The organism is Haloplanus sp. XH21, assembly GCF_023276355.1.
Lineage (GTDB): Archaea > Halobacteriota > Halobacteria > Halobacteriales > Haloferacaceae > Haloplanus > Haloplanus halobius.
Genome location: NZ_JALLPL010000002.1, coordinates 111,715 through 169,385, shown reverse-complemented (window position 1 = coordinate 169,385; position 57,671 = coordinate 111,715). Strand labels below are relative to the sequence as shown.

The window sequence follows — 57,671 nt, the reverse complement described above, 5'->3', positions numbered from 1 at the left end:
CGCGGTTTGATCCCGGTCGTAGATTGCTGGTGTCTCACTGTTTGCCCACGAGAGGATTTGCACGGCCTCCATTGACCCGACGTCGAGCCCGCGTAAGGCCTGCTGCACAGCCTTCATGATCTTGCCCGAGTTCGGGGGCACAGATGGAGCACTCATAAGTGGGAACTATACTGGCTGAGTAAAAGGCGTTTCTAACTAACTCAGTGTTTCGGTGATTCTATTGACTTGTTCAACCCAAACCGTTATGCAGTCGAGCCCACTACTCTACAGTATGAGCGACACGGCCCCGGAAGGGTTCGAGGATCCCTTCGCAGAGCAGCAGCGGATGCGTGAGCTGCTCTCCCAGGAGACGCGCCATCTCATCTTGCAGTTGGTTCTCGGTCATCCAGCACACCTCGCGTCGTTGGCCGAGCTCGACTACATGATTCCGAAGAACGAGGCAGCCATCCTCGACCAGCTCGAGACACTCAAAGAGGCAGGAATCCTCGACGTCTACGTGCACGAACCCAACGTGTCGACGCGAGACCTCCCGTCAAAGTTCTGGGGACCGACCGAGCGCGGGGTTGAGATCCTCTACGAGCATAACTTCCTGCGGGGCGTCCCGGTTGCACGCGCGGTCTACGAAGAGACGAAAAAATCCGAGCGGGTGCAGCGCCACGAGGACGCACCGCGGCCGACGCTTCCCGCAGCCGTTAGAGAGGCACTCGAATTCGACGAACCGGATATGGAAGAGGCTGAGGTTTCCTAGGGTTCGTCAGGAGAATCTCGAGGAGAGCGGTTTCTCGCTGCCTCCAAGTTGGCTGGTACTTTGAACGCCATATCCGTCGCTGCGACTGTTGGAAGCGATGGTTAATGGCTGCGAGCGCCTTTTCATCTGAGTGTATTCATGGTGTCTTCCCCGATGAATGTTCTCTCAGAGCTACCATGGTAGCTCTAAGCTACCGCTATCTTGGCGCCTTGCTGTGAGACTATGAATGGGCTGTGTTGACCTTAATTCTAATCTTAACATTAAATATTGCTGGGTAGCTCATAGAAACAAGTATGGCGTTGAGGTTGGCTCAGTTGATACCATAAATGACTAACACAAATTTTCCACGAAATACAAGGCTGTCGCAAGAAGAGAATGAATAGTGATTAGCGCAGTCCGATTCATCACGAGGGAAGAATTAGCCGGGTTCTATGTAACTACTGGACAGGCAGCTGGTCAGAATCCCGAACTGTGAATCTTGACTCGGAGGCCAACTGCCGCAAGTGCGAGACCTCCGTAAATCAGTATGTCAAGTGGACTCAGTAATCCTGCTTCGAGGAAGATTGGGATCGCGAGATAGATTCCGATACAGACGCCTGCGAGGTATCCGAACGACCAGTATCGAGACGCATCTACAGTCATCACCGCACTCACAATTGAAACAGGAATCACCCACCAGAAGATACCTGATGGGAGCATACCTTGCTCAACCAGCAAAGGAACGAGTTCACTAATCAGGAGGGCAACAACGACGGTCTCGACAATCATCCCGAAACCTCGTTCGAGACCGTGGTCCATACCTGGCATCTTGCCAGAGTATCATTGGTGTGAGAAATAGATATTTCGTCTGTACTTAGCGATATAGTCACCAGGCACATCGTCCCGCCTTCGTACCCGATAGCGATCTACGTTCAGCACGACTCCGGCAACTTTTCAGACCTCAAGTGTTCAACAAAGCTTGGGAGTTCTCACGCTTCCATCCGTAACCAATGATAGCTGAGACACTACAGCTGACCGGTTTCTTCTAGAATTAACCTTAATATTAGGATTAATACATGGTCAGAGGAGTTCCCCTCTGCTTTAACCAACAGTCTCCATACAATTGGAATAGTGTTGGTTAATTCAGTCCTTGAGGAGATCGTCGACTTGCTTCGCGGTTTCAGCTGCTTGGATGTCGGAGTACGACTCGTGGGTCGTCTCGATGCTCGCGTGTCGGAGTGCTGATTGGGCAAGTTCGGCGTGGCCGCTCGCGTAGAGCTCGTGACCAAGCCCTCGACGGGCACCGTGTGGCTTCAGGTAGTCACCGTCGACGTCGAGGTCAGCGTCATCACACAGCCGCTTCATCAGGTTGCGAGCACCGTTCGTCGAGAGCGCTGGTGGGACGACCTCATGTTCTCGGAGCACTGTGTCGATATCACTGTCGTCGAGGATGGTCTCGATCTCGTCGTCCGACATTCCCTCGTGGGCCAGCTGCTCGCGAACGGCGCGATATTTCGACGGAGCGTGCCCGCTGGGAAAGACCGGCCACTCGTCGGTCGGTGGATCGAGGACAGTCCTGTACCGCTCTAAAGCCGTGGCGGCCCGCTCGGGAAGCTGTGCGTACTCGTACGCTCGTGACTTCCCGAGGACGCGGACGGCGCCGGCGCCGAGTTGGACGTCTCCCCAGGTGATGCCGTTCCGCTTGTCGTCGGAGGGTTCAGCGAACACCTCCGCGCCGCGAACGCCCGAGAGCCCCAGGAGATAGACGATCGCTCGGTCGCGAAAGGCCCGATTACGACTCACGTCCGCTTCCTCGTCAAGGGCGTGGTCGACACGTTCGTCGACGTAGCGCATGATCGCCCGCCGCTCCTTTTCCCGCCAGAACTGCCGGTCGGCGTCACCGAGATCCTCGGGGAGCTCGTCGGTGGCACGCTTCGCTTTGGCCGGGTTCGTATCGAGGAGCTCGTCGGCCACGCAGAACGTGAGGAACGCGCGGACGTACGCGTAGTAGGTGGTCGCGGTACTCGCTTTCAAATCGCCGTCGCGGGCCTGCTTTTTGAGATGACGCGCGTATCGGCGGCAGTCGAGGACGTCCAGGTCCTCGAGGTCCGTCACACCGCGCTCCTCGCGCAGCCAGGTTCGCCACGTCGCGAGGGTCGACGCGAAGTTCTTTCTGGAGTTACCAGCCTCGACGCTGTCGAGGTACTGCTGGATGGCCGTCTCGACCGGTGTTCCCCCGGGTGTAGCGTCTCCCTCGTCGGGTTCCATGGTTCGTGCTCGACCGACGGCGGCGACCCACGTAAATCCACTGTGTACAACTGGGATAATACACAGTGAGTCTGTATTCTTGAATTCCCCCTATATCGAAGGATAGACAGGCCATAACGACGATATTCTGATTTATAAATTGCATATGGCTATACAGAGTCTCGGGTGCCGGAAGTTCACAGTTTCGGAGGATGGGCTAGTTTCGGGTTGAATCGCCGACCACTCGGTACAATTTCGCGTGGTTAGTGGCCGGGGTCAGTACTGATTGGACTCCACTCCCGAGCGCGCATCAACAATTGCGCGGAAATCGGCGATGCTGGACAGCGTTTCCACTCAGCCACGGCGGGCGTTCTATTGTACGAGCGTTCAGTCGGGTGGTATCAGCGCCGAGGCGACGAGCTCGACACACTCTCCAGCGGTCAACACGGGCTCGTAGTCTATCTCGCCGTCAACGCCAGCCTTCAGCAGGAAATCAGTCAGCCGCCAGATGTTGTACAGCAACACGGCGAAGACGAAGTAGAACAGCCTGACGCGGTAGTCTTTCGACGAGGTATTCGCGAGGAAATCGTGTTTGATGCTCTTGTACTCGTTTTCGATCTGCCAGCGGCGGCTATACCGCCGACAGAACGACTCGGCCTCTTCCGGCCCGACTCGGAGATTCGTCGCGAACACGGCGGTCCCCTCACCGCTCGTGGGCGGAACGTAGAGAAACCGCAGTTCGTGCGAGCCCGACTCAACATTCACGGAAGCGGTCTCGACCGCAACCTCCTGCCCATCCGCGTCCATCTGGGCGATAGCCTCCCGCTCGGTGCTGGTGATTCGTTTCGGGATGAGGTAGTTGACATCGTGGTTCTGGAGCGTCTGGAACACCCGCATCGAGTCGAATTCGCGGTCGCACAACACTGTCTCGATGGGAACGTGTTTTTTAGCTTGTTCGACCAGCCGTCGAACCACACGGTGAATCTGATTCGGTGGGTTGTCATCCCAGGGGGAACTCTCGCGGACGGGCTCGACCGCGAGTACGAGCGGGATATTCCGCCCGATGATCGACAGCGTGGCGAACTTGAACGCCCGGCCGTCGCGGTCTTTCGTCCCGCTGACCATCGGCATCTCGTCGGTGTCCCCGTAGTAAGGAATCGTAGTGATGTCGATGGCGGCCGTCACTGGCCGCCGGAACGAGGCTTCCGACCCGATAACAGAGCAGAGCCGCTCGGTCACATCGGTGAAGCCGTCGATGAGCTCGTCCGGTGCGAACTGTTTGACCGCTCGCAGATGGGTATCGCCGTGTGGACCGTAGTCGTCTCCATGCCGGAACTGGAAGCGAGCGGCTCCCTGCGCAGTCCCACAACCGACCATCCCCATGAACGTCTGCAACTCGAAGAACCGCGTGTCCTCGTAGGAGGCGTTCGCGGCCCGGTCTGACTCGAAGTAGCCGAAGGCGTGATCACGCGCGAGACGTGTCGTCTGAACGATCTCATCCTGCGAGAACGATTCATCCTCTGATGCGTTCTCCTCTACTGGAGATTCCTCGACGATCTCTGCCTTGGGGCGAACCTCCGGCGCAGGTATCTCGAAATCGTGGACCTCTTTGACGACGAAGTGTGCGGCGGTCTGCACGTACTCCTGGACAGCCTCATCGAATCGATTCCGCCACGCACGCGAGAACGCCGATTCATCAGGCACTCGGCTGAAGCCAAGGATAGTGCCCACTTCCGGTTGCTGTTTCAGTCGTCGCGTGAAGGCGGCGTACGACTCACCCGTAATCTCCATGAACATGAACGCGAGGACCATCGCGCGAAAGGAAAGTGGTGCAGGATGCCACGCTGGATACCCATCTTCAATCGAATCAATCGTCTGCTCTAGATTCTCGAACGCCGTGACGAGATCGGTATGTTGGAGATCCTCTCGGATAGCGATTCCAAGTTGATAAGCTTCGCACAGATACCGCATTCGAGGACGGTCATCGAGGTGTGTCTCACCGGAGTCACTCATGCGTGGCACTGAGAGAGTCAGAGACCCAACTCTTCGAGAACTGATAGCAGACGAGAGACCCCTCGAGGCTGTGAATGTGCATCCGTATGCCCGCGCTCTGCCTGCTGGCCCGGGCCATTAGTCCCCTTTTGTGAGCGAGCGCTTTCCACGTGACGCATCGATCCCCAATCGATGAGTTACATAATCGATAACTGTTGTCGTACAGAGCATCAGCAGGATCACGATCGCGGTACCGAGGTGACTGGTCACAATCAGCGGTTGTAGATTCGCGGTAACGGTGAGTCCACCCAGTACGACCTGAACCGGCAGCAGCAAGAGGGCAACAGCAGCGGCCCGTCGCACGAGCGGTTGTTTCTGGAGCCGATACGCCGCACCCGCAGTCGTAAGAATACCCAACCCGACAACCATCGCCACGCCTCGATGCGCCCACTCTGCGAAGATCTGTAGCGCCGTGTACGGAGAGCTATTGATGATCTCGGGGTGTAGGAACGGAACGACAGTCCCGTAACACGTCGGCCAATCCGGACACGACAGCCCCGCACCGATCGCACTCGTGTACGCTCCCAGTAACATCAGGACGTAGGTGCCGATCAGTACGCTACCGGAGAGATGGTAGTACTTGAGCCGGTCCGCTCCAGGTAATGTCCTCACAGATCGTATCGAGATCGAGTGAGTCATGGTTAGAGTGATACCGTCATCTCGTCCATCTCGAAGAACGCGGTTTCGTAGCCTTCGTGACGAGCGGTCTGTGGTGGTGAGTCGACGGTAATCGTCAGTTCGTCGCCTGATTCGACACTGTCGACCACCGCACCGTAGTGGTATCCCAGCTCCGGATCGATTGTCGACTGGAGGATGTCGTCATAGACGGCGTCGTCGCCTCGGTTCAATGTCCCAGACAGGGACATCAGCGGCAGCATATAGCGGTTGTAGGGTGTTCGGGGAGAGATAGCGAGGTAGCGTTCATCTTCGCTCCCGCCGAACGGGGTGGCGTCGGTCAGGGTCGTGACGACGAATTTCGCATCACCACTCGTTGCTGACCCACGGACGGTTCCCGGCAGGTCGGTCTCTGTTGGCACTTGCGTACTTGGCATCATCTCCATTCCCATCGGGTCGACGGCACCCTTCGTTCCCTCCGTGTCCGATGGAATATCTCGATACATGATCTCCTCAAGTGCCGACTGCTGGAAGTCGAACTCGAACGAGAATGTGGCCTGTCCCTGATTGTTCTCGAGGGATCCTGTCCGCCGCGTCGATGGGGAGCCGATACTCACCTCGACCTGGTACGTTCCGTTACCGCCAAGTTGAACGTTATCACCGAAGTGAAAGCCCATCGGCTGGGAGAGCATCGGCCAAGGGGCGAGCTGGGCGACGCTCTCACCGTCTTGTGTGATCTGGACCTGTGGATTGATGTCCGGCGGGACGATTCCCGTCTCAGTCTCCCAGACGACCGGCATCAGGTGAACCGAGTCATTTGACTTGATGTCGACTTTCTTCCGACGACTGCCCGTCACGAGCCAGAACCGATGCGGATACGTGTAGGTCAGCGCGCACTTGTAGCTGCCATTTGACTGCATCCCGGCCATCTCCATCCCCTCGATATGGGTCGGCATGTACACCGCATTCGGCCGATTCTCCGGCAGTGGCGGTGCCCTCACAGACCGTGTCTCGAACAGGCCAGTACACCCTGCGAGGCTGCCGACAGTCGCAGTTCCGACAACGCCGAGGAGTTCACGACGACGCATTAGCCACCTCCTGGGTGGAGTCAGTCGTGGGCCTTGCGGGTGGAAGTGCCCGCAAGGGTCGTGGCGGAACGAGGTAGTTCCCGCGATGCTGGGTTCGGATGTACTGGAGGATACCGTTGTTGTTGCGCTGCCCGACGGCCGACTGTTCGGCGATTTCGGTGCCGTTCATCGCTTCGCGAGTCTTGACGAAGTCGCTGATTTCGCGTTGAATCGCGAGGAAGTGAAGGCCAGCGTGCCCATCGTCGGTCGAATCGAAATCGCGCCTGAGGATGATCGGTGAATCGTCTTCGCGAGCGCTGAAGGATTTCTGTGAGTGGCCGACGACACCCATCTCCCGAGCTGTCTCGTCCGCAGGGGCACACTCATCAATCTTGCTCGAATCACCCAGGTTGTCGCCAGCCCCCTCGATGACGTCGTTCTCGGCGTGATACGGGCAGAACATCTTCGCTTCACGCTGCCACCGATCGTCCTGATTGTACCACTGACCGAGGTTCAGCCGGAGTTTCGAGATGTGTTGGGTCGTCCCGTCGGCGTACGGTCCAGACTGGATCGTCACGCGGTCTTCGCTGGCCTGGTTCTTCGTGAAGCCCGATTTGAATCCCATGAACAGCGGAGCATCCTCGGGGACCTTGTCCGAGGGAACCCCCTCGATATCGGCGTTCTCTGCGGGTAATCCATCGCCGACAAAGCCAGTCCGGCGGTCGCCCACCTCGAAGACGTCAGTCAACGCTGCGTCCGGTTGGTCGACACCGTTGAGGGTCTCCTTGGTCCCTTTGAGCGCCTCCTCGGCCCCGAGGACGACCTGCGCGTGGTTGCTCGCCAAGTGGACAACTGCGTCCGGGGTGTCCAGTTCGGGGTCCTCGAACGGAGCCAGCGCCTCAGGATCAGGAAGGTCGACGCTCTCCGGAAGCGACGAATCGAACCGGTCGAAATACGCGGGCGAGTAGCTCATCGTCACGAGCAGTCCGTCTCCACTCCGTTCGTAGGCGTGTTCGATACCTTGGAGTGCCGTCTCGACCGCGTTTCGGTCGGTCGCGTTCGGGGGACCGCTCTCTCGGAGGTTCAGGAACAGAAGGACGCGGTGGTGGGGTGCGATAACGTTACCGTGATCATCGGTCGGAAGAACCTCGTTCCAGGCGTGCTGTCGCCGCGGATACGATGATAGGTCGTCGGGTCCGGTCGGCACGTCGACCTCTTCGCGGCCAAGACATGCACTGAACGCCGCTGTGCCACCGATGGCGACGGCTGCTTTCAGGAAATCCCGGCGTGGGATACCTCTATCCTCGGGCATTACGCGTCGGTTTGTGTCTCCGTCGAAAAGCGGTTCTGGTAGGGTTCTCGAATCGGCCATCTCTACGAGCGGTAGTTGCTTCCCACTGCACTGCCGGATTCGAGAACCCAACCACACGGCTTTCAGACCCAGAACGGATAGCGTCACAAATGAGTATGCAGCGACGGAACTATCTCCAAGGGCTCACAGCGCTTGGTGTCGTTGGTACAGCAGGTTGTCTCGGAGTTACTGACTCGAACCCGAATGTCGTTCTTGCGGAGCCGGACCGACAGTTCTCGAGTTCCGACGTCCCCTATCCCGCCTGGGGCGAACAAATCCCCGACGTAACGGTTCCCGCTCCGTTAGAAAATCGTCAGGTGGGCATTCGGACGGTCGAGAAACCCCGCCTGCTAACGTTTATCTATACCTACTGTCCGACCGTGTGCCCCGTGTTGACTTCGACGATGCGGAACGTCCAGACACACGCGCTCAATAACGGCTACGGTGAGCAGGTCGAATTCTTCCCCCTTACGTTCGACCCGGCGCGGGACACCGCGGACCGACTCCGTCAGTATGCCGAGAAGATGAACGTCGATGCGGACGCCGGAAACTGGCACTTCCTCCGTCCGCAATCGAAAGAGCGGGCGAAACAAGTCATTCAAGAACAGTTCGGCGTGGCGTTCCAGAAACAATCAACGACCCCATCCACTGACAGTAGCCAGAACCAGACCGAGAGCGGCGACGGACACCACCACGACCACGGGGACTACAAATTCGTCCATACGCCGATGACACTACTCGTCAACGCCGACGGCTACGTCGAGCGTGCGTATCGGACGAAGTCACCAAACGCCGAGCAGATCATCGCTGATCTGAAGAACGTCAGAAACGCATGAATCGACGTCGGGTTCTGACCGCACTCGCCGGGATTGGTCTGACCGGCGGTAGCGTCTGGGCGATGCAGAACGGTTTGCCTGTGGGCGACACGTCCGGTCTTCCCGTCACCGTCGAGACCATCGATGCTTCGGGCTCCGAGGCGGGGCAGAAACAGATTCCGGTCCCTGGGACACCCACTATCATCGATCTCTTTGCGACGTGGTGCGCGCCCTGCAAGGAACAGATGGACGCTCTCAGTTCCGTCTACCCCGAGTACGCAAACCGCGTCACGTTCGTATCCGTGACGAACGAGCGTGTCGGTGGAACGCTCTCGAAGGACGACATCAGAGAGTGGTGGCGAAACCACGACGGCAATTGGACAGTCGGACTCGATCCCGAGAGTGACCTCATGTCGGCGCTCGGGGCAGGCGGACTGCCGTACCTTGCAATTGTCGATGCTTCAGGAACGGTACGCTGGGAGCACGGCGGCGTTACGGATGTAGCCACACTCCGAGCAGAGCTCGATCGAACACTCGATTCGACATGACGTCGCCAGCACTGTACGGCGCAGTCGTCTTTGCGGCGAGCGCGGGGCTCGCTACGTTCTTCGCTCCGTGTGCGTTCCCGCTTCTACCTGGATATGTTGGTTATTACATCCAGCAGAGCGAGAGCGACACCCCGGGGATTCCGTCGGCAGCGGCGGCAGCTATCGGTTCGCTCACCGCGCTGGGGATCATTGCCGGTCTCGCGTTCGCACTCGGCCAGCGACTCACGTCGATGTTGCCACTTCTGGAGCCAGTTGTTGGCGTCGGGCTAGTTGGGTTCGGCCTCCTCGTCTTATTCGACCGCACGCCGACCGCGCATGTCTCATTGCCTCAACGGCCGGAGTCCGTCCTCGGATTCGGTATATTTGGAGCAGTTTACGCGCTCGCCGCGGCAGGCTGTGTGGTTCCGCTCTTTCTGGGAGTCGTTACACAAGCAGTGACACTGTCTCTTCCCGGTGGAGTTGCCGTGCTGGGTGTCTATGCGGCGTCGGTGACCGCTCCCCTGGTTGGCGTGACTCTACTCACGAGTGCCGGTGTTGAATCGTGGCGCGATCTCGGGCGGTACGCTGGGCAGATACAACGCGTTGCTGCTGGTGTGATGATCATAGCAGGAATCGGTCAGCTATATCTTTCCATCGTCGTGCTGGATGTCGTCTAGACGTGATTCGGGAATCAGACCAGTACGATTTAGCGAATTCGAACAAAATGGTGCAGTGAAACGATGGCACAGTCTGTGCTCGCGGAGATGGCCGCGGAGTGGGTTCCGACCGGGTACGCTCCATTGCTCTTCGTCGGGCTACTTCTCGCGGGAATCGGAACTGTGGTACTCTTTTGTTTCGGGATAGCTGCGTATCGTCGACGCCGATCGAGCGAATATCTGTTGGTCACTCTTGCCCTGGGGGCCCTCGTCCTCCGGACGCTCGTCGGATGGGGAACGGTTGTCGGAGCTGTTCCGATGATCGTTCATCATGTCATAGAACACGGCCTGGATTTCACGATAGCCGTGCTCATCCTCTACACTGCGTATCAAAGTCGGTCGAGTCCTCCGACGGCTACTCAGGGAAACGGTCGCTATACCCAACAAGAGGCGTCAACGAGTGGCTTTGGTGATAGTGAGTGATAGCGTTCCTATCCGGGTTCTTGGAGGTTCTGTTCGGTGTTCTGACGTTCTCCCGATTCGGCTTTCTCGCTGGCGTCAGTCTCCTCTCAGTTGGTTGGAATGGGATTCCTCACAGATATCGTAAACACCATTCAACGTAACGGCTATTGGCAGCTCTACCGTGTAGGGGAGGCTATTCGAGAACCGGACCAGAACGGGTATTCTTGCAGCCTCTGAGATGGTGAGTGGAGACATGGATCCGTCACCAGACTACGATGCTGCACAACTTGGAAACGACAGGTCAGATAAGGCGTCGATCGCTCGTCGGGGTTTTCTGCGGGTGAGTGCTGGGCTGGCAGCCACTGGCGTCGGTATTGCCTCACTCAGTGGGAACGTCGCCGCGCACTTCCCTTCTGACCTAGCAATCGATATCAAACCGGGAAGTGATCAGAACTCGATCAACCCGAATAGCAAGGGGGTGATTCCGGTCGCCGTCCTCCAGACGGACGAGTTCGATCCGACAAGTGAGGATGTTCGGTACCGATTCGGAGCCCCCGACGTCGTCGGCGACGGAGATGGCGCACGCCCGGCACACGATGGCCATGTTGAGGACGTGGATGGTGACGGCCGAGACGATCTCGTGCTTCACTTCCCGACCGACAAAACTGGATTCGATGGGGACGAATCTGAAGGCCGGCTCGAATGGGAGCGAACCGAAAGCGGCGAACACGGACTGTCTGGAACAGATACGGTCACTATCGTGGGTCGAGGCTCTAGATAAGACTGGCTTCCACCCTTCGTATCTCCACATCTCGCCGGTACAGTCAGTAGAACTAATCGGCTACCTTCGCAATCGAATAGACAGAGTGTAGATGGCTCACCTGTTCATCCCGTTGCACACCGGCTTGCCGTCTGCCGCGCATCTCGAACTCGCGACGTTCTTCGTTATCGGGCTTCTCGGCGGTGCGCACTGTCTTGGGATGTGTGGACCGCTGGTCACTATGTATGCTAGCCAGCTAGATGACTCGTCTCGCTCGTCAGCGGGTGTTTCCACGTATGAAGTCAGGCAACATGGCCTGTTCAATCTCGGCCGGACGGTGAGCTACGCTGCGCTCGGTGGTGTTTTCGGCCTCGCGGGAGCACTGTTCTTTGGTACTGCGACCATCATCACTGTCGGCGATACGCTCCGAGCAGCCGTCGGGATACTCGTCGGGATCGCCATCCTAGCCATGGGACTCAACTATCTCATGGGTGGGCACGGCGGGCATGGACTGGCCGATCTGCCGGGCGTGAGACAGGCCGCCAGTGAATTTGGGAGGCTCCAAACGGCACTCGGGGGATGGGTACAGGGCCCGGGGATCGTTGGTCTGGGACTGATCCACGGACTGCTCCCCTGTCCGATCCTGTATCCGGCCTACCTCTATGCGTTTGCTCGCGGATCACCAGTCGCTGGCGTCCTCACACTAGGTATCCTCGGCCTCGGCACCTTCCCGACGCTGTTTATTTACGGAACCGTCCTCCAGTCGATCGGTGCCACACATCGGCAGCGGCTCCATCGTGTGCTCGGGATGGCATTCCTCGTTCTCGGGGTAATGCCAATTGCTCACAGCCTCGCCGTGTTCGGTATCCATATCCCGCATGTCGAGCCGCCGATTTACCAGCCATTCAATCCCTGATCGTTCTTTCTTCGAGGAGAACATCCTACCCCTGGAGTTCGTCACAAACGTACAAAGAGTCACGTCGCATCCGTCTCACTCGAAATCGAACGCCACGACTCGGCCATGGGCGTACATGACGAATGCCTCGAGATCGCCGTCACCATCGATATCTGCGAGCCGTGGGTGGGTATAGATCGGCGCCTCACGCTCGTACCTCCCCAGGATGGTTCCGGATTCGGGATTGACGACCGAAACGATCCCGTCGTTCGTGACGGCCACCAGCTCCGGGTCACCATCGACATCGACATCGCCCAGTGCGGGGGGTGGCATCATCTGGACATCCCCCGTGGTGAGTGTCGTCGTCCACTCAGTCTCGCCGGTGGTCGCATCGAGACATCTGAGTTTCCCGTCCTTCGCAACAGCATAGACCTCGGGAGTGCCGTCTCCATCGCCATCACCGAACGCGTGGACCGCGGCATAGCTTCCAAGATTGCGGGTCCACTCACGCTCTCCGGACGCACCATCGACCATCGAGACACGGCCGGTGGACGCCGTCGCGACCACGATCTCGACGGCATCGTCATCGTCTGCCTTCCCCGTCGTCATCCAGGTAATTGATCCCTCGTACGACTGGGGTTGATTCCAGGCCATCGAGCCGTTCTGCTCAAAGAGGTACAGCCGACCAGTCCCGCCGGTCGCGACCGTCAGTTCGGGATCATCGTCTCCATCGAAATCCGCGACAGCCGGCTGCCCCCACGTGTACGAGGAGAGCTGTTTCGACCACACGGCCGTCCCGTTCGGGTTGAGGACGAAGACCGTCCCTTTGACGTCGACGACGATGATCTCCGGACGATTGTCGCCCACGAAATCGGCGACGATCGGTTTTGTGTATCGCGATGTTGACCAGATTGTTGCCCACGAGAATTGTCACAAGTAGTCGGTGGGGGTTCGACTTCAGATCGGCAACCGTGATGGCACCAGGGCTGCCTTTTTCGACCAGTGCATCAATGCGGTGCTTGGCAAGCGAGAACAACGCAATTTCCGAGGACGAAAAGAACGCAGAGAGGACGAGGAGCACGAAGAGAACCACACTTCCAATGAGCGTGATCGACATCTCGGAGTAGAGATTTCTGGAAGTGGCCTGGAGAGCATAGAATCCAATATCGAAGTGGGCTGTGTCGAGTGACGCTACCATATACCTACGTTGCTCATTGTTTAACAAGCTGGTATAGCCCTTCTGATGGATCAAACGTGAGAGGGTGCCATTAGTTTCAATCACCGAATTTCGCCGAGATTCCTGTGCTTATATACCACCTGATCCAGTAGCGTGGGGTAATGACCCCGCTTGAGCTGACGCTCCGCCTAGTTGCTGGCGTTCTCCTCATACTGACCAACGGCTTTTTCGTAGCGATCGAGTTCGCGTTGACACGAGCGCGTCAATTTAGTGAAGCGGAATTCGTCGACGGAAATCCGACTCTCGAACGGGCCTGGGAGATGACGAATAATCTGGAGATCTATCTGACCACGTGCCAGGTTGGTATTACGGCCTCCAGTATCGCAGTCGGGATCGTAGCCGAGCCGGCTCTCGCCGCGCTCTTCGAACCGTACTTTGCCAATACCGCACTGGCGTCCATCGGTGCAGGTGCGATCATCGCCTTTGCGATCATCAATCTCCTGCATCTCACCCACGGCGAGCAGACACCGACGTATCTCGGCGTTGAACGCTCCCGGATGGTGTGTCGGTACGGGGCCACACCTCTGTACTGGTTCAATTGGCTTATCTCTCCGCTCATTACATTCGGCGACTGGATCGCCAAGGCCACGCTCAAGCTGTTCGGCGTCGAGATGACCGGTGCGTGGCTCGAAACCGAAGAAGAGGTCCTCGAATCACGAGCCCAGCTCCGCAATCGCCTGCACTCGCTTCTCGAAGAGGGCGAACTTCCGGAGGAGCGCCGCGACGAAGTCCTTGGCGCACTCGACATCGACGAACTCTCGATCAGCGAGATTATGGTTCCAGCAGACGACATTATCTCCCTCTCAACCACCCGCTCAGTCGACGAGAACTTTGATTGCATCCGAAACACGCCACACACCCGATTTCCACTAGTTGGTGAGGAGCTGACCGACTTCCACGGAATCGTGTACGCACCGTCGATCATCGACCACTATGAGGATCTCGTAGACAGCGACATCTCCTTCAAAGAGATCGCGGCCCCTCCAATGACACTCGCGGCGGAAACGAACGTCAGCGATGCATTCGATCAGTTCCAGGCCGAGGACCAGGAACTCGCGCTCGTCCTCGAAGATGGTGACGTCGTGGGACTCCTCACCGCAACCGACGCTCTGGAAACGGTAATGGGCGAACTCGAAGACCCGCTCGACCAGCAGGTGTCGACCTGAACTGATATAACGGAGATGTGAAGGTCGTTAGAACCTCCTTGCCGTACCTACTCGATCTCGAGACTCCCAGAGTTGCCCTCGCCGCCCTTACTGTTCTCGTCCCATTCAAGTTCGAACTCGATGCTCAATTCTCCAGGGCCATCAGTCGGTCCTTCGCGTTCGGCTTTCACTTCGAATGTCGGCCGTGCTGGAGGATCCATCGTGACGGACTCTGCCCCCGATTTCAGGGTGATCGGACCTCCCTGTTCGAGCTTTTCGGCGACGCTCCGGAGGTACGACGCGATTTCGTCCCGGCTCTGGGCGCTTTCGGATTTGAACAGCACTTCTTCGGGCATACACCACGCTCTACATTTCCTGCTCGGATAAGTGGCCCTCTCATCTAGCAAAGGGAATCCGCCGCCCTAAGCCAGATGTGACACGTCTTCTAGCTCCTCGAAGTCGTCAAACTCGCCACACTCGACCGGCTCCCAGTCCTCTCTGGGTGCTGGACTCCACCAGTCGACCTCGTAGGCACCCGGTGCGCCGAGGAACTTCACTGACGTAGCAATAGATGATCTAATCGTTATGTAGTAACCGGGTTTATAAGACTGACTTCGTAACCAACCCGTATGAGACATTTCGGGCTCAAGATCCGGATGGCATTCGTCGGTGCTATCCTCGCAGCGTTCTATCTCGTCGCTGTTGCTGTCGCGATGGTGGTGTTCGGCCAGGGAATCCTCCCGATCGCCATCGTCGGCAGTCTCCTCCTCATCGGCATCCAGTACAAAATCGGGAAGTGGGCTGCCTTACGAAGCGTCGGTGCCGAGGACCTCTCCGAGACCCAGTACTCGCAGATTCACCAGTTCGTCGAGCAGGTCTGCCGCGACAAGAATATGAAGAAACCGTCGCTGAAGATCGCCAGCATGGGCGTACCGAACGCGTTTGCGGTTGGCCGTCGCGGCAACGGTACCGTCGTCATCTCTCGGGAACTCATCCAGCTGCTCGACCGCGACGAACTAGAGGGCGTCATCGCCCACGAAATCGCCCACATCGACAACCGCGACGTCATCACGATGCAACTCGGACAGGGCATCGCCTCGATCGTGGCGATCGTCGCGCAGTTCGCTGTCCTGTTCACGGGCGACAACGACCTCGCAGACTTCTTCCTCGCCATCGTCGTCGGCAACATCGTCCAGTTCGTTGTGATGATCTTCGTGCTCGCCATCTCTCGGTACCGCGAGTACGTCGCCGACGCCGACGCGAGACGTGCCATCGGCTCCGGCGACCCGCTCGCCCGTGCCCTTGAGAAAATCGATCAGGGTAACCAGCAAGCCCGCGAGTCAGCCCGGAATGCCCAGCGAAGTCGTGGCCGCGCCCGCGGTGACCGGCGCCGCGACGCGAACATCGACCAGCAGGTGAGCGCACTCTGTATCTCCAGTCCCGACCGTGGCTTCCTCCAGCGGATCGTCTCGACGCACCCGCCAATGGAGAAGCGCATCGAACGGCTTCGCTCGTAGATGCCCGGGATACGCGAACTCCTTGCGGTCGTCCTCGGCGCCGCGCTCGGCGTCGCGTTCCTCGCCGCGCCGCGAACCATGCTCCGGATGTCCGTGTTCGTCGGCCCGACCCGTCGACGCCGCGGGGACTACGGCACTGACGAAGCGATTTCTGCCCGGTGGACGTGGGTCGCCCGTGGGCTTGGTGTCGTCTCTCTCGCAATAGCTGCGTTCATCACCTACCAGACGTACGCCTAACCGTCGAACTGCTGGGCGATGTTGGGTCGGTTGTTCTTGGCGGCATACAGTGCATCTTCGTTTCTAAAGCTCTGTTGGGAGTGGAACATCCAGAGTGTCCGTGGACAGAGCCCGCGCTGATGTCCGAGGAGGAGCCATCTCTCCTCTATAAAGAACACGGCTAATCTCTTGTTTTTCGCCTTCTGAAGGCGACCTCCATATCTAAAGCCAACAGAGCTCACAGTCAATCAAAATGGCGACTACTGAAGAACAGACGAATTCCCTCCCAGTAGACGAGCAGTTGACCAAAGTGCTTGTCCACTGTGGTGGTGTTGGTGGTGGTACGGCTCTACTCATCTATACGCAGTCATGGTACGCGGAGAGCCTCCAGGAGAGTCTCCCTTTCTTACTGCTCGGATTGCTCTTCTGGCTAATCACTATTGGTGCGTTCTCTTGGACAATGTGGGAATTTATCATTCCAACATTCGTGGCTTCAGATCGCTAAGGAGAGAACTCGCCCAACTAACTGCAACGGACTCGGACGTGGAAACATGGAACCAAAGATGAACACACGTGTTCGCGCTGTGGAACAGCCTTTCCGATCACAACACGACACACAGAGATTGTTCGGCGAGATCTCGTCGATACGCCCCAGCCGCCGTGTCTCGAACGGCTCTGTGCAGACCCCTGGGAAGTATATATCGAGGAGTTTCTGGGCAGGGATTTCGATGGTGGACGCAATGAGTCCGAACTCACTCAATCAAAGTGAGTTGTGTCCTTCCGCCCTGATTCACACAGCTATCGATCGAGTGGGAGGGCGACGAAATTAGCGCCGACGCCAGGCGATGTATCCACCCACCGCAGCAATACCGACCACAATCGCAGCTATCGACTGATAGACTGTGGACGCGGGACTCCGCCGCGAGTTCCACTCCTCCATCCAGTCCTCTTCGAGTGATTCGGCCCGGTCTTGGACGTCGTCGAACTCGAAGTCGTCGAGGCCGAGTGCTGCGGTTTGGTTTGCAGCGACAGCCGACTCGTTATGGACCCTCCAGAAGTGTTGTGCCGTCTCATTTCCGCGTTCGGGAACTGACGACACGTTCATCGCGATGGTCTCGCTCGTGCTGGCCACCTCGCCGAGCGGCTCGGCAATACTGCTGTATCCGAGATGATCCGAGAGATCGTCTTTCGCGTCGAGCGTCGCTGCGTACTGATCATAGAGCCGTTGGGGGTCGACGTCAGTTCCGTTCTCCCGCTGTTCGAGCAGTTCGATGAGAGCTGTCGCATTCGACCGGTACGCGGTCGAAGCGTTCTCGAAAGAGCGAAGTTCCGGGTGCAGTTCGCGTGCGGTTTCGTTGAATTCGGGGATCTGGGGTGCTGCCTCGACTGACGCGTTATAGACCGTCGTCCCGTTTTCACGGACCGCTTTCATCCGCTCCATGTACACGAGCGTCTCGTTGATTGCAGTGGCCGTCGATGAGACGTTGGTTGCTGCCGTGCTGGTGTTCTGTGACGTCGTGCGGAGTTGATTGATGTCTTCCGCTCCGAGGTCTTGAACGGCCCGTCGTTGTGCGAGTGCTGTAAGAACCGCTTCAGCAGTTGATTCCGAGGTGACACGCTCACCATTCGTATAGATGTCAATGCCACTGGCCCAGGAGAAGACGTTCTTGTGTTCGTAGACGCTGTACTGTTGTCCGTCAACGGTGATGTCCGCAATATGGGTCGTGTCTTGGTCCAGCAGTACCGGCTGGGGATCTGACGCTCCCTGCGCAAGGGCGCCCATTGGCGTTGCGCCCACCAAGAACATTATGACCACGAGGCTAGTAACAAGTTTTCTTCCGTTCATCGTCCACGTGTGACCTTACGTTGTGCTGATAAGGAAGGAGATGGAGCGTTACAAATGACGAAACTGTAGGAAGTCTCCGAGAAGCTGGTCGCTATGTGGTACCTAGCTTTCGGGGAATGAAACTATGAACGAGGAATTATGACTCATCTCTGCTTTCGATCCGGTAGCAGGGCCAATTCACTCCAAGAAATCGATGTGGATATTTTGCCGTCTCACGTTATGACTCTTATCTCTACCAAACGCGATGACTGCTGGGGGTGGCTGGATTAATTATATGCCTGGCCGATTCACAACGTGGCGAGGAGATGCAGCGAGTGGTCTCGTTGTTCTTGCTCCGCTTCTCGTCATAGCGTATGTTGTCATATGGATATACAGTGTGCTTGCTAGTTTCCCGGTATTGAATGCTGTGCAGCCACCAATCGTTCGCGTCGCAATCGTTCTCGCCGGGTTCGCTGGGCTCGTCTTGGTCACCGGCTCATTAATGCGGACGACGACTGGAACAATCGTTGAAGCCACACTGGATACGCTCGTGAATCGTATCCCTGGATTGCGAATCGTCTATAACGCCTCGAAAATGGGAATCGAGACGGTTGTTGACGGCACTGACCACCTACGCACGCCAGTGCGAGTTGAAACGTGGCCCGGGATGTATATGACTGGATTCAAGACTGGAAATCGTGCGTCGGATGGACGTGATGTAGTGTTCATTCCGACGGCACCGAACATCACAACAGGGTTTGTCGTTGAACTTGAGACGGAGGACGTAACAGAACTCGATGAATCCGTTGAGGATGCCCTCATCCGCATTATTAGTTGCGGGTTTGGAGAAGCCCCACAACCGGATGCTCTAAATGAAGAAGACCGACCACCGAACTCACCGTCACCTACGACAACTGATTAATCCAACGGATTATGATCAACCAAGTCCGGAATATAGCGTCCAACAGGCTTTCGTCGTAAACAGTCAGTACCGAGATAGGGCATAGAAAATAACGACAAGTCCTGCAGTAATAACCAGGCTATCAAGCGTTTGAAGCGCAAGCGATTCACGGGCACCAAGATTGTAGTCTTGCCGAACACCGAGTTGATAGATGATGTCGAGGAGGCCACCGAGAGTGATGAGTGCGAAACCTCCTGCTGCGAGGCGGAGGCTGTGTTGTTGAATGCGAAGATAGGCTCGATAGCTGAGCACGGTCAAGCTTCCTCCGGCGATGAACAGGAGTGAATTGGCTACGAGGAAACTCCAGAACTCCGGCGGCTCAGCCATGATTATCCACCACTGAGATCAGACGACGAACTATCACGGTGACGAGAGTCTGCGTTCGTATCGTTTGAGACCTCTGTCGCTCCCTTTTCGAGGTCGTTCCAGAAATCCGTGAACTTGTCAGAGTAGTCTTTCTTGAGCTGGATATCGATATCGAACTGTCCTTCGTCAACCTGGAACCGTGCCTCCTTGAGACTCGTTCTGAATCGTTTGTAGTGATGGCCCTCATCGTCGAGTTCCATCTGTTCGTCCAGCATATCGTATTCCTGGAGCGCGTGAATCCGTCGATAAATCGTTGGCTCCGAGACCCCACAGTGTTCGGCGAGTTCGGTGGCTGACAGGGGTTTGAGGCTGGCTAACGCAAGAATTTGCCGAGCAACCTCGCTCCCGAGGACGTCGAACACGTTCTCTGGCTCCCATTCTTTGCTCACAGTCCATGCCACCTCTGCGTTGCTTCCCCGCGTATGTACGATTGAGGGATTGGCTTCACGGTCCGAAGACGTCCCGCAACCGTTCGTATTCAGTTTTTGCTACGGTTGTCGTATCAATCTTTCCTAATAGTGTCGGGTTCCGTAGTGGAAAGGGGCAGGGGTGGGGAAGGGAGCTACAGACGAGGGGTGGGCACGACGAATCGAAGGGTACCTCTAATCTGTTTTCAACCGGCTTTTGAGGTATCGTGATCTCCGTTCACCGTGGGTTTCCGGATATCATAGATACCCAATCAGAGATTTGAGTTCGTTCCTTGTTAATGGGACTCTGGGATTCGCTATCCGAAACCGTGCTTAACGGAGATACCATTGGCGAACGATTGCACGAATAGTGCCCGTGCAGGATGTCATATTGAAGCTTTCACTTCTAGACGAAATGCTGACTGAACTCGTTCGTTCTGTTCGCCAATGGATGTCCGCAATCACGGTCTCGGATGAAACCAAAATCGCCCTTGTTGCGATCGGTGTACTGCTCGTCTTCGGGTATTTCTTCGTACTCCCCCGTCTACGACGTCGCCGCCATTCCCATCCTGCTATCGCGGTCAAAGCACGGAAGGTGCAACAGGATACCTCAAAAGCAGATGACTGGGTTGTTGTCTGCCAAAACTGTGGCGCACGGAATCCCGTCGGATATCGATACTGCCACAATTGTATCAACCGGTTACCTTCGACGGTTCGGAGATCCTGGGACGATGATCGAATGTCTGACCAGTGAATCGCCGCGGGGGTCACGTCCCGGGGCATTCGCTCCGACCAGATGTACACCGCTTCACTACCCGAAACCGGGAAACTGGCTTTACAAACTGTTACCGGGTAGGTAGGGTGGTCCCATATGAAACTCGGCGTCGTCGGTCTCGGCCAAGCGGGTGGGAAAATCGTTGATGCCCTCCTTGAGTACGATCAGCGAACGAACAGCCACATCGTCCATGATGCACTCGCGGTCAACACAGCAACGGCTGATCTCAACGCACTCGAGCACGTTCCAGCGGACGCACGGGTACTCATCGGGCAGTCACAGGTCGGCGGGCAGGGTGTCGGTGGCGATAATGAGCTTGGTGCCACAATCACCACCGAAGATATCACCGAGATCCAGCACGTCATCGACACGATTCCTGTCCATGAAATCGATGCGTTTCTCCTCGTCGCTGCCCTCGGTGGAGGGACGGGAAGTGGTGCCCTTCCCGTCGTCGGCCGGCACCTCAAGCAGCTGTATACTGAGCCGGTTTATGGGCTCGGCATTCTCCCGAGCACCAATGAAGGCGGGCTCTATTCACTCAATGCCGCTCGCTCCTCACAGACTGCTGTCCGGGAACTGGACAACCTCCTTGTCTTCGATAACGACGCCCATCGACAGGCAAACGAGTCACTGACGGGCGGATACACAGCGATCAATCGAGAGCTCGCGACTCGCCTTGGCGTCCTCTTCGGAGCGGGTGACATTGACATGGGAACCGCGAATCCAGAAAGTGTCGTCGATGCAAGCGAAATCATAAACACTCTCAAGGGCGGTGGTGTCTCCACACTCGGATATGCCTCCCAGCCACTCGACGAGGAGAACGGTGCTGAGTCGGCAGGCCTCCTCTCCCGATTTACGAGTGGGTCTTCCCCGGATTCAGCTGGGGGAACGAATCGGATAACAAGTCTCGTTCGCCGTGCAACCCTTGGCCGTCTCACCCTCCCAGTCGAACCCGCCAACGTCTCGATCGACCGCGGCCTCGTTATCGTCGCCGGTCCCAGTGACAGTCTCACCCGTAAAGGAATCGAACGTGGGCGAACATGGGTAGAAGAGCAAACCGGGTGTCTTTCGATACGTGGCGGTGATTACCCACTTCCAGAGTCGAACACGGTCGCAGTCGTTGTTCTGTTTTCTGGTATATCAGGTGCTGATCGACTTCGAGAATTGCGATCAGTCGGAAGTGAAGCACAGACCACGAATTCGGAGAGGGCTGGGTCCTCGGATCGCCATCTCGAATCGATTCTTGGAGATGATGCGGACGAACTCGACTCGCTTTTTTAATACGACATTCTCCCCCAATTTCGGAATGCGCGTCCTCCTCCTTGAGGGCGTTCATGAGTACGCATCTCCGAAAAAATAATCAGCTATTGCTTTACTCGACTCGAAGAGTCCATCAATATGGAAGTAACGTGCTTCACCTGAAGGTTGACCAGTTAGAGGAGCGTTGGGATATACTCCACAAGCGATTCCAAGAGACGATTGACCGAAAATCGAACACCCGTGTTTCAGCTGTTTTCTGTACCTCACTCGAGTAATGGTCCCCGTCGTGTTCGAATCTCGTCGCCGGGCTACTCCCCGGAACCATCAAAACGTAGCCGCGGTCAGCCTTCGCGATGCCGTCATCCTAATCGTTTCCTCAACAGTCACGTCCCGAGCCTTGTCCTCCTCAACGAGTGTCTCGGGAGGATCGTTTTCTTGAGACGACAACGACCTACTGAACAGAAAGCAAGAACTGGGCAGAGCCTCCGGAACGTCCCAGAAGTTCGGGGCAGAGCAGGATATCCGCTGACACCGAGAAAGCTAAACACAGAATACTCAGGACCTTGCCGTCCATCCCGGACAAGATATCGAGTACGTGATCGTCGACGACGAGAAATCCTCGCGGGACCGCGTTGTCCTCGCTCACAAAGAGATCGACACCTCGATGCATCTCCTTACGATACGCAGCTGGTCCGAGCTGTCGAGAGTATACTGTCTCGCTTTGACTGGAACTAGAACGACATCCGGCGTGAGCTCAGTGGAACACATGTAGTCGGTATCACGGACTGAACCTGACGAACCCCCTCCCCCCTTTTTCGAGTTGTAAGTCGCGGGGAACAGGCTATCCAAGACGTAGTGTAGCGAGAGTTGAGGTAACTAAAGTTGGTGTAGAGGTGGTAAGACGCGATAATACGCGGGATGAGAACCACAAGCGAGATGGAGTCGTTATCTACATCCCGAGACATCAATCGTCTAGCTCAGCTAGACGATATATTCTATTCGTCTCTAGTACGGTTATGGTAAGATAGGGTGTGACATAAACTTTCGCATATCTAGTTGTGAGTTGGAAGATTAGACACTCAACCTATCTATCGTGCATATTCGCCACTATCGGCTGCTTTGCAGTCCCTCTTGCTGTTCACCCCCTCCCCGAGGCTACGAGTTTACAACTCGAAAAAGGGGGGAGGGGGTGAAACATTCGAGATCACCAAAGCGGCTTCACCAGCAATCATATCCGAAACCTGGTATTCCTCTCACTCGTGAACGGATTCTACGAGCGTCGTTCGTTCGCAATCATTCTGGCGCTTACTACTCGAAAACGGGGAGTGTGAGAAAGACCGTATCACCCTGAGCATCATTCACAAAATCCGGATTATGTGGATTTTGCTCCGAGACCCACCTCGACTCACTTCTCCTTACAACATGAGGGTGGGAGCATCGAACCAGGTGTGTTACCGCCCCCAACATCTTACAACTCGAAAATGGGGGGTCCGGGTCATCGAGGAAGTTCGACGATAGCGAGCTTCGTCGAACCGTTACAACTCGACAACGGAGGGTGATAGATTCCGAAGACGGTATCTGACTCATCCAGAGGATACGGGTCTGTAGTCGTTAGATAGCCTGTTTTCGCCCGGTTACAACTCCACAAGGGTCCATATTTTTATACCCAGAGTTCGAGGGGGTTCATAATGGGACGAGAGGGACGTAGAGCAGGATCGAATAATCCGGAAGGTGAGGAGGGTGGTGAATCTTCTGCTGCTGATCCTGAAAACCCCGAATCGATGGATGAGGAGGTGGAGTCTCCTGGCACGTCACAAGCGACCTTCGGAAACGGATCAGATCCCGCCGATTCGTCTCAAGAAGCAACTAACGGCGACGGTGGCGGTATCTCAATTCGTGATCGGCTCCAAACCGAGTCGTCCGGTGGGGTATTCGCGAACAAAGACCTCGTCCGGTCAGATACCATCATCGACGAGGATCGTATCGTCGGTCGTGACGACCAGCTGGGCCGTGTCGTCGACAATCTAAAACCGATCCTCCAGAATGAGGGGATCCCCGATATGCTTCTGAGTGGTCCCTCTGGAACGGGGAAATCGCTCATCATTCATGCAGTCTGTAAACAGATCGTCGAACTGTGTGAATCCCAAGGCAAGACCTTCGGGGTCATTTCAATCAACTGCGAGGGGCCGAAGACCGCAGATCGGGCTGTCTATCGGTTAGTCAAAGCTGCTGCCGACGACCTTGGCGTTGATCCTGGTGTTCCCCAAACCGGTGTCTCAACGGATCAGAAGCTGGAGCGACTGTACGAACTGATGCGAGAGTATTACGACGGTGTCATCTTCATTCTCGATGAAATCGATATGCTCGAGGGACCGTATCAGGAGGCAGAGTACAATTCTCTCATCTACCAGCTTTCACGGGCTCGCAAACTCGCTGACTTTGATGGTCCCATCTCGCTCACGACGATCACGAACTACGCCGACTTTATGAAGGACCTCAACAGCCGCGCACAGAGTTCTTACAACCCTGACGATATCTTCTTCGACGATTACGATGCGAACCAACTCCGTAGTATTCTCCGCAACCGGCGGGACGCCTTCAAGCCAGACTCACTTGCAGATGACGTTGTTCCGCTTGTTGCTGCGTTCGGCTCCCAAACGCACGGGGATGCGCGGAAAGCGATTGATCTCCTCAGATGGGCTGGCGAATTAGCTGAGCGGCGTGGAGCTGACACAGTTACCGAGACTGATGTCCGTGAAGCCCAGGAGAAATACACCGAAAACCGCAAGCTCCGCCATATCAGCGGCATTTCAACTCAAAAGAAACTCTCTATCTACGCCGTGGCGGCGACGGCCAACTACGCAAGAGAACATCCTGAGTGGATCCCAGCTGGACCTGCGTTCAAGACGTACCAATTCATTGCTGATACGATGGACGCAGACCAGTACAGTCGCGAGACGTTCGTAAATCACGTCACAGAACAGAGTACGTACGGTGTGTTGGACTTCGAGCGTCGGGGCAAGGGGCGAGGCAGAGGAGTGCATATGTATTTCTCCCTCTCCGAGGATCCGGAAACGATCATGGAGACGATCCGTGAGGATTCCCGGTTCGAAGATCTAGCTCACGAAGAGGCGACTATCAGCGCGGTTGTCCGCGAACGGCTGAAGCAGTTCCGGAGTAAGAACTAATCCCGCCTGTATTCACCCCACACTTACTACTCGAAAATGGGGGGTGTCCTTCGTCGGGATGTCTCGTTACTACTCGAAAACGGGGGGTGGGTGAGTCAAGAGATTTGACGTGCCGGTCGATGTACTGTGGTATCTCCTTGCCCTCTCCCATTTACAACTCGAAAACGGGGGTGTGTTCTACGATTTTCTTGTCGCCGATACCATCGATGATACGGAGACCGTGGGGAAACGACGGCAACGTAGGGTGGGAGCCCCGAGTTGAGTTCACTCGTCGGGATTCACCGGTCCTTTGTACTTCGATGTCACTGAATCTCCTTCCCGCCACTGCCAGTAGTAGTAGCGGTTGTCGTTGATTTCCTTGATCGTGATCGTCGCCTTCGCTGGCACGTCGTCCGGGAGGTCATCGGGGCGCTCCTCGACGTCGGCGGCGGCCGCCTCTTCCTCCTTGAGACGAGCTTCACGCTCCTTGTATTTGGCCAACGCCTCGGCGTAGCTGGCAACGTCCCGAAGATGCGCCGATGTGGCTTCGTTGAGCGTGTTGACGATCTCCGTTGGGAGGTTCGCCGGTGGGGTCGGGGGTTCGTAGGACATCGGCTGCTCTCGTGTTAACCAACACTACCCGCGACTCCATAGTTTTGTTGGTTAATACGATGGAGACGGTTCTCATAATGGCTGTCTGTAACACTACTCGAAACTTCTTTATAAATAAGTTTCGTACTATGTTACGCCGTGCTCCGGCGCATCGAGCTTGAGGTCCTCGCCACGGTCGACCGCGGCGACACGATCTCCGAGCTCGCGACGAAGCTTGACCACAGCGAGAGTTACCTCTCTCGTGCCGTCGCCGACCTCGTCGAGAAGGGACTCGTCTACACGGAACGCGACGGCCGCCGAAAACGAGTCATCCCGTCAGATGCTCGCGCCGTCGAACTCTACCGGGACCTCGTCCGTCAGCACTCCCACATCGACTTCCCCGAACTGCTGACCAGCAAGGCACTCGAGGTGCTGTACTACCTCGACCAGCCGCGAACCGTCTCCGAGATCGCCGGCCGGAGCGACAACTACCGCAACACGGTCAACCGCGTCCTCAAGCGGTTTCGTGACCGTGGTCTCGTCGGGACGGCCGACGGCCGCTATGACTTCAACGCCGATTTCGACCACCTCTACGAGTTCGCCCGGGAACTCGCACACCATCTGCATCGTCAACGCCTCGAAGCCGTCGCCCCGAAGGGCACGATTCTCTGGGAGGACTACGATGAATTCCTCGCGCAGGCCGAGACGGAGATCGAGGCAGAGGGATTCCACGAAACCGGCCTCGCTCGATTCGCGGCCTTCGACCTCCAGTTCCTGCTCACCGGCCATCGCTACTACGTCTACTCCGAGGATCTCGACGCAGTCGCGCCGGCGGAGCTCTGCTGTCACACGCTACTGATCGACGACGGCAGCCGTCACCGTTCGTACTGCCTCCTCCTGCTCAGCCACGTCGATGTCGATGAGGAGGACCTCCGAGAGCAGGCAGCGAAGTATGACCTCAAAGACGAAATCGACGCCTTGCTGCGCTACCTCGAGACGCACGGCGAGGTCGACGACGACCGTCTTCCGGAGTGGGACGAGTTTCAGGAGTTGGCGGCTGATTACGAAGTCTGAACGTTTGGCGGCACCACCCTTTTTTGGGCGGCCCTGTATCTACAATATGATTTAATGACACAAAGCGATCCTATTCAATGCCCCGTATGTGGCTGGACCGGCCAAAATACGGATCTTGAGAGTACTGCGGATGGAACCGTCTGTCCAATTTGTGGCCAGACACTCGTTATCGAATAGACGCGAATATTTACTGTAACCTACCTTCCGCTATTAGCTGATTCCCCCCTATCTTGTGCTGTATCGACGCGTAGTAACGGGTTCACCCGTTATGACTGGGTCTGTGGATTATTCATCACCTGGGCGCGGCGCGTTCTCGTATTTAATCATCTTCTCGGGCTTGTCCGAGATGGTCTCGTAGATCTGCTGGAGCGTCTCCTCGGCGGCGAGCAGATTGTGCTCCTCCAGGAATTCGCGACCCTCCTCCGTAAGCCCGTAGAACTTCCAGGGGTACCCCTGGCGGCGCTGGTCGTCATCTAGGGCGGCCTCCTTGACGATGCCAGCGTCGATCAGCTTCTGGATATGCTTGTAGACGGTCGCGTCGCTCACACTGGGGTTGAGCTTCTCGAGCTCGTACATCGAGGGCAGCTGCTTGGGGTTCTGGAGTATGTTGTTGATGAGAGAGAATCGCGTCTGCTGGGTGACGAAGTGGATCAGTTCGCGAGACTCCATCTCCTCAGCAGTCCCAAGGTCGGTGCTCATACCGTACAGTACACGACGCAGCGGCAAGTAGTTTACCCTTGAGTAAAACACTCTTCGATAAATCACAACCACTTGAGTGAGTGATTTACTCCATAAACCATATCTCTCCGCCACGAGAAACTCGCATTATGCCTGATGAGGAGTCGCCTGTTCCTGATGACGTTCTCAAAAGTGCCAAAGACCAGCTTGACGATGAGGAAATAACGCTGGCCGACAATGAGGAGGTCCTCCACGCCTTGAGCGAGTTGACTCCGGTCTACGAGAACGACCGGTCGTACTTCGTCCTCGGGAACTACGACCGGGAGCCAATACGACGGCTGAACCTGGTAGTGGACCGTCTCAACCGTCGCACCGACGCATACGCGTTCCGAATGGTCGATATCCGTGGAGAATGGGACAACAGCATCCAGAAGTTCTGCCTGAGTTAACCAACGCAAGCGCGGTCTGGAGAGCCCTGTTGGTTAATCAGGTTTAGTGCGGGTCCGCTGGGAGCCGACCGTCTGGTCGGGGAACGTGGCCCCGTTTGATCTCGTGGTCGACGCGACGCAGATGCTTGCAGCCGCCTTCGGGTGAGCGCTGCTGCCAGTCGGGACAGGTACACGACTCGTCGACGATGTCGACTTCGCACCTGTTGCCGGACGTGGACTGTACCTTGTAGCGGCCACCTTTCGAGAGGAGTGAGACGGCCATCGCTTCGGCGACGGCACGCTTCGTGCGGGGATCGAGATCGTCCTGTGACTCTGCGTTCTTGTCGACGCCCAGCCGGTCGCGAACGTCGCTCGTTCGGCCCCCGTCCGGAGCGACGGCTTCTGCAGGGCCACTGAGCCGCTCGTGGAACACTTCCTCCACCGGATGGCCTTTCCGGCGGCCACAGGAGTGGACCTCGCGGCGCTCGCGATGGTCGTAGGAGCCGCACGTGGCTGCGCTCCCGCTCCAGACTCGCCAGGCACCGAGCGCGGCCATCACGTCGACGATGTCGCGGGGAACCGTCTGGTAGTCCTCCGGGAAGAACACCCGGAACCGGGTACACGCCTCCTGTGGCGTGACAGTCTCCCACCAGTCTTCGCTGGAGCCCCAGCTGTCGCACATCGCCTCGTCGCTCCCGTAACCAACGGTCACGCCGTCGATATCGGGCACGTCCGCAACCGTCTCGTCAGTCTCGCCTTCGAGCAGCCGAAGGACACCATACCGCAGGTACTTCGTGGAACGGGAGTGCGCCTCCGCCCCTCGGCGGGCGCTGAAAAACTTAACCAACGAATAGCGATCAGCCGTATCCTCTGTTGGTTAATTCCTCTCTGCTCGAATGCTGCGCCGGATTGAACTGCCGGACTCACGAGAGACATATCTGTATAGAGATAACTCTATAGGGAATACAGGGGGACAAGACTAATACAGTTAGATGTGATACCGATAACTAGCGATGATGGAGTATGTCGACGAGACCGCGGCGAAGATCATGGTCGCGGCCCGGCCGGGCGACTCGATCCGTCGAATCGCCCAGAAGATCGACGGCTCCTACTCGTGGGTCTACGACTGGATCGAGCGGTTGGAGGACGCAGGCTTCATCCGGCGTGAGGACGGCGTCTACATCGAGAAGTACGCTGTCAGGGATCGCTACTACGATCTCATCGCAGCTATCTCTCGCGCTGTTCCTCCCTCGATCGACGACGGCTACGTCATTCCGCAGTTTGCCGGGATGCCCTTTGCGTACACGAAAATTGACGCCGTCTACGTCTGGACCCACGGCGGCTATCAGATCGCCCGCGGCCACGATGACTATCCGATCTTCATCAAAGTCGCCGACCAGGACGTCGAACGGTGGACGGCGTTCTTCGACGAGTTCGGCATTCCGAGCCGGATCGAAGAGCGGCCGGATGCAACCGACTACGATGCGACTGTCTCGTACGTGTTGTTCCCGACGAGTGGGGACATCACTCGCGAGTGGGTCGACGGCAATCCGGTCATTCCGTTGGATGAGGCAATCGAGCACATGTTGGAGTACCGGGTGAACTACGAGCCAGCGTTGGAGATGATCGCCGACGAGTACGACCGCGATATCGACGCGTCCCACGAGGATCCGCGTTTGAACGCATGAGTCTCGGCGAGCGCGAAGACGAATTGCTGGACACTCTGGAGGCTGTCATTGATGCTGACCTGCCGTACGTGCTCGTCGGTGGGTGGGCGATCGCGGCATTCAATCAACGGTTCACCACGGACGTCGACGTCGTCGTTCCGGCACAAGCGGTCGACGACTACACCGGCCTTCTCACCGACCGCGGCTACGAGAAAACGGCCGATGTCGAACGAAACGAGCTCTACGAGGGCCGTACTATCCGATTTACGAAAGATATTGGCAATCCGGTTCGGTTCGACGCGATGGTCGACGCGCTGGGCTGTCGCCAGACGGAAGCTGAATGGTCGTATCGCTATCTGGCCCAGCACTCTGTCACCGAGGAGCTGCGAACCGGCCGCCCGGTAACAGCCAGAATTCCTGAACGGGAGTTGCTGTTTGCCGTGAAACTTCACAGTGGTCGCAAGGCGGACTCTCGGGATCTGGTGGTGCTGGCTGCTGGCGCGGATTTCGACCGGATTGCGACTCATCTGCATCGTGGGGAGTCCGAGAAGCTCGCTGGTCGCATCGAGACTGTCCTCGACCGACTCACGTCGGAGGATTTCGCGGACGCATTCAAAGGGGTCTTCGAACAGCAAACGGTTCCCGAACAGGATATCGATGCCGTCGTTGAGTTCCTTCGTGACCAGCAGCGTCGAATCGATTCTGAACTATAACATCGACTGTCGGTGGGGTATGTCTTGGGACCGCTCGAAAGGTAGTGTTCAGATAAGCTGATTCCATGCGAAGGCGAACGCTTGAAGCCAATTTTCGACGGGGTCTGCTTCGGCGTGGCTGAAACAGTTTGAGAATTGGTTTGTTCTCCGTTTTAGTTCTCGGAAGATACGTTCGACGCTGTTCCGATTACCATGTTTTTCGCATCTGTAATCGAGGCCGTGTCGGTGGAGCGCCGCTTGCAGCCACGGTGCAGAATCGACGAGAAAGAGCGCGTCATCGACGAGATGTTTCTCGCGGAGTTCGGCAAGAAACATCTCGGTTATTGCTTGATTTCACGTCGGAGAGAGCTTCACGTGCAGCAAGCGGTTCGTCTCGGAACCGACCGCAGCGTACAGCCAGAATCGTTCGTCATTGAGCTGGATCACGGTCTCGTCAACCGCAACGTGATCCGGGTCGGCACCACCCTTGGGCTGTAAATCGGCCTTTTGCACCCAGTTGTGAACGGTGGAGCAACAGCGTTGGACACCCAACCTATCAAGAATTGAGATGGTATTCGAAAGTGATAATCCAGCCAAATGAAGTCGAATACCGAGCTTCATCGCCGGCTCGGGTGTCGCCTCTCGCTCCACAAATCCTAACTCGATGCGGTCGCTATCTCCGTTGAGGCGGTCGATTTCGAGCATAGACTACTCAAAAATCGCACCGCCTCACCCTTCACTCTTATCTGAACACCGCCGCTCGAAACACGCAGGGTCGGACGCCGAACGAATTAACCAACAGTGTGGACAAAGTAGCCCAGGCGTTGGTTAACAGCCGGGGAAGGCGTGTTCAGCCCTCGGTGACCGTCCCGATTATCTCCTGAGCGGTCGAACTGATCCGGCCGAGACGTTCCTGAATGTTCTCCGCATCGTCGTCCTGCCACGCGGCAAGATAGAACGCTGATCCGCTCGTATCTAGGTCGAAATACCGTCCGACAATGTATGCGACAGCTTCCGCTTCGACCTCGCGTTTCGACCGCTCCGTATCGTCGTCGACGTCGAAGTGGAGCAGGGCGTGTGCGTACTCGTGAATCAGCGTCCGCGCGAGGTCGGCCTCATTCTCCCGATCACGCACCTCGACGAGCGGCTGAACGTCGACGAGGCTCAGCTGCTCGCAGATGCCCTTCGCCTCGCCGTGGGTCCACTCCTCTTCGGGAACGATTCGCACCGTCACGCCGAGGTCGTCAGCGGCGGCAGTTAGCTGTTCGACGAGGTCGCCGGCGTCGCCGGTCGCTTCCGTGTCGAGGTCGGGAAGCGGCTCGCCCTCGGTCTGGGAGACGTCGAACACTGGCGCAGGCTTGAACCCGACGAGGCCCTCGGACCACTCCTCGGGCGGCGTCTCGTCGTACTCACAGTCACTGTCTTCGTGGTAGCTCGGCGAGTTTTCGCACTCCGGACACTGCGTGGTGATGATCGGCGCCCAGATCCAGATGGCCGACTCGCCCTCCTTGACGTGGCGGTCGAACTCCTCCTGCCACGTCCGGTAGCCCGCCACCCGGGTCGCCTCGGGACACTGCCGCTTGATGAGGAGCGTGTTCCGATACGAGTAGTCGTGGAAGCGACTCTGGACGTCGAGCCACTCCTGGAACTCTTCGCTGGCCTGCGCGTCGTCGACGCCGGCGACGAGATCGTCGATCCACTGTTCGATGGTGCTGTGCATCTCGTCGGATCGCGTGTCGGTCGCAAGGTGACGCGCCCACTCGATGGCCCACTCGAAGGCGGGATCCGTGCCGCCCTTGCCGTGAATGTACCACCATCGAGCCGCTTTCAGTACGACCAGCGGATTCGTCGGCGGCTGCTCACCGGCGAGCCCACGGGTGATGGATTCGATTTCATCGGGGACGTTGGTGGAATCGACCTCACCTGATTGTGTGCTGTCGATATCGACCGGGATCTCGTCGATCGAGACGTTGTCAGGACGCTGTTGTTGACTCACTGGAAGTCACCTCTGAGGGCTTTCGAGAGTGGCCTCATCCTCTCTGGGGGCACTCTCAGCAGCGGGGTCGAGCGTCTGTAGGGTATCGGCAGTTGCCGCCACCGCCTCTGCGGTCGATGCCGACGAGACGTAGATCGCTCACGCGGCGGCAACGATTCTGGTCTTCGACGCCGCGACGTTGGTGATCTTCCCGGTCCTCGGCCAATTGCCTGAGTTGGCACCCGAGACCTACGGCGTGTGGATTGGGCTTTCGATGTTCTCGACTGGCCCGCTGCTGCTGGGTTCGCACACTCCGAGGTCGCCGGGCAGTGGGCGACGCTCACGAAGCTTACCCGAAACGCCATGATTGGTGTTGTTGCCCTGTCAGACTCGTTCTACTATACGAGACAAAATCTCGATTCAGAGGCATCGATCGGACAGGTCTGGGGGGACTTTCCAAAGTTCCTCATCGGCTTTTTGCTGCTTGCCCCCCTGGCGAACTTGGGGAACCTACCGAGTGCCGTTATTGATTCGCTCTCGCGAGCGTCCGACTTACTGTTTTTGCTCGCGTTCGCGGGACTTGGATTCGAGATTCAATTCGATGAGATGCGGGATACTGGAATTGTCCCGATTGTCGTCGTCGGATCGTATCTCGTCATTTCAAGCATCATTGCGTACTCTCTAGTGCAGCTTCTTTTCTGATCCATTGGCCTTGTGAGCACGATCTAGTTAGCAGCGACCGTCGCTGGATCCGTTCCTTGCTGGTTAAAGATCGGCACGAAGCGACAACTTTGGTTGAACTTGATTGCAGCGTATTCTCGGATGGCGCACCGTTAAGTCGGGCCGTGATGTCGTTGACAGCGGATCAGAAACGTGGTAGCAAGCTAAGGTATCTGCTCCCAAATCCCTCAATGAGAGTGTTCTACACCAATTGAACGGAGAATCGCGTCTCTCTCCTCAAGTGAACTACCAGACGTGATGCTGACCGCGAACACTCTGACGGACGCGTCGTCCGATCACGCACCCCACATCCTTCGAAATTCGCCATGAAGTATTCTCTGAGCAGGGTTGCGAGTATCGGCCAGTTCGACCGTGATCTCTAACAGTAATATATTCTACTCTATCCAAATATAATAAGAATTATTATATTTTTATTTCTACCTCTGTGATATTGACTTATATAAATTAGGAATTTTTTGCCTAGAAAAAATAGATTCTAAATGATTTGTGGAGGTAGAAGTATAAATTGGTTTTATTTATATGAAATTTATACCTCTATTTTGGCCATTTTATTCTACCAATAATACAGTATTTATCTAAATTTTATTATTCTCCAAACACAGGTGTGTCGTCTCCCTTGTTTCCCCACTCAGCCGAACTGTGAGGGCGGATACTCAAACAGCACCGCTGTTATATATGGTGGCGCTGCTATTTGGCAATATGGCAGAGGATACGGGTGGACAATCAAGAAAGTCGAACAAGGTTGCGAGACTGATCGCTGAGTATGATCTTGATGAATCCCTTGGTGACGAACTCGAACAGCTCTGGACTGCCGAGGACCAACAGCGTAAGAGTCTCCGGGATCTTGCAGATCTCTTCAATCAGCGACTGCTCGAAAGTGCGATGGCCTCTGCAGGGATTTCTACCGTAGACGGAGAGATCTCCAATCTTTATCGGCTCCTCACCGCTGATGACGTGAGTAGTGGTATGCAGACCGAGGCTCGAAATCGTCTTGAACGGGATGGCGTCGATATCGAGCAACTCGAACGTGATTTCGTCTCGTATCAGGCGATTCGGTCGTACCTCACCGAATATCGGGATGCTTCGTATGAACACCCCTCCGATAGCGAGCAAGTGGAGAACGTTCTTGATTCTATTCGACGTCTCCAGTCCCGACTTCGGTCACTCACCGAGGGCAGCCTGGATCGACTCCGATCGACAGGACGAATCACGCTCGGCGAGTTCCGCTTGTTTATCGATATTGATGTCCTCTGTGAGGACTGTGGCGAACAGTACGGCGTCATCGACCTGCTCGAACGTGGCGGCTGTGATTGCAACGACGGGACATAGCCGCTTCTGGCCGGGCCCTATATTTCCGTGATGCGGGTATAATCGTCGTTGAGAGCTTGTGCGTCTTCGGGGAGCAGAGCGACAACCAGGAACTCCGGATAGTCGGCCATATAATCGATCAGCGATGCGATTCGCGGTGAATCGATGGCCTCCAGGGAGTCCAGAATCATGAACGGGACCTGTTCGTACACCTCGTGGACGAGATAGCCCGCAAGCGCGAACACCAGTCCGGTGACTTCTCGTTCGCTTTCGCTGAGATGATCGACGGTGTCCTCGTACGCGGCTCCGGTGTCGGTACTCCGGACGACGTGTAGTTCGAACTGGGTTTTTTCCACCTTTTTTCGTCCTTCTCGCACCTCGCGCTCGATTCTCTCGATCCAGATGCGCTCGAGATTCTCATAGCCGAGCGTGTCGAGGACTGCATCCATATGGTCGTTGAACTGCTCGACAGCGTTCGCTTCGATCTGATCGATTCGCGTCCGGAGGTCCGTCAGTTCGGCAGTGATCTCTTCTCGCTGCGAGTTCAACTGCGTTTCCTCGGTAAGGCGCTCTTCGATAGAGCCGATCTGTTCCGTCACATCCTCCAGCTCGGATTCAAGCTGTTCGAGCTCGAATTCCAGTTGATTTGCCTCCTTGTGAAGATCCAGAATTTCACTGAAGTCTTCGGATTCTAACGTCTCGATCTCCGATTCAAGATCCTCGATTTCGTCGTTGAGGTGTTCTCGCTCGTCTCGCAAGTCATCCAACCGTTCTTCACGTTCCGCGATTTCACTCCCGATGTCAGTGAGTTTTCGCTCAATCGACTCTCTTCGCTGCTGTTGTTCCCGATATTCCTGCTGTTTGTCCTTCAGCTGAGACAACTCTGATTCGAGGTCCCGAATCGTTTCCAGTTTCTCTTGACGGATATCTCGAAGTTGATCGAGCGTCTGCGTGATATTCTCCTCTTCGACTTCGGACCCACAGGTCCAACAGACGACCGTGTCGTCGACAAGCGCATCCGTCACTGCGTTATCAGTCTCTTGAGCGCTCAGAACGGAGCTGACAGTTCCTTCGCTCCCTTCTAGGCGTTCTTCATTGAACTGAATCACGTTCTGGAGGTTGCTCACCTCGCTTTCGAGATTGTCTTTCTGGTCTCGAAGCCTGGAAATTTCGTTTTTGAGCTCGTCATGCTCCCCCATCGGTGTGTCGGGAAGCTCATCGAGCTCCGATTCGAGGTCTCTTCGTTCGGTTGTCAGTGCTTCGATGCTCTCTTGCTCGACTTCGATGTCGGATCGAACCCGATCTAATTCGGCGCGTTTCTCGCGAAGTTTGTCAAGCCGGGACTCGAGTTCCTGTTTCTCCTCCCGTGTTTCGTCGACGTCGGCATCGAGGGTTTCAATCTCCTCTTCCTTTGCTGCCAGTTCCTCTTTTTTTTTTCCTCGATTTCGTCTTTGAGCTGGCTTCGGTTGTCTTCCAGCTTTGGCAGTTCACCCTTTAGCTCGTTGAGTTCATCGAGTTCATCGTCGATCTGCGATCGTTCTTGCTCAAGCTGTTGGATTTCTGATTGGATCGATTCGGTATCGACTGGTCGCATGATGAGTTCGCGAAGATCGGCTCCCCTGGCGACGGATCGACGGGCTTCGTTGGTTTCTAGAAGAAATGCGAATAGATCGGCAAGCTCTGGCTCATCAAGATAGGGGTTGCCTCCAGTCATGACGGAGCCATTCGTGCGGGTGAACGTTCGCACGTAGGTTTCCTCACCGACGCTGAGTTCAACTCGTCCTTCATCCGCGTCCGCTTTCAGGGACGCATTATCGCTTCCCATAACCGCCATGATGGACCGGAGTAGCGACGTTCGGTTCGTCGCGTTTCGCCCCGCCAACACCGTGATTCCGGGAGAAAAGTCGACAGTCGTTTTGTCGATCCCGCCCATATTTTCCACCTCAAGTTTGGTGGTCTGATCGAGTATGTTTGCTTTGCTCATACTTTCGCATCGTTTCGTTATGGTAAAAGAGTTGCCGTGAATCGGCTCGCTGCCACCTCCGGGATCGAGCATCGCACGATCTCTCCATAACAAAAATAATAGTGTTATTCTAGTTCAGGGGATTGGATGAGGCAATATGATTATTATCGCGAATCAAAATACTTTCTTATTTTAAATCTATTCGCGATATTAGAGGTGTATCCAGTTTTTGTTGGCCAAATATACCCCCTATCACTATATATTGGGAAATAACTGTGAACATCCAGAACAAGATATTCAGATAGTGTATTAGCGTTTGATATAGCCAAACGATTAAGTGAACTCGACTTGCATGCGAGAACATGACAACCGATCCAATTCAACCGGAGTCGCCCCGAACGTTGAAAACTGTTGAGCGAACAGCACAGATACTCGAAGCGCTCGAAACGTTAGATGGCGCCGGGGTCACTGAGCTAGCAACCCACCTCAGCCTGTCTAAGAGCACGGCCTACCACTATCTAACAACCCTCCGTCAGGAAGACCTGGTCGTCAAGAATGGCGACCAGTACGAACTCAGTTTGCAGTTCCTCCTGGCTGGTGAGTACGTCAGGAATCGAAATCGACTGTATAAATACGGCAAGGATGAGGTCGAGGATCTTGCGGAGTCGACTGGTGAGTACGCGAACCTCTTCACCGAGGAACATGGGATGGGCATTAATCTGTACAAAGTGCGTGGCAGTGACGCTGTTGGAAGCGGGTATCAGACGGATAAGCTTCAGCGGCCGGACTATCTCCACTGTACGGCAACGGGCAAAGCAATTCTAGCATATCTTCCCCGCGAGCGCGTCGACGAAATCCTTGACCAACACGGGCTTCCAGAACAGACTGCCAACACGATCACCGATCGCGACGAACTCTTCGATGAACTCGATACCGTCCGTCAGCAGGGATATGCACACAACGACGAAGAGGAAGTTGAGGGTCTCCGTGCTGTTGGTGCCCCCGTCATTGACCGCAATGAGAACGTGTTGGGCTCGTTGAGTGTCGCCGGACCGACGAGCCGTCTGAAGGGAGAGCACTTCAAGGATCAGCTTCCGGAGAAAGTCCAGAGCGCGGCCAACGTGATCGAAGTGAACCTGAATATGGCGACGCACGAGAGCGAATAGTTGAGTTTCAGTTTCTGGCTCACGAGGCGCGTTCCACGTTGCACGCATCCTGTCGCGTCGACTGTGTTTGAACCATACGAACTCCGATGAGACAGTGATGTTGACGGTGAAAGCGCAATTCAGCCGAATACCCCCAGATAGTACCGGATGACTAGGTTATCGGCGTTTGTAATATGAGAACAGAGGATCGGGGGGATACTCCACAGGTGGAACAGGTCGAGTGTATAGGGATCTGTCCCGAGGGTGAAGATCGTCCGCTCCGCTGTGTGACCGACGTTCATCTTCCGTTACCGATGTCGCAGAGCGCGGATCGGCGCTCAACGGTTGGCGTTGCGGGGGCTATCGTTGGATTGCGTGTGTTTTGAGGGGAGTTGCATCTGCAGGGGGGCTGCTATCGACTTCGTTCCAGTCATATCGCCCAGTATCACATCACGGCAGAGCGCCGTCGCTGCACACCGACTCCACGGTCACTATCGGGATGGTTGCTTCACTGCGGAGGTCCTATCAGTCATGCGCTAAGTCCGCGAGCCCCGCTGCCAGCACCCTTGTTGCTGTCGCACAACTGTCCCAGTCCGTCCACTCGCGGGGGCTGTGTGAGAATCCGCCGTGAGAGGGCGCGAACAACATCCCGGTGTCAGTGACGCTCGCGATATGCATCGTGTCATGGCCAGCGCCTGAATGGAGATCCAGTGCCGAGGCTCCAATCGTCGACACCGCTTTTTGTAACGCCGCGTTGCAGCGATCGCTCATCTTACTCGGAGCGATATCATACGGGCGCTCGAACGTGGTCCCGACGCCCCGCTCTGCTTCAAGCTCCGAGAGGCAGTCTTGTACACGCCCGACGATCTCTTCCATGGGCCCGTACTGAATATCGCGAATATCGATGCCGAGTTCGGCCCGTCCTGGAACGACGTTGATCGCATTCGGTGAAACGTCGAGCTTACCGACTGTTCCGACGACGGTCTCGCCGTTTTTCGCGACGACATCTTTCGTTGCGCTCTCGACTTCTAAGACGAGTTCGCTTGCGGCGGTCAAGGCGTCCGTTCGGTCCGCCATCGCTGTACAGCCCGAGTGGTCCGCTTCGCCCTGGATTTCGACCGAGCATCGAATGGTTCCCGTGATTGCGGAGACGATCCCAACCGCGGCTCCCGCGTCTTGGAGGCGCTCGCCCTGTTCGACGTGCAGTTCGAGCCAGGAGTCCCACTCACTCGCATCCAATCGTCCACTGCCTCGAAACCCAATGTCGTCGAGCGCCGATTCGAGCGTGACCCCGTCATCGTCTTCGAGTTCGAGTGCCTCTTCGACACTCCGCTGATCGCTCGCAACGGAGGATCCGAGCACGCCGTTCGAGAATCTTGCTCCCTCCTCTTCAGTGAAACAGACAACTTCGATCGGTCGGTCCAGCTCGATACCTGCCTCTTGAAGCGCCCGTACGGCTTCAAGCCCACTGTAGACGCCGAGCACCCCATCGAAGATTCCTCCTTCGGGAACAGAGTCGATATGGCTCCCACAGGCGATTGCTGGTGCCGTCGGATCGGCGCTCTCGGGAACCCAGCGGCCCACGATATTGCCCACTGCGTCAACGCGGACATCGAGCCCTGCCGCTTCCAAGCGGTCGATGAAATACTCCCGCGCTTGTCTGTTCGCTTCTGTTCCTGTGAGTACAGTCCGACCGTGTCCCTGTTCAGTTACAACCTCCCCGAATTTCCCGGTCTCCGTGATATCTTCTCGGAGTCGGTCTTTGCTGACGCGCTGGTACGCTCCTTCTGCTACACTCATAACCCATCCCTCCATTGAACCGGCTCTGGTTTGAATATACCGGAGGCTGGTACGAGAACGGTGCGCGAGTGACAGAGATTCCGCTCAACAGCATCAGATCATACTATTCGACAAGAGGACGTTATCGTGGTGCCGTCATCTCCGTCGCGGCGGAGCGACGCCACCGATGGATCGTTCGTTAAACCTCTCGCACAACGATATCCTTCACACCGCTCTGAAGCGTCTCTTCCTCGATTTCGGCGAGCTTCTCTCGCGATGCGTTGAGCGTCGCGATATGGTTGCCAGCGAGTTCTCCCGCAGGACTCTTGAAGCAGGTTGGTCCACAGGGAACAAGGAGTTCCTGCTCGTTCCGATACCCTGGATACAGCAGGATATCTCCCCGGGAGGGGTAGACCGTGTGGTTTTCGCGCGGTATCTCCGGGAGGTCGATCTCGTCGATGTTGACCCACGTCGCGTGGCCGCTCCAGCGCACGTGCATGAGTTCTGATTCGAGTGGCAGGAACTCCCGAAGTGCGTCGATCGATTCAGGCGCCTCGTCCTCGAGCAGGTCGGCTACAAACACCTCTCCGTCGATATCGAATTCTAGTTGCGTCACATCTCGGCCAACAACAGCATCCAGAATAAAAGTTGCGTCAGGATGGGATCGTTCGACAGTCGGATCGCCCCTTTGCTGGTCCGATAATCATTCTCGCTTGAGAATCGCCTGTAGAGCGGCTTGCATAAATGCCGATTAGAAAGAATTCAATAGAGCGGTGGCAGTGAATCTATTCGTGGTTCTCGTTAGTGACTTTCCCTCCATCCGCCACAGTGCCTGACGGTTGCTGCTCCCCTTTGGACGACGAGAGATCGGGTCGAGTCGTGCGAATCATCTCTCGTACGAACTCGGGATCCTCGACATCAGTCACCAAGCTGACCACGATGAAGAGCACTGTCGTCACTAGAAGCCCCCATAATCCTGCGTGTATTGACAGCGGTGTCGGCACGACAAAGGTAAAGATCGCCGTTACTAGAGTGCCACTGAAGATTCCAGCCAATGCCCCCTCCTTTGTGGCACGGGGCCAATAGAGTGTTCCAAGGATAAGCGGAAGGAATTGGATAATTGAACCATACGCAGCGGCCTGCAGCGGCACGATATTAATCGAGCTGAATATCGCAAAGTAATATGCGACAGCCAGTGTCGGGAAGACCAAAATCTTCATCCAGAAGGTTTCATCCAGATCTTCTCCTTCCGGATTAAACAGTGGCTTGTAGAAGTCCCGGATAGAAACGCTCACGGATGCGTGAACGATTGCGTCGGCGGTACTCATCGTTGCTGCGAGTGCTCCAGCGAAGAATAATCCGATCACGACCGGATTTATGTCTAAGTTAGTAACAAGATATGGGAGAATTCGATCGGGACTGTCGAGAATACCTGGTTCGACGACGGTAACACCGGCAAATCCGATCAAGAGAATCGGGACGATAATGAATTGGAAGAGTGGGTAAAGGACAGCAGTCTTTTTAATTGTTGATTCGTCCTCAGCGGTGTAGGCCCTCATGAACAGGTGCGGCCACATAATACTCCCCAGAGCCGAGACAACGATGAAACTCGAATATCGTGCTATCGACATCTCTGGGAGCCCGACCACCAGATGTGATGGATTAGTTGCGGCGATCGTCTCGAACATTGGCTGTATTCCTCCATGTAGCTCGGACGGGAGATACAGGCCAAGGAACCATGCGAGTGCAAGCATCATTATCCCTTGCAGGACGTTTGACCACCCAACACCCATCATTCCGCTTGTGATCACATAGAATCCAATGATGAGGAAGGGAAGCATCCCCGAAAGCCAAAACGGAATGAGCCCATTGCTAGCCTCGTTGAGAATGAAGGCAACACCCTTTATTTGCACTACTATATACGGGATGAAGGCCGCAACAGAGGCGATCGCCATGATAACTGAAATCCATCGGCTATCAAATCGATCGCTCACGAATTCCGCCTGCGTCACGTAGCCCATTTTGCGACCAAGACGCGATACTTTGGGCCCTAGGACGTACCACATCGCGAGCCCAAATGCACTATAAGGGATGATATAATATGCAATCGCCCCTTGGTCGAACGCAAATCCAGGTCCGCCGAGGAAGGCAAAGGCACTGTTATTAGCTGCGGCCATAATGAAGAACAATACAATTGTACCGATTCGGCGATCACCGGCAACAAATCCTTCTGTGGTACTTTGGTCAGCCTCGCCCCGACTGCGAATACCAATCCACAGGGCAAAGCCTAGATAAATCAAGGGTATGCCGGTAATGATCAGAGTATCCGTGGATACCATCTTAGCTACCTCCCTGAACGTTCAGTTCATCATACCAATACATGAGGAACCCAGTGATCATCACAAGAAATAGCACTGCTGAGTTCCAGGCCATATTGAACGGGAGTCCCAAGATATACGGCTCGATTTGGTTAACCATCGGGAATACCGGCCAAACGACAAGAAGTAGCAGAGCCGTGTAACCAGCAAAGAACTGCAAGAATCGGATTCTTACTTTTTGTGGTGTTTCTTTGCTGAAAAGATCTAACCCGATGCTAACAGTCGTTACGTCCGATTCTTCTTCGGCTGCTTCTTGATGTTTCATCTGTTTTGATTCGCGTTTGTTTCTACTGTGTGGGATAGCTCAGCCCATTCACATGCGATACGTCATTCGGTTGCTTTCTGATATTGCATCTGTCTGAATTTGGACCGACCTCCTCTGTGCGTGTGGCAGACACACACACTATCCCTTAATTAAACTTTTGGATAGTGCGTGTTCTGAGTGAGCGGAAGTGCAGTTCTAAGGAGTGTTTTGTATTTTTTGCCTTCTTGAAGTGTGCTCATCGTTTTGCTCGCGTACACGGTCTACGTCGTGGTGAACACCCAGGGCCTCGCGACGGAATCGCTCACGTACTCGGGTACGTGGGGACTCCCTTTCTTCACGATCGTGGCGGCACACGTCGGGACCGCACTTACCGGTGCGCTTAACGCGGCCGACATCAGCAGGCACTTAGAGAAACGACGCGGGTTGGGCAACCATATCTGGGGTCACTTGCTCGGGATCGCCCCCGCGATGATGTACATGGCGCTCGTCGGACTCATCTTCGGAATCTCGACGGACACGGCGAACCCGGTGTACGCCATCATGGAGGTCGCCCCGAGCCCGATGATCGGCGTCGCAATGCTCGTGTTCGTACTAGCTGCGCAGATTTCCTCGAACCTCACGCTCAACATCGTCCCGCCAGTTCACGTGCTGCAGGACGCACTTGACGTTTCGTGGGAACGAGGGCTTGTTATCACGGGAATTCTGTCCATTGCTTCGTTCCCGTGGGTGCTGTTCTCCGGTGGCGAGATCTACTTCCTGTTCATCAACGCCTACTCCGTGCCGCTCGGTCCGGTGCTCGGCGTGTTGCTGGCCGACTACTGGCTCTTCCGGGCGGGCGACACATCGATCAACTCGCTCTACGACAAGAGCCGCGATTCGAAATTCTGGTTTATCAACGGGGTGTCGGTCACGGCGGTTGCCAGTGTGCTCATCGGTTCAGGAGCAAGCCTGTTGATGATGGACTTGTCGTGGATGATCGGTCTTCCCGTGGGGTTCCTCGCCTACGTGGTGCTACGGAAGGTAGATCTCGATCAGCAGACCGCCGACTACCTCTCGGAGACAGAGGCCCCCGCAGCAGACTGAGGATGCAACGCTACTGGTAGTCTCGGCTATTCACGTGCAATGCAGTTTTGTTGCGCTTGTACGGCCCTGCCTTCGCGGGAATGTCGTGTTCTTCGCTTTCTCGGTCACAGAGCGATGCGTAGTTGCATCCATTGTGAGGGCTGTGTCTTTGATTTCTACATCTCGGGGAGCTCTGATCAGCTCGGAGTGAGTCGATGACCCTCCCGACAGCGATCGCCGGCCTGAGACAACGATGTCTGATCCATTTAGGGCTACATCTGTTCATTTACGGAGCAGTCTAATAACGGAATGCGCTGTCTATGAGCAGCTCTCTACCAGTCATCCCTGATATTCAATTCCTATCGGCTTGCGTCAGCCCTCATACGATCAGCGAACATGTCCGAGGTCGCGGCGATCCCATACTTGGGATTCTCTGTCTATGAGTAGTAGTCTTGCCGTGTGTTGAGGGTGGTTTCCGGCCCCGATGCAGCTTTGATTTCCGATTGCAACCGCCAAATGTCCCTCGGAACTTTTTTGATGAAATATCGCTTGGTGGTCAGCCCTGCCTATGAACTATCTATACGCCGGACATTCGATGGTACGTATGGGTTCAGTGCAGAAGTTTCAGCCAACTCATCCTCAAATATCCGTTCGTATTTATCGAACACCTGTGTTGGTTCTCGCTATCACCACGGTTTGACTCTGTCCCGGATTATCCCTGTATTCTACGGTGTCTGACCGGTTATTGAACATGCAATGCCGCTGTATATAACAAGAATAGGATTGTTATTCAATACTGATTTCACCTCTAATCTCTGGTCTAGATTTTCGTATACTACGAACAGTGAGGAACTTTGGAAGTGCTCATATACTCATCTAACCGCGTGATTACCTTATAGAAACCCACCTTCTAAGTCAATTCACAACAAATAGTGTGGTTATCTTGCGACAAGAGCCTCAATTCGATTTTTGACCCGAAAAGTTAATATAATATCACACACCATACCTTGCTGCCCGGATTATGATCCGCGGATATACGTCGGTATCTGCACACCCTAAATGGCCACATCGTCGTGATCCACGCTGTATCAATCCGGGCCCCCTGGTTGTGAAGAAAACTCGAGCAACACGGGCCGTTGTGACGGCGTGTAGCCAGGCTTACGGTGCGCGTTGCTAGGGAACCCTTCTATCACGCACTGATTATCCTTTTCCCATGGACGTGGAATCGAAATAGCCATCCATGTAGATATTTATCTTTGTACACTCACATATACAGGTAATGTTTGAATAGTTAATGCCGGTTATAGCCAGTATCTCGACTCAACTTTATACCCTTCCCGAATTGATGGAGGCAAATATCAAATGACGTTATTACAGCTGAAATTGATGTCTCTCCTTTTGGCTCTCTGTTCTATTCCCTGCTTACACTCTCTGACGAAGCCGGAGGATCGTGCTAGGGCGAAACGTGGTATTATATGACTGTACCAAGAAGCGGGAAGTATGAACGAGGAAACCCGGTCGACGGCAGAGGACGCAGTCCTCTCGGCGCGCAATATTGGAGGAATTGACTCAGCATCTGTCGAATTCTCTTCCGGAGTGAATGTCCTTGTTGGTCGAAACGCTACCAACCGCACGTCGCTGTTACAAGCGGTAATTGGTGCGCTCGGTGGATCAAGTGTTACGCTCAAGGGAGACGCTGAGGAGGGGGAAACGACACTTGAACTGGAGGGCGAGACATACACCCGCCGGCTGGTCCGCAATGGACAAGATGTGGTCAAGTCTGGCGAACCGCTGCTCGAAGATGCTGACGTGGCTGATCTGTTCGCATTTCTGATCGAGTCGAATGAGGCACGGCAGACAGTTGCCCGTATGGGTGATCTCCGCAATCTCATCATGTCGCCGGTCGATATTGATGAAATCAAAGCCGAAATACAGGAACTGAAACGAGAGCAGAAAGAAATCGAAGCCGAAATTCAGAGTATTGACGAGGAAGAGAAACAACTCGCAGGGCTCGTTCAGCGTCGCTCGTCACTGGAAGAGGAGATTGAACGGAAAGAAGATGAACTTGAGGAGATCCGATCGAAAATAGCCAATAGCGATATCCAGTCCTACCAGCGAGACACCTCAAACGAAGAGCTCGAAGAAAAATTGGATGAGAGACAAGAGCTAGAATCAACCCGCGAAGACATCATATTCGACCTGCAGACAGAGCGGCAGAGCTTCGAGTCGCTCCAAGCGGAGCAGAGCGAGGTCGAAGCTGAACTTGATAACCTTCCGGAAATCTCCGACAAACGGATTCAGGACGTTAATTCGAGGCTGAGCAACGCTTGTGAACGCCAGAATATGCTCGAATCGACGATCAACCAGATGCAGAATATTATCCAGTTCAACGAGGAACAACTGGAGGATGGAGAAGGATTATTCGGCAATCTGCAGACGCCGGATGATGGTGGATTATTCGGTTTATTTAGATCCGAAGCAAATACGGACCTGCTTGGGGCATTACGGACCGAACAAGAGGAGCAGGCCGTTACCGACCAGCTCCTAGATGACCAGCAGGTACTCACCTGCTGGACGTGCGGCAGTCAAGTGAAAAAGAAGCAGATCAAGGAGGTGGTCGGCGAGCTACGGGATATCCGTAGCGAGCAGCTTGAGCTTCTCAACGACGTGAAAAGTGAAATTCAGGAATTAAAGGACACCAAGTCGTCCCTCGAAAAGTCAGATGAGCGACGAGAGCGGTTGGAGCAAAAGCAGGCTCAGCTGGCCCAAGAAATCAAGACACGGCACGACCGGATCGAAGAACTCGAAACCCGGAAGACGACTATCGAGACTGAAATCGATGAACTCTCTGATGAAATCGAGGCGCTTCGAGAGGAGATAGATATCGAAGAGAATACGGATTACACTGCCATTTTAGACCTCCAAGAGGACGCGAAGCGGCTTGAATTGGAGATTGAACAGCATCGAGAGGAAATCGACGATGTCACAGAAGAAATCGACGCGGTCGAGAGTCGAATAGATCAACGCGAGGAACTCGAAGCCGAACGGGAGGAGCTCCGAGAGCGCCTCACGGAGTTGCGCCAGCGGGTTGAACAGATAGAACAGCGCGCCGTGAGCGAGTTCAACGAACGGATGGCTGAGATTCTGGATATTCTGAACTATTCAAATATCGAGCGGATCTGGATCGAGCGGATTGATACCGAGACAGCGGGATCCAGCGTCTCGACGGACACCTCGTTCGATATCCATGTCGTCCGGTCGACCGATGGTGGAAGTCACTACCGAGACACGATTGACCATCTCAGTGAGAGTGAACGGGAAGTGACCGGCTTGGTGTTCGCACTTGCAGGGTATCTCGTCCACGATGTCCACGAGTCGGTTCCCTTCATCGTCCTTGACTCGCTCGAAGCGATCGACTCGGATCGGATCGCACGAGTGGTCGAGTATCTCTCCGACTACGCCGAGTACCTCGTCGTTGCCCTGCTGCCCGAGGACGCGGCCTCCCTCAACGATAAATATCGGTATATGTCACCTCCGTGGCAATCTCTCAAGAACTTCTAAATCGGCCAAGGCGTTCAGATAGAGCGAGAATACATTTATACGAGAGGCAACTGAAGTATGATAGTGAATGAGTGAGTCAAAGCGGGATTATAAGGTTGGTCGCCTCATTGAGAAATATTCGCTCGACGGGATTGAGGACGAATTGGCGGCTGAGTGGACCAGAGACGACGACGAACGATCTAGCCTCCGTGAACTCGCTGATGAGTTTAACCGACGTATTCTTCGGGTGGTACTCCGCGATGCGAATATCAATCCTCACGAACGTGATATACAGGACCTGTATCACGTACTGACCGATGATGATGTGAGTAGCGGTGTTCAGGTCCAATCGCGGCGCGAACTTGAACAGGATGGTGTGGAGATTGACGAGCTTGAATCAGATTTCATTACATATCAAGCTGTGTATAATTTCTTGCAAGACTATTGCGATACTACGTATCAACAACCGAGCGATGAGGAACAAGTGGAATCTGATCTGGAGCGAATAAACCGGCTTATATCTCGCACTCGAGCGGTTGCCGAGGATGATTTGGAACGGCTCAGTCGGACAGGTCGGATTACACTGGGTGAACACGATGTATTCGTCGATGTCCAGGTGTACTGCCAAGAATGTGATACACAATATCCCCTTAGCGACTTACTCACAAGTGGTAGTTGCGACTGTGGGGTGTGACTGGAGCTACGTGTTAGACAGAGCTGTTCCGAAGTTGTCGAGATACAGTTTTGCGAACGCGAACCCTAGAACGAACACAGTCAGACCGATAGCTATCAGATGATATGCGCCCGAGTACGCCTTCCAGAACACGAACAAGATCAGAAGGATTCCAAGAACGTAGAATCCGATGTGACGCTTGAACGGCCGCTCGAGATCCGGATGACTGAACCGGAATTTGATCGCTAAGACGAGCACCCAGACGTAGGTGAGAAGCCACACGACCGCCGCAAGCCTGATGAGTGAAACGACATCGGTTGAGAAGAGACTCGGAATGAGAATGATCGCGCCCGTTGCGAGGGTCGCCGGCCAAGGGGAGAGAAAGCGAGGATGCAGCCATGCGAACTTCTTCGGCCAGGCCCCTTGTCGAGCCATTGCATAGAGAATGCGTGGGATAGCAGCATAGGCAATTAGGAGACTTCCCATCGTCGCTAGAAACGACGCGAGACCCGCAATCAGCCGGCCTTCTGCCCCGAATAGAACACCCGCAATTTCGATCTGTGGAGCGTTGCCAGTGTACACTGACGGATGGGCCAGCGGATTGAACGTCGTAATGATTCCAACACCCATCGTGAGTGCCATCACTAAAATCGTAAATGCGCCGATGATCATCCCACGAGGAATATTCGTGGATGGGTCGCGGACCTCTTTGACTAATGGTGTCGAGAATTCGAGTCCGATGAAGGCCCAGATCCCGAGCGGTAGGGTTTTGAATATGTCCGACAGGCGGTAGGAAGAGGTATCGAACAAGACGCCGAAATCGCCTCCCCGACCTAACAGATTGAGTCCCGAAAAAGCGGCGACACCCATCGCCATTCGGATCCCGATCATACAGAGCACCAGGATCGTCACCATCGTGATGGTCAATCTGATGCCAAGCATATTGATGCCGATGGCAATCCCGTTGAGGACGAGAATCCACAGGGTCACCGTGCCGAGGTTCGTCGCTTGTACCATCGCGTGGGCGCCCGCGACCGTCTCTGATGCCCAGACGAGACCGAATACGAGCCAGTAGGTGGTCCCGATTCCTGCCGCCAGCAGTGTAGCTGGTTGACTGCCCCAGTCAGCGAAGCACCGTTTGGTGAAGTCGAACACTTGGCCGGTCTCGGAAAATATCGTCGTCAGTTCAGCATACGCAAAGGCGACAAAGAGGTTGAGTGTCAATCCAAAAAGGAGCGTGAGCAAGTACCCCGGGCCGGCTATTCCATAGCCGTTGAAGTCCCCCGCAAACGTCGTTGACGCGACGACCAACCCGATCGACGCAGCGGCGACGCCCCACCAGCCAATACGGCCGGAGAGTTCCGCGGCGTCTTTCGCGCGGTCAGCTTGGGTCATGAAACACGACTGTTTAACCAAGCGTATAGTTCTAGGGAAATCGTGATTGGGTAACATATTTTGCCACCCCGATCTGAATAACAGGTGTACGGCCGTTATTCTATATTCGACTATGAATTAACAAATAGGAATATAAAGTATTAATAGATAAATTGTATTTCCGAATCACAAAAATATTCTGCCCGCCGAATAGAATAACACCAGTACATCTGTTATTTTAACCCGATCCGCGGTGGCTCTCACAGATCTCCCCCAACCCGAATCGGAACTCGCGCTCCGGTTTGTGATTGGATTTTGAACATATTCGGTAAATTTATGTACCCCTGTTCACCATTGGCGTGGTGTAGTGCGCTATGGCAAGCAATAGCAACCCCCAAGACGATGGGATAGAGCAATTGAAGACAACCAGGCGTCGATATCTCCAAGGCGGTGCGGGCGCGATGATGGGTCTGGGATCCTACGAGCAGTGGGAAGGGTCCTCGATAGAGGCCATCGATGCGGACGATACACTCGGACATATCAACGGTAATTACACCAACTTCGCTCCCGAGGCGACACCGCTCGACCTCACGAAGTCAGAGTATGCAGCGCGACTCGGCTATCGGAAACGACGGACGATGGTCGAAGTACTGCGACATCCGGAGGTCAACGACATCATCAGCGAGATGTACGGGACCTTCGACGGGTTCGACAGCTGGGTCGACCACGACGCGCTCGGCCTCAACGGCTGTAAAAACTTCACCGTCGAGGAAGGTGGTCGGCAGGGGCTCGAACAGGGAGAGCACACCGTCAAGACCATCGGCAACCAGTACATCAGGGCTCTCGTCGATCCGAACCGCGCGATCGACGGGAGTTCCCCTGGGTGGGAGAACCGTGTCACCCACCTCAGTATCACCGAGCCGCAAGGATACACGATCAAGCGTCGGTATGGCGAAGCCGAAAAGCGGGTTCTCCAGGCGACACTCGAGAAGGAGCCTGTCCAGGAGCTCCTGGGGGACGCCGACGAATGGTACGTCGGCATCGGGAAACTGACGAGCATCAGTACGTACTCGCCGAAGTATGCTAAGTCAGAGGTTACGTTCCCCATCTTCATCCTGCCGCGTGAGCACGACTACCTCGTGGTCGACACAGCCATCGAAGTGAACAATTGGCCGGACGACCCACAGCCTGGTGAGCTGGTGTACGCACAGGGAATTCATCCGATCGATGCGGAGGACGTCGAGACGAACCAGTACGGTGTCAAGCCGAAAGGTCGAGTCACGGAGCCCGCCCACATGCTGGCAGAGGATTACGCCGTTGTGGACGACAGCTATCCGTCGGTGGATGAGATGCCGGATCCACCGGCAGAGAAGGTTCCATGGCTCTTCCGCGGTGATGGACACTACAGCCCGAAGGTCAAAGCCGAGACGCCGAATCCGGCCAAACGAAACAACTGGAGTGTCGAGTGGAAGGACTCCGAAACCGACGGGATGATCTCCACCATGGAGTTCGATGGCACCCAGGCCTTCGAGCGCGCGGCGTTGTCGGTGTCCCTGACTGCCTATCCCCCACACACCAGTGACCGGGGGCAATACAGCAAGGACTTCTTCGTCGAACCGCGGGCCCGGGAGGATGGGAACATCATGTACCACGACAATCTCGGGTTTACCGGCCCGGGTGTCCTGGGCATCGCGGACCTGCCACCGCTCGACAAGGACTGGGCGCCCAACGACCGCCCGAATGGCTTCAAGATGCGCACCCACTACCACACGGGTGGGACCTCAGTCCCCGAGTTCCACTCCGGTCTCCGGTACGGCCCATACAACTACGTCATCGACTGGCATTTCTTCGAGGACGGCCAGATGGTGGGGACCTACCGGCGGAACGGTCCCGGCTACGAAACGGGGCACGGCATGCCCGCGTACTCGTCCATGTGGTCCTTCATTCCGACGCCAGGTGGAACGAAGACGCCGGAGGTGCACTGGTTCGACGGCGAGTGGAACCAGGTCACCGAGGAGTCGGAGTTCTTCTCTGACGGGACGAACATGCTGCGCCTGAAGGATCCGAACGGTGACGACATCATCGACTTCGAACTCAGGCAAGAGGACGAAGTGTACGTGTTGCGGTATCACGAGGACGAGATGGGTGTCGCACCTCGTGTCAAGGACGGGCATCGAGAGAAGCAGTTCTACCACCCGTCCCAGTACATGGACGGCGAATCCGTCGACGGGGAGCGCGTGGTCGTCTGGGTGAACCAGACGACTCACAGCGAAACCGTTCCCTTCGAATCCGGGAGCGTTCCGTTCGTCAACATGGTGAACGTGAACGTCGGAACCGTCGACAACTGGTCGGGCGCCAGCGCGCAAAACGTCCAGTCGCAGAATGAGGTCTCTGGTGGTTCCAGTGATGGATCTAGCGGTGGCTCCGGCGAGGATAATGCGCAGGCCAACGCTCCTGGCATGGGACTACTCACCGGTGCCGCGGGCGCTCTCGGGGCCGGCGCGTGGTTCAAAAGCCGAGGAGGTGATAGTGAAGAGGAATAACTAATCGGAACGACTGCCACTGTGCCCATTCCGTTCCAGTACTGGAACGGGTCGCCTGCACCTAGCCGCAACCGATCAGGAACGTCGCGTCAGTGTCCGTAACCCGGACACACTCGCACGTGCGGCGGGTGCCTTTCATGCCATACCGGACGAACGCCACTGATTCATCCACTTCTTGTCGCCGATAGTCGTCGAGTGGCGTTACTCGACGACGGACACGACGCCTTTCATGCCCATCCGCTCATGCGGGACACAGTAGTACTTGTACAGGCCCGGATCTGAGAATGTATGCGAGAACGTGTGTCCTTCCTCTGAGGTGATTTCACTCTCGAAGGCGTCACCGTCATGAACGACATTATGTGAACCGCCTTTGCCGGTCCATTTCCAGGTAACCTTCGTCCCGGCCGATATTTCGACCGCGGGCGGTGCGAAAACGAGACCGCCTTCCGCGCCGACGAGGACCTCTACCTCGCTCTGACCAGTTTTGTCGGCCATCCCCTCGTAGTTCGGGACATCGGACATCCACTCCTCATACGACCCTGTTGCCGTGGATTCTGGTGTGGGCGTGGCGGTTTCCGTGGGTGTCTGCGTATCGGTCGCCGTCGATGTCGCGGTCGGCGTCGCTGTGGACTCGTCAGAGCCACTGGAACAGCCTGCCAACCCTGACAGACCGAGTGCTGCGATAGCTGTGATGCATCTCCGTCGACTGCAAGAGTGCTTTGTGCCTTTCGGCATAGATTACCAAACACCTATACTCCCAAATCATTTTTTCGGTTTTCCCGGTGCAGAACCCTACTCCGGACGGGGGGTAGGAAGTGCACGGAGTTCGCGCCGCGGAATGAGAAAGTTCCCGCGACGGATGGTCGTGATGTAGTTGAGGATGCCATTGTTGGTTCGGGTGTCGATTCCATCTATCTCTGCCAGATCGATTTCTCTCCCGGATGGGTGATCGAGATTCACGCCGGCTATCTTCTTTCGAGTGTAGGTGTAGTCGGAGATTTTCGATTGAAGCGAGACGAAGTGAAGCCCAGCGCTGCCATCGTCGATCGTGTCGAAATCTCGTCGAAGGATGGTTGGGGTTCCGCCGTTACGTCCGCGGGCTGCTTTCTGTGCGTGTCCGACATAGCCAGCATCTTCGGCGCTCGCCTCAAGCGACTCAGCTATCTCTTCTGTGACGCCGTTGAATTCTCCCAGTTGCTCCCCGATCTCACCTACTTGCTCCTCTGACGCGTGTTCTGGGCTGAACATCAATCCAACCCGCTTTTCGCGTGGTTGTTTGTACCATCTATCGAGATCGATATCAAGATACTCGATATGTTGTGTCGTGCTCCCCGCGAATGGCCCATCTTGGATCGTCACGTCGTCCTCGCTTGGTTGGTTGCCCCGAAACGGCGTTTTGAAGCCCATGAATTCAGGGGCTTCATCCGGCACAGGGGAATCCGATAACGACTCCACATCCTGTTGTTTCTCCGCTGGCAGACCTTCTCCGATGAACCCTGTTCGCCTATCAGCGAGGTCGAAGACATCCGACATTCTCGTTTCCATCTGAACACCGTTGAGTTCCTCGACGTCTCCGAATAGTGCCTGTTCGGCGCGAAGCACTACATCCGGTCGGTCACTAGCCAAATGGAGAACCACATCCTGTTGATCGAGCGTCGGTGATTCGAACGGTGTGAGTGCCTCTGGTTCAGGTAACCGAACCGTGGACGGTAACGTTATGTCGTCAAACCGGTCGAAGTAGGCAGGTGAGTAGCCGAGGGTGAATAATAGTCCGTCATTACTCCATTCATAGGCTCGTTCAAGCGTCTTGAGAGCTCCTTCGATCGTTTCGCGCTCGTCAGATGTCGGCTGTTGGCCGGTGTAGTTTAGAAACAGCAGGACGTGGTGACGCGGCAAGTTGCCCCCGTTCAAGGATTCGTTCCAGGCGTGCTGCCGACTGGGGAGTGTCCACGGTTCGGAACTTCCACCGGGTGGCGCCTCTGCATTCTCGGTTCGCTCGGTACACGCTGCCAAGGCAGTAGCCCCCCCAATCGAGACGGCAATTTTCCCAAATGACCGCCGAGACATGTGGCTGTCAAACCCTCTCATATTCAGTTAGATTTAACAGCCGTGGTGAATAAACGTTTGGCTACTTACGCGGGTACACGGCTACAAGCTGTCGATATGCCGTGGCCTGTTTACACGCTCACATGCCACATGATCAAGCTGGAACATCGAAGCGACGGACGCGCCGGGAGTTTGTGGGACTGGCTATCGCAGGGGCTGGCAGCGCGCTCGCTGGCTGTAGTACCGTCGCTCAAAGCGAGGACCCATTCGACGGGGTTGCCGTCGACGGCGCAGCGCTCACTGTGACACTAACTGATGGCGTCGAGGCTGACGCACTCGAACTGCACTCACCAGATGGGTCTACGTTCGTCAGACAACGAGTCAGGCCAGGGACCGAACAGTCGTTACCGCTTGTCGAAACAGGCTACTCATCGTCGCCAGAGTACTATCAACCGGGAGAACAGACACTGGTCGTCAAAAACGACGGGCAACGGGTCGGCGAGCGAAAGCTGTCGCTCGCTCCGGACGTCAAGATCGCTGATTTGTACCTTCCGGACGATTCTGAGTTCAATCCCGTTGCAACCATCGAAAACGTTGGAACAGGTCCAACGCTATTGACGTATCTCGGCTTTTCGAACGTCCCTAACCCCACCGATCCACCTGAAGAGACCACGGGAGTAGACTCGACTCCACTGGTTCCCCTTGACACAGTCGATGTACAGAGCGGTGCGATGCCGTTCGCATTCCGAAAGACCTCCAGTGAGGCCGATTCGCTGTCCTGCCCAGGACGGACCCCAGTCGAGGTTACTGTCCAAACGATCCATGGGGACACAACAGCTGAAACGTTCCCTGTTCGGTTCGACGGAGAGGTGGAGAAAATTTTCGGATTGAGCTATCGGTGTTCTGAAATCGTCGTCGAGTCGACCGAGGCTTGAGTTCGGTCCTGCCGAACTGCGGCTTCAGGGCATCCTCAACTACTGTTCGACGACTTCTGGTTTGAGGCTTGCTACCTGCCCCAAGATGGCCTCAGCGTTGTCTTCGGCGACTCCGTTCGCTTCGAGCGCCTCTGCGAGATAAGTCGCGACGCGGTCGAAGTCTTCCTCTGTGATTCCCATCCCTTCGTGTGCTTGCTGCATATCATCCCCATCGTATGACACGGGACCACCCGTAACAGCACTGATGAATTGCACCTGGTGGGCGTACAGTGCATCTTTGTCGGTCCCCTCGAAATACGGTTTGAGATTCGGATCCTCGAAGACACGGTCATAGAAGTCCGACACGACTGCTTCGACGGCCTCACGGCCGCCAATTTTGGTATACAGCGAGTCAGCTGACGACATCGGTCAAAGGGATGCTATTCGCAGTACATGATATTTGTGGAATCAGAAAAAGAGCCGCGGTCTCATTCTTCTACGGACGATACGGATCCTATAGTCCGGAAATTTCGAAGCGTGCACCGCCGTCTGTTCCGGTTGTCACGTCAATCTCCCACCCGTGGGCTTCGATGATACGTTTGGCAATTGCAAGTCCGAATCCTGTGCCGTCTTCGCAAGTCGTGTATCCAATTTCGAATATATCTGAACGCCTGTCTTCTGGGATGCCAGGGCCTGAGTCTTCGATATAGAAGCCGTTCTCGAACGTCCCAACGCGAATCGTCACATTCTCTCCCGCACACTCGATTGCATTCCGGTACAGATTCTCAAACACCTGAATGAGACGGCTGCGATCTGCCTTAAGTTGTACACTCGAATCGATCTTGAGTAACCCCGGGTCAGTCATCACGTTGTCCCATGCTTGAGTGGCAATCGTACCGAGCGCTACTGGTTCGATCTCACTGATAGTATCCCCTTCACGGGCCAACGTCAACAGTTCCTCAATGAGCTGTTCCATCCTCTCCAAAGCTGACTCTACCGCCCTGAGATGCTCATCCTCCCCCATCGTCTCTGCCAACTCTAGGTGGCCTTGAGCGACGTTCAATGGATTGCGTAGATCGTGTGATAGGACACTAGTGAACTCTTCGAGGTGATCCCGCTCTTGGCGGATGATTGCCTTCGCAGACAGCTGCTGCAAGGCTGAGATAACGTATGTCGCGAACAGCTCGGCCACCTCCTCATCTTGTTCCGAGAACGCACGTGGTTCAGATGCGAAGAGTTGGATGACACCGTATTCTGCGAGGGGAATGCTCAGCAGTGTCCGTGACGGGAGATTCGCCTCTGATTTGGAGGCTCCATCTTCTATCGTTGATGTGGTCGCTGTCTGTACAGCCACAGGATCCTCAACCCGATTTACGGTATTCGAGCGGAAGCTCCGATCGGCGGATCGGAAGACAGTCGATACAGGTCCCCAATCGTCTATCGATTTGTCGCTCGAACTGGCGGCCAAGACCAGTCGCTCACCCTCTGGTACCGCTACCCGTGCCACATCTGCAGCAAACAACTCGGCTGCCCCGTCAGCCGCTCGCTGATAGACTATTTCCTGTGTTTCTGCATCAACGATCTCGGTTGCGATATCGTGTAGTTCCGTTATTCTTGACGTATGCTCAGTAGGTGGCTGTTCTCGTTTTTCGAGCGCTGTCACATGGTAGCCGAGAATTGCCCCCGCGGCAATACAGAGCGCACCACTGTTGAGAGTGAGAACAACTAATTCGTCCGCTGGCATCCGTTCAACCGGGATTATATACAAAAACCAACGAGTGACGGCGATACCGACGACGCTACTACCGACCATCCACCAGGCAATCTGCAGACTGCGGCCGGCAGTCTGTGTTTTAGCGAGCCAAATACCACCCACGGTAAGTCCGAGGCTGACGACAAACGGAAGGAATATTTCAGGGAAGTTGACGAATAGCGCCGCAGTATCGGGGAGGATTTGAACTAGTGTGAGCAGTAGAAGGGTAAACCCAACGGTAGTGACCGACCACTGGCCCGCTGTCCGAGACAGGCACCCCACGACAAAGTCGTACAAAGTACAAATTATTTAAATTAATGTGTACCCTCTTCCTTATCCGGTTTATCTCGGATGGCATTCGAAGAAGAGCCTTGCTCAAGTATAATACTCCCATCCTTCTGGGGTGGGTCGTTTTGCCAAGAAATACGTCGAGCGATGAATTGGCTGTAGAAAGCCGTGTCATCGCCAGCGTATGACCCATTATACCCTATCGACGACCTCTGCGAACGCGAAGTTATCTCGTGCTTCGGTAACTCTGATTTTCACGTGATCACCTGGCTGTGTTTCTTCGACGAAAACCACGTATCCTGGGCCAATCCGAGCCAAGCCGTCCCCTTTCTCACCGACATCTTCGATTTCGACTTCTCGGATATCACCGTCTTCAACAGGGGGTTCACCAAGCGACTGCTGATGCTTTCCCGTCTGCCGAGAGGGCCTTTCTTGGGTAGTTGGACCGGCCGTATCCGCTTCCTCCGTTTCGGTTGCTGGAGCAGGGAATACCCCGATTTTGTAGGCCTGACCTTCATCTACGGCGCCAACATCCAATTCCTGTTCTGGTACTTCAACTACGTAAGAGCCGTTACGGCGCTTTACGCGACCATTGAACAGACACAGCAGCGAATCCAAATACTCCATCTCAGTTATCTCTCCATGCCGACAAAATGGGCGAAGAGGCTTGAAGATAACCCTCTGCAGGTGCGCGACTGACTCGACGTCAACCGATTCCAGCGTCTCCCGCTTCAGAGCACGATCAAAATATGCCGCGAAGTCGCTCTTGAACCCTGGCCATTTGTTCGGGGAGGCCTGAAACCAACGAGAGAAATCCGGGAAACAGGAATCCTGAAACAAAGCCGATGAAATGGCCGTACACGTTGACGTTGGGACCAACACCAACGAGGATCCGGTATGATACGACGCTAAAGACGATGATCGTCGTGAAGACGAGAAGTACATTTGTCCGAGAAGACAAGAGCAGTTCCCAGTCACCACAACTCTCGTGCAACACCAGTCCAAGGCCGAGTACACTTAGAATACTGAGAGCGATTACCGAGACGGAAATCCCGGACCACGAGTAAAAGATGACTGCTAACTCAGGCGCTACGAGAGCAAGACCGTAATGGACGCGGATGTTCGAACTGACTGCTCGTTTGAAGAACGCGAACAATATGATGGGGTGCAATCCGAGGAAGGCTGCAACTACGCCGGAGAATCCTACTGTTGTCTCCACTCCTGTACCTTGAAGCGTCCAAACAGAGTAGTAGGACACCACAAGGGGTACGGCTGTCAGAAAGAATAGCATAGTGATGTATAATTCTTGTTTCCAATCCGCAAAGACAGCAAGTGGAAGGAGAACACTCATCAGAAAAATGTATGCGAGGATATTGTTCCCGAGATGGACGACACTACCGTGAACGAAGTTCGTCAGATAGGCATCCTCCAAAGTTGGTGAATTAACATACAACATCCATGACTCTTGGATATGTTGCGGGAGTGCAGAAATCGAAACGAGGACGAACGGAATGGCTACGAACACCGCGATTCGCTCTCGAGAGGATGTTTGTCTCTTTGTTTGGGACCAGATCGTCCCAATCGGCCCCTCAGTCAATTTCTGTTTGACCTCTCGGCGCATAGCCTACTGTCATCAGGAAATGTAAAAAAAAGCATCCCACACAGCGACGATCTACGCTCTTCGTCGATCGATATATTCTGGATCACCGTATTCAGAGACGTAATCTCAAGACATTATACCATC

53 protein-coding genes and 5 pseudogenes (1 of these 58 running past the window's edge) are annotated in these 57,671 nt (G+C 55.5%); 27 read left to right on the top strand and 31 right to left on the bottom strand.

Annotation, left to right across the window (positions count from 1 at the left end):
* Positions 1-156: the 5' end (the start) of a DUF8170 family protein gene (locus tag MXB53_RS14235; protein ID WP_248898257.1), read on the bottom strand. Its footprint begins 627 nt before the window's first position; the window shows 156 of its 783 coding nt (coding positions 1-156); its start codon is at positions 154-156; its stop codon lies beyond the left edge, outside the window.
* A 115-nt stretch (positions 157-271) separates the two neighbouring features.
* Here MXB53_RS14235 and MXB53_RS14230 point away from each other — a divergent pair, with 115 nt between their 5' ends.
* Positions 272-748, top strand: a complete 477-nt coding sequence (locus MXB53_RS14230; RefSeq protein ID WP_248898256.1) for an ArsR family transcriptional regulator — start codon at positions 272-274, stop codon at positions 746-748.
* 456 nt (positions 749-1,204) lie between these two features.
* Here the strand turns inward: MXB53_RS14230 and MXB53_RS14225 are convergent, their stop codons facing one another.
* The 6 genes from MXB53_RS14225 to MXB53_RS14200 form a co-directional block, all read right to left on the bottom strand.
* The gene (locus MXB53_RS14225) at positions 1,205-1,555 is read right to left on the bottom strand and encodes a hypothetical protein (protein ID WP_248898255.1); all 351 of its coding nucleotides are present in this window, start codon (positions 1,553-1,555) and stop codon (positions 1,205-1,207) included.
* 315 nt (positions 1,556-1,870) lie between these two features.
* A complete protein-coding gene (locus tag MXB53_RS14220) occupies positions 1,871-2,995 on the bottom strand; it encodes a tyrosine-type recombinase/integrase (RefSeq protein ID WP_248898254.1) in 1,125 nt (374 codons plus the stop codon).
* 366 nt (positions 2,996-3,361) lie between these two features.
* Positions 3,362-4,945 carry a transposase gene (locus tag MXB53_RS14215; RefSeq protein WP_248898366.1) on the bottom strand — a complete coding sequence of 528 codons (1,584 nt, stop codon included), beginning with the start codon at positions 4,943-4,945 and terminating at the stop codon, positions 3,362-3,364.
* A 159-nt stretch (positions 4,946-5,104) separates the two neighbouring features.
* On the bottom strand, positions 5,105-5,665 hold the full coding sequence (locus MXB53_RS14210) for a COX15/CtaA family protein (RefSeq protein ID WP_283102406.1): 561 nt from the start codon (positions 5,663-5,665) through the stop codon (positions 5,105-5,107).
* A 2-nt stretch (positions 5,666-5,667) separates the two neighbouring features.
* A complete protein-coding gene (locus MXB53_RS14205) occupies positions 5,668-6,729 on the bottom strand; it encodes an iron transporter (RefSeq protein ID WP_345779733.1) in 1,062 nt (353 codons plus the stop codon).
* Positions 6,716-8,020 carry a twin-arginine translocation signal domain-containing protein gene (locus MXB53_RS14200; RefSeq protein WP_248898252.1) on the bottom strand — a complete coding sequence of 435 codons (1,305 nt, stop codon included), beginning with the start codon at positions 8,018-8,020 and terminating at the stop codon, positions 6,716-6,718. Before MXB53_RS14200 ends, MXB53_RS14205 begins: the two co-directional genes overlap by 14 nt.
* A gap of 155 nt (positions 8,021-8,175) precedes the next feature.
* Here MXB53_RS14200 and MXB53_RS15695 point away from each other — a divergent pair, with 155 nt between their 5' ends.
* From MXB53_RS15695 to MXB53_RS14170, 6 genes are all read left to right on the top strand, one after another.
* Positions 8,176-8,895: an SCO family protein gene (locus MXB53_RS15695; RefSeq protein WP_283102417.1), complete on the top strand. Its 720-nt coding sequence runs from the start codon at positions 8,176-8,178 to the stop codon at positions 8,893-8,895.
* On the top strand, positions 8,892-9,422 hold the full coding sequence (locus MXB53_RS14190; RefSeq protein WP_248898250.1) for a TlpA family protein disulfide reductase: 531 nt from the start codon (positions 8,892-8,894) through the stop codon (positions 9,420-9,422). The genes MXB53_RS15695 and MXB53_RS14190 overlap by 4 nt, the downstream gene beginning before the upstream one ends.
* Complete coding sequence (locus MXB53_RS14185; protein ID WP_248898249.1) at positions 9,419-10,078, top strand: cytochrome c biogenesis CcdA family protein; 660 nt, start codon at positions 9,419-9,421, stop codon at positions 10,076-10,078. The genes MXB53_RS14190 and MXB53_RS14185 overlap by 4 nt, the downstream gene beginning before the upstream one ends.
* 63 nt (positions 10,079-10,141) lie before the next feature.
* Positions 10,142-10,540 (top strand): DUF7471 family protein, encoded by a 399-nt coding sequence (locus MXB53_RS14180; RefSeq protein ID WP_248898248.1) that lies wholly within the window; start codon positions 10,142-10,144, stop codon positions 10,538-10,540.
* A gap of 232 nt (positions 10,541-10,772) precedes the next feature.
* Positions 10,773-11,300, top strand: a complete 528-nt coding sequence (locus MXB53_RS14175; RefSeq protein ID WP_248898247.1) for a hypothetical protein — start codon at positions 10,773-10,775, stop codon at positions 11,298-11,300.
* Between the two features lie 91 nt (positions 11,301-11,391).
* Positions 11,392-12,195, top strand: coding sequence for a sulfite exporter TauE/SafE family protein (locus MXB53_RS14170; RefSeq protein WP_248898246.1), 804 nt, complete (start codon positions 11,392-11,394; stop codon positions 12,193-12,195).
* Positions 12,196-12,270: 75 nt separating this feature from the next.
* Here the strand turns inward: MXB53_RS14170 and MXB53_RS14165 are convergent, their stop codons facing one another.
* Both MXB53_RS14165 and MXB53_RS14160 read right to left on the bottom strand, forming a co-directional pair.
* Entirely contained in the window at positions 12,271-13,041 is a 771-nt protein-coding gene (locus MXB53_RS14165; RefSeq protein WP_248898245.1) for an outer membrane protein assembly factor BamB family protein, read from the bottom strand.
* A 25-nt stretch (positions 13,042-13,066) separates the two neighbouring features.
* A pseudogene (locus MXB53_RS14160) lies at positions 13,067-13,291 on the bottom strand (CNNM domain-containing protein); the annotation flags it as partial.
* Positions 13,292-13,512: 221 nt separating this feature from the next.
* Here MXB53_RS14160 and MXB53_RS14155 point away from each other — a divergent pair.
* On the top strand, positions 13,513-14,577 hold the full coding sequence (locus MXB53_RS14155) for a CNNM domain-containing protein (RefSeq protein ID WP_049987555.1): 1,065 nt from the start codon (positions 13,513-13,515) through the stop codon (positions 14,575-14,577).
* A 47-nt stretch (positions 14,578-14,624) separates the two neighbouring features.
* Here MXB53_RS14155 and MXB53_RS14150 read toward each other — a convergent pair whose 3' ends face one another.
* Complete coding sequence (locus MXB53_RS14150; RefSeq protein ID WP_049987556.1) at positions 14,625-14,912, bottom strand: amphi-Trp domain-containing protein; 288 nt, start codon at positions 14,910-14,912, stop codon at positions 14,625-14,627.
* A 66-nt stretch (positions 14,913-14,978) separates the two neighbouring features.
* Positions 14,979-15,113, bottom strand: a pseudogene (locus tag MXB53_RS15690) (DUF7567 family protein); the annotation flags it as partial.
* Positions 15,114-15,212: 99 nt separating this feature from the next.
* Between MXB53_RS15690 and MXB53_RS14145 the strand changes: the two are divergent.
* Together MXB53_RS14145 and MXB53_RS14140 are read left to right on the top strand one after the other, a co-directional pair.
* Positions 15,213-16,073, top strand: coding sequence for a M48 family metallopeptidase (locus tag MXB53_RS14145; RefSeq protein WP_165896137.1), 861 nt, complete (start codon positions 15,213-15,215; stop codon positions 16,071-16,073).
* Positions 16,074-16,310 (top strand): DUF6199 family natural product biosynthesis protein, encoded by a 237-nt coding sequence (locus MXB53_RS14140; RefSeq protein WP_049987701.1) that lies wholly within the window; start codon positions 16,074-16,076, stop codon positions 16,308-16,310.
* A gap of 805 nt (positions 16,311-17,115) precedes the next feature.
* Here the strand turns inward: MXB53_RS14140 and MXB53_RS14135 are convergent.
* Positions 17,116-18,135 carry a hypothetical protein gene (locus MXB53_RS14135; protein ID WP_248898244.1) on the bottom strand — a complete coding sequence of 340 codons (1,020 nt, stop codon included), beginning with the start codon at positions 18,133-18,135 and terminating at the stop codon, positions 17,116-17,118.
* Positions 18,136-18,409: 274 nt separating this feature from the next.
* Here MXB53_RS14135 and MXB53_RS14130 point away from each other — a divergent pair, with 274 nt between their 5' ends.
* Positions 18,410-19,036: a DUF502 domain-containing protein gene (locus MXB53_RS14130; RefSeq protein ID WP_248898243.1), complete on the top strand. Its 627-nt coding sequence runs from the start codon at positions 18,410-18,412 to the stop codon at positions 19,034-19,036.
* Between the two features lie 63 nt (positions 19,037-19,099).
* On the opposite strand, the gene MXB53_RS14125 is transcribed toward MXB53_RS14130, so the two are convergent.
* Both MXB53_RS14125 and MXB53_RS14120 read right to left on the bottom strand, forming a co-directional pair.
* Positions 19,100-19,402: a DUF7521 family protein gene (locus MXB53_RS14125; RefSeq protein WP_165896083.1), complete on the bottom strand. Its 303-nt coding sequence runs from the start codon at positions 19,400-19,402 to the stop codon at positions 19,100-19,102.
* A 2-nt stretch (positions 19,403-19,404) separates the two neighbouring features.
* Entirely contained in the window at positions 19,405-19,830 is a 426-nt protein-coding gene (locus MXB53_RS14120; protein ID WP_049987698.1) for an ArsR/SmtB family transcription factor, read from the bottom strand.
* 433 nt (positions 19,831-20,263) lie between these two features.
* Between MXB53_RS14120 and MXB53_RS15990 the strand changes: the two genes are divergently transcribed.
* Both MXB53_RS15990 and MXB53_RS14115 read left to right on the top strand, forming a co-directional pair.
* On the top strand, positions 20,264-20,602 hold the full coding sequence (locus MXB53_RS15990; protein ID WP_425601223.1) for a DUF7577 domain-containing protein: 339 nt from the start codon (positions 20,264-20,266) through the stop codon (positions 20,600-20,602).
* Between the two features lie 117 nt (positions 20,603-20,719).
* Complete coding sequence (locus MXB53_RS14115; RefSeq protein WP_165896084.1) at positions 20,720-21,904, top strand: tubulin/FtsZ family protein; 1,185 nt, start codon at positions 20,720-20,722, stop codon at positions 21,902-21,904.
* A 430-nt stretch (positions 21,905-22,334) separates the two neighbouring features.
* On the opposite strand, the gene MXB53_RS15985 is transcribed toward MXB53_RS14115, so the two are convergent.
* Positions 22,335-22,529, bottom strand: a complete 195-nt coding sequence (locus tag MXB53_RS15985) for a hypothetical protein (RefSeq protein WP_156105783.1) — start codon at positions 22,527-22,529, stop codon at positions 22,335-22,337.
* A 1,135-nt stretch (positions 22,530-23,664) separates the two neighbouring features.
* Here MXB53_RS15985 and MXB53_RS14105 point away from each other — a divergent pair.
* Entirely contained in the window at positions 23,665-25,071 is a 1,407-nt protein-coding gene (locus MXB53_RS14105; protein WP_049987880.1) for a Cdc6/Cdc18 family protein, read from the top strand.
* Positions 25,072-25,335: 264 nt separating this feature from the next.
* Here MXB53_RS14105 and MXB53_RS14100 read toward each other — a convergent pair whose 3' ends face one another.
* A complete protein-coding gene (locus tag MXB53_RS14100; RefSeq protein WP_165896085.1) occupies positions 25,336-25,662 on the bottom strand; it encodes a DUF6788 family protein in 327 nt (108 codons plus the stop codon).
* Between the two features lie 138 nt (positions 25,663-25,800).
* On the opposite strand from MXB53_RS14100, the gene MXB53_RS14095 reads away from it, so the two are divergent.
* Positions 25,801-26,715 (top strand): MarR family transcriptional regulator, encoded by a 915-nt coding sequence (locus MXB53_RS14095; protein WP_248898242.1) that lies wholly within the window; start codon positions 25,801-25,803, stop codon positions 26,713-26,715.
* Between the two features lie 285 nt (positions 26,716-27,000).
* Here MXB53_RS14095 and MXB53_RS14090 read toward each other — a convergent pair whose 3' ends face one another.
* Complete coding sequence (locus MXB53_RS14090) at positions 27,001-27,414, bottom strand: helix-turn-helix domain-containing protein (protein WP_248898241.1); 414 nt, start codon at positions 27,412-27,414, stop codon at positions 27,001-27,003.
* A gap of 128 nt (positions 27,415-27,542) precedes the next feature.
* Between MXB53_RS14090 and MXB53_RS14085 the strand changes: the two are divergent.
* Positions 27,543-27,836 (top strand): annotated as a pseudogene (locus MXB53_RS14085) (DUF8170 family protein); the annotation flags it as partial.
* A gap of 49 nt (positions 27,837-27,885) precedes the next feature.
* On the opposite strand, the gene MXB53_RS14080 reads toward MXB53_RS14085, so the two are convergent.
* The gene (locus tag MXB53_RS14080) at positions 27,886-28,668 is read right to left on the bottom strand and encodes a hypothetical protein (protein ID WP_248898239.1); all 783 of its coding nucleotides are present in this window, start codon (positions 28,666-28,668) and stop codon (positions 27,886-27,888) included.
* A 169-nt stretch (positions 28,669-28,837) separates the two neighbouring features.
* On the opposite strand from MXB53_RS14080, the gene MXB53_RS14075 reads away from it, so the two are divergent.
* The gene (locus tag MXB53_RS14075; protein ID WP_248898238.1) at positions 28,838-29,509 is read left to right on the top strand and encodes a helix-turn-helix domain-containing protein; all 672 of its coding nucleotides are present in this window, start codon (positions 28,838-28,840) and stop codon (positions 29,507-29,509) included.
* Positions 29,506-30,201 carry a hypothetical protein gene (locus tag MXB53_RS14070; RefSeq protein WP_248898237.1) on the top strand — a complete coding sequence of 232 codons (696 nt, stop codon included), beginning with the start codon at positions 29,506-29,508 and terminating at the stop codon, positions 30,199-30,201. Before MXB53_RS14075 ends, MXB53_RS14070 begins: the two co-directional genes overlap by 4 nt.
* Before the next feature lie 48 nt (positions 30,202-30,249).
* Here the strand turns inward: MXB53_RS14070 and MXB53_RS14065 are convergent.
* Together MXB53_RS14065 and MXB53_RS14060 are read right to left on the bottom strand one after the other, a co-directional pair.
* Positions 30,250-30,885: pseudogene (locus MXB53_RS14065) on the bottom strand (IS6 family transposase).
* A gap of 145 nt (positions 30,886-31,030) precedes the next feature.
* A complete protein-coding gene (locus tag MXB53_RS14060; protein ID WP_486606379.1) occupies positions 31,031-32,176 on the bottom strand; it encodes a DUF8013 domain-containing protein in 1,146 nt (381 codons plus the stop codon).
* Positions 32,177-32,413: 237 nt separating this feature from the next.
* Here MXB53_RS14060 and MXB53_RS14055 point away from each other — a divergent pair, with 237 nt between their 5' ends.
* Both MXB53_RS14055 and rdfA (MXB53_RS14050) read left to right on the top strand, forming a co-directional pair.
* Positions 32,414-32,857, top strand: a complete 444-nt coding sequence (locus tag MXB53_RS14055) for a putative sulfate exporter family transporter (protein ID WP_248898236.1) — start codon at positions 32,414-32,416, stop codon at positions 32,855-32,857.
* Between the two features lie 738 nt (positions 32,858-33,595).
* Positions 33,596-34,225 carry a rod-determining factor RdfA gene (gene rdfA / locus MXB53_RS14050; protein ID WP_248898235.1) on the top strand — a complete coding sequence of 210 codons (630 nt, stop codon included), beginning with the start codon at positions 33,596-33,598 and terminating at the stop codon, positions 34,223-34,225.
* A gap of 17 nt (positions 34,226-34,242) precedes the next feature.
* Here rdfA (MXB53_RS14050) and MXB53_RS14045 read toward each other — a convergent pair.
* Positions 34,243-36,188: pseudogene (locus MXB53_RS14045) on the bottom strand (archaea-specific SMC-related protein).
* 341 nt (positions 36,189-36,529) lie between these two features.
* On the opposite strand from MXB53_RS14045, the gene MXB53_RS14040 reads away from it, so the two are divergent.
* Complete coding sequence (locus tag MXB53_RS14040; protein WP_248898234.1) at positions 36,530-37,333, top strand: IclR family transcriptional regulator; 804 nt, start codon at positions 36,530-36,532, stop codon at positions 37,331-37,333.
* Between the two features lie 504 nt (positions 37,334-37,837).
* Here MXB53_RS14040 and MXB53_RS14035 read toward each other — a convergent pair.
* The 3 genes from MXB53_RS14035 to MXB53_RS14025 form a co-directional block, all read right to left on the bottom strand.
* Positions 37,838-39,127 (bottom strand): Zn-dependent hydrolase, encoded by a 1,290-nt coding sequence (locus MXB53_RS14035; RefSeq protein WP_248898233.1) that lies wholly within the window; start codon positions 39,125-39,127, stop codon positions 37,838-37,840.
* A 163-nt stretch (positions 39,128-39,290) separates the two neighbouring features.
* Positions 39,291-39,707 carry a DUF3830 family protein gene (locus tag MXB53_RS14030; RefSeq protein ID WP_248898232.1) on the bottom strand — a complete coding sequence of 139 codons (417 nt, stop codon included), beginning with the start codon at positions 39,705-39,707 and terminating at the stop codon, positions 39,291-39,293.
* A gap of 169 nt (positions 39,708-39,876) precedes the next feature.
* Complete coding sequence (locus tag MXB53_RS14025) at positions 39,877-41,430, bottom strand: sodium:solute symporter family protein (RefSeq protein ID WP_248898231.1); 1,554 nt, start codon at positions 41,428-41,430, stop codon at positions 39,877-39,879.
* Positions 41,431-41,965: 535 nt separating this feature from the next.
* Between MXB53_RS14025 and MXB53_RS14020 the strand changes: the two genes are divergently transcribed.
* The 3 genes from MXB53_RS14020 (at position 41,966) to rdfA (MXB53_RS14010) (ending at position 47,030) form a co-directional block, all read left to right on the top strand.
* Positions 41,966-42,817 carry a cytosine permease gene (locus MXB53_RS14020; protein WP_248898230.1) on the top strand — a complete coding sequence of 284 codons (852 nt, stop codon included), beginning with the start codon at positions 41,966-41,968 and terminating at the stop codon, positions 42,815-42,817.
* 1,479 nt (positions 42,818-44,296) lie between these two features.
* Positions 44,297-46,357, top strand: coding sequence for an archaea-specific SMC-related protein (locus tag MXB53_RS14015; protein ID WP_248898229.1), 2,061 nt, complete (start codon positions 44,297-44,299; stop codon positions 46,355-46,357).
* A gap of 67 nt (positions 46,358-46,424) precedes the next feature.
* Positions 46,425-47,030: a rod-determining factor RdfA gene (gene rdfA / locus MXB53_RS14010; RefSeq protein WP_248898228.1), complete on the top strand. Its 606-nt coding sequence runs from the start codon at positions 46,425-46,427 to the stop codon at positions 47,028-47,030.
* A 6-nt stretch (positions 47,031-47,036) separates the two neighbouring features.
* Here the strand turns inward: rdfA (MXB53_RS14010) and MXB53_RS14005 are convergent, their stop codons facing one another.
* Positions 47,037-48,404: an APC family permease gene (locus MXB53_RS14005; protein WP_248898227.1), complete on the bottom strand. Its 1,368-nt coding sequence runs from the start codon at positions 48,402-48,404 to the stop codon at positions 47,037-47,039.
* Positions 48,405-48,847: 443 nt separating this feature from the next.
* Here MXB53_RS14005 and MXB53_RS14000 point away from each other — a divergent pair, with 443 nt between their 5' ends.
* Positions 48,848-50,926, top strand: a complete 2,079-nt coding sequence (locus tag MXB53_RS14000) for a hypothetical protein (RefSeq protein ID WP_248898226.1) — start codon at positions 48,848-48,850, stop codon at positions 50,924-50,926.
* Between the two features lie 201 nt (positions 50,927-51,127).
* Here MXB53_RS14000 and MXB53_RS13995 read toward each other — a convergent pair whose 3' ends face one another.
* Together MXB53_RS13995 and MXB53_RS13990 are read right to left on the bottom strand one after the other, a co-directional pair.
* The gene (locus MXB53_RS13995; RefSeq protein ID WP_248898225.1) at positions 51,128-51,448 is read right to left on the bottom strand and encodes a halocyanin domain-containing protein; all 321 of its coding nucleotides are present in this window, start codon (positions 51,446-51,448) and stop codon (positions 51,128-51,130) included.
* Positions 51,449-51,718: 270 nt separating this feature from the next.
* Positions 51,719-53,014, bottom strand: a complete 1,296-nt coding sequence (locus MXB53_RS13990; protein ID WP_248898224.1) for a DUF7405 family protein — start codon at positions 53,012-53,014, stop codon at positions 51,719-51,721.
* A 101-nt stretch (positions 53,015-53,115) separates the two neighbouring features.
* On the opposite strand from MXB53_RS13990, the gene MXB53_RS13985 reads away from it, so the two are divergent.
* Positions 53,116-53,907: a hypothetical protein gene (locus MXB53_RS13985; RefSeq protein ID WP_248898223.1), complete on the top strand. Its 792-nt coding sequence runs from the start codon at positions 53,116-53,118 to the stop codon at positions 53,905-53,907.
* A 39-nt stretch (positions 53,908-53,946) separates the two neighbouring features.
* On the opposite strand, the gene MXB53_RS13980 is transcribed toward MXB53_RS13985, so the two are convergent.
* The 3 genes from MXB53_RS13980 to MXB53_RS15855 form a co-directional block, all read right to left on the bottom strand.
* Positions 53,947-54,312, bottom strand: coding sequence for a group I truncated hemoglobin (locus MXB53_RS13980; RefSeq protein ID WP_248898222.1), 366 nt, complete (start codon positions 54,310-54,312; stop codon positions 53,947-53,949).
* A gap of 88 nt (positions 54,313-54,400) precedes the next feature.
* On the bottom strand, positions 54,401-55,936 hold the full coding sequence (locus MXB53_RS13975) for a GAF domain-containing sensor histidine kinase (protein WP_248898221.1): 1,536 nt from the start codon (positions 55,934-55,936) through the stop codon (positions 54,401-54,403).
* 183 nt (positions 55,937-56,119) lie between these two features.
* The gene (locus MXB53_RS15855) at positions 56,120-56,245 is read right to left on the bottom strand and encodes a TRAM domain-containing protein (protein ID WP_345779738.1); all 126 of its coding nucleotides are present in this window, start codon (positions 56,243-56,245) and stop codon (positions 56,120-56,122) included.
* On the opposite strand from MXB53_RS15855, the gene MXB53_RS13970 reads away from it, so the two are divergent.
* Positions 56,186-56,626, top strand: a complete 441-nt coding sequence (locus tag MXB53_RS13970; protein WP_248898220.1) for a hypothetical protein — start codon at positions 56,186-56,188, stop codon at positions 56,624-56,626. The genes MXB53_RS15855 and MXB53_RS13970 overlap by 60 nt on opposite strands.
* A gap of 43 nt (positions 56,627-56,669) precedes the next feature.
* On the opposite strand, the gene MXB53_RS13965 is transcribed toward MXB53_RS13970, so the two are convergent.
* A complete protein-coding gene (locus MXB53_RS13965) occupies positions 56,670-57,548 on the bottom strand; it encodes a hypothetical protein (protein WP_248898219.1) in 879 nt (292 codons plus the stop codon).
* Positions 57,549-57,671: the final 123 nt, after the last annotated feature.

Coding starts and splice junctions, on each gene's coding strand:
- MXB53_RS14205 (WP_345779733.1), bottom strand. CDS start 6,729: ATGCGTCGTCGTGAACTCCTCGGCGTTGTCGGAACTGCGACTGTCGGC.
- MXB53_RS14220 (WP_248898254.1), bottom strand. CDS start 2,995: ATGGAACCCGACGAGGGAGACGCTACACCCGGGGGAACACCGGTCGAG.
- MXB53_RS14035 (WP_248898233.1), bottom strand. CDS start 39,127: ATGGAGGGATGGGTTATGAGTGTAGCAGAAGGAGCGTACCAGCGCGTC.
- MXB53_RS14115 (WP_165896084.1), top strand. CDS start 20,720: ATGAAACTCGGCGTCGTCGGTCTCGGCCAAGCGGGTGGGAAAATCGTT.
- MXB53_RS14135 (WP_248898244.1), bottom strand. CDS start 18,135: ATGAACGGAAGAAAACTTGTTACTAGCCTCGTGGTCATAATGTTCTTG.
- MXB53_RS14000 (WP_248898226.1), top strand. CDS start 48,848: ATGGGTCTGGGATCCTACGAGCAGTGGGAAGGGTCCTCGATAGAGGCC.
- MXB53_RS14170 (WP_248898246.1), top strand. CDS start 11,392: ATGGCTCACCTGTTCATCCCGTTGCACACCGGCTTGCCGTCTGCCGCG.
- rdfA (WP_248898228.1), top strand. CDS start 46,425: ATGAGTGAGTCAAAGCGGGATTATAAGGTTGGTCGCCTCATTGAGAAA.
- MXB53_RS14215 (WP_248898366.1), bottom strand. CDS start 4,945: ATGCGGTATCTGTGCGAAGCTTATCAACTTGGAATCGCTATCCGAGAG.
- MXB53_RS14125 (WP_165896083.1), bottom strand. CDS start 19,402: ATGGCTGAGCCGCCGGAGTTCTGGAGTTTCCTCGTAGCCAATTCACTC.
- MXB53_RS14040 (WP_248898234.1), top strand. CDS start 36,530: ATGACAACCGATCCAATTCAACCGGAGTCGCCCCGAACGTTGAAAACT.
- MXB53_RS14210 (WP_283102406.1), bottom strand. CDS start 5,665: ATGACTCACTCGATCTCGATACGATCTGTGAGGACATTACCTGGAGCG.
- MXB53_RS14130 (WP_248898243.1), top strand. CDS start 18,410: ATGCCTGGCCGATTCACAACGTGGCGAGGAGATGCAGCGAGTGGTCTC.
- MXB53_RS14190 (WP_248898250.1), top strand. CDS start 8,892: ATGAATCGACGTCGGGTTCTGACCGCACTCGCCGGGATTGGTCTGACC.
- MXB53_RS14180 (WP_248898248.1), top strand. CDS start 10,142: ATGGCACAGTCTGTGCTCGCGGAGATGGCCGCGGAGTGGGTTCCGACC.
- MXB53_RS14175 (WP_248898247.1), top strand. CDS start 10,773: ATGGATCCGTCACCAGACTACGATGCTGCACAACTTGGAAACGACAGG.
- MXB53_RS14185 (WP_248898249.1), top strand. CDS start 9,419: ATGACGTCGCCAGCACTGTACGGCGCAGTCGTCTTTGCGGCGAGCGCG.
- MXB53_RS13965 (WP_248898219.1), bottom strand. CDS start 57,548: ATGCGCCGAGAGGTCAAACAGAAATTGACTGAGGGGCCGATTGGGACG.
- MXB53_RS14155 (WP_049987555.1), top strand. CDS start 13,513: ATGACCCCGCTTGAGCTGACGCTCCGCCTAGTTGCTGGCGTTCTCCTC.
- MXB53_RS14140 (WP_049987701.1), top strand. CDS start 16,074: ATGCCCGGGATACGCGAACTCCTTGCGGTCGTCCTCGGCGCCGCGCTC.
- MXB53_RS14025 (WP_248898231.1), bottom strand. CDS start 41,430: ATGGTATCCACGGATACTCTGATCATTACCGGCATACCCTTGATTTAT.
- MXB53_RS14145 (WP_165896137.1), top strand. CDS start 15,213: ATGGCATTCGTCGGTGCTATCCTCGCAGCGTTCTATCTCGTCGCTGTT.
- MXB53_RS15695 (WP_283102417.1), top strand. CDS start 8,176: ATGCAGCGACGGAACTATCTCCAAGGGCTCACAGCGCTTGGTGTCGTT.
- MXB53_RS14005 (WP_248898227.1), bottom strand. CDS start 48,404: ATGACCCAAGCTGACCGCGCGAAAGACGCCGCGGAACTCTCCGGCCGT.
- MXB53_RS14070 (WP_248898237.1), top strand. CDS start 29,506: ATGAGTCTCGGCGAGCGCGAAGACGAATTGCTGGACACTCTGGAGGCT.
- MXB53_RS13995 (WP_248898225.1), bottom strand. CDS start 51,448: ATGTCCGATGTCCCGAACTACGAGGGGATGGCCGACAAAACTGGTCAG.
- MXB53_RS15990 (WP_425601223.1), top strand. CDS start 20,264: ATGCTGACTGAACTCGTTCGTTCTGTTCGCCAATGGATGTCCGCAATC.
- MXB53_RS14100 (WP_165896085.1), bottom strand. CDS start 25,662: ATGTCCTACGAACCCCCGACCCCACCGGCGAACCTCCCAACGGAGATC.
- MXB53_RS14150 (WP_049987556.1), bottom strand. CDS start 14,912: ATGCCCGAAGAAGTGCTGTTCAAATCCGAAAGCGCCCAGAGCCGGGAC.
- MXB53_RS14015 (WP_248898229.1), top strand. CDS start 44,297: ATGAACGAGGAAACCCGGTCGACGGCAGAGGACGCAGTCCTCTCGGCG.
- MXB53_RS14105 (WP_049987880.1), top strand. CDS start 23,665: ATGGATGAGGAGGTGGAGTCTCCTGGCACGTCACAAGCGACCTTCGGA.
- MXB53_RS13980 (WP_248898222.1), bottom strand. CDS start 54,312: ATGTCGTCAGCTGACTCGCTGTATACCAAAATTGGCGGCCGTGAGGCC.
- rdfA (WP_248898235.1), top strand. CDS start 33,596: ATGGCAGAGGATACGGGTGGACAATCAAGAAAGTCGAACAAGGTTGCG.
- MXB53_RS14200 (WP_248898252.1), bottom strand. CDS start 8,020: ATGCCCGAGGATAGAGGTATCCCACGCCGGGATTTCCTGAAAGCAGCC.
- MXB53_RS14090 (WP_248898241.1), bottom strand. CDS start 27,414: ATGAGCACCGACCTTGGGACTGCTGAGGAGATGGAGTCTCGCGAACTG.
- MXB53_RS13985 (WP_248898223.1), top strand. CDS start 53,116: ATGCCACATGATCAAGCTGGAACATCGAAGCGACGGACGCGCCGGGAG.
- MXB53_RS14075 (WP_248898238.1), top strand. CDS start 28,838: ATGGAGTATGTCGACGAGACCGCGGCGAAGATCATGGTCGCGGCCCGG.
- MXB53_RS13990 (WP_248898224.1), bottom strand. CDS start 53,014: ATGAGAGGGTTTGACAGCCACATGTCTCGGCGGTCATTTGGGAAAATT.
- MXB53_RS14225 (WP_248898255.1), bottom strand. CDS start 1,555: ATGCCAGGTATGGACCACGGTCTCGAACGAGGTTTCGGGATGATTGTC.
- MXB53_RS14230 (WP_248898256.1), top strand. CDS start 272: ATGAGCGACACGGCCCCGGAAGGGTTCGAGGATCCCTTCGCAGAGCAG.